The sequence below is a fragment of the Psychrobacter coccoides genome (genome assembly GCF_017498085.1).
GTDB lineage: Bacteria > Pseudomonadota > Gammaproteobacteria > Pseudomonadales > Moraxellaceae > Psychrobacter > Psychrobacter coccoides.
The window spans coordinates 57,672-115,342 of sequence record NZ_JAGBKM010000007.1 but is presented as its reverse complement, the minus strand read 5'-3'; the positions used below and the strand labels follow the sequence as shown (position 1 = coordinate 115,342).

At 44.7% G+C, this 57,671-nt stretch carries 53 protein-coding genes (2 of these 53 cut by a window edge); 24 read left to right on the top strand and 29 right to left on the bottom strand.

All coding sequences use genetic code 11. From position 1 onward, the window contains the following. Positions 1–188: the final stretch of a hypothetical protein gene (locus tag J3492_RS05795; protein WP_243453127.1), read on the top strand. It extends 649 nt beyond the left edge of the window; only the last 188 of its 837 coding nucleotides appear in the window; its start codon lies beyond the left edge, outside the window; it ends in the stop codon at positions 186–188. Between the two features lie 71 nt (positions 189–259). Here J3492_RS05795 and J3492_RS05790 read toward each other — a convergent pair whose 3' ends face one another. The 5 genes from J3492_RS05790 to J3492_RS05770 form a co-directional block, all read right to left on the bottom strand. Further along, positions 260–2,077 carry an aminopeptidase P family protein gene (locus J3492_RS05790; protein WP_207990832.1) on the bottom strand — a complete coding sequence of 606 codons (1,818 nt, stop codon included), beginning with the start codon at positions 2,075–2,077 and terminating at the stop codon, positions 260–262. A 411-nt stretch (positions 2,078–2,488) separates the two neighbouring features. Further along, positions 2,489–4,051, bottom strand: a complete 1,563-nt coding sequence (locus J3492_RS05785; protein WP_207990830.1) for a peptide MFS transporter — start codon at positions 4,049–4,051, stop codon at positions 2,489–2,491. A 535-nt stretch (positions 4,052–4,586) separates the two neighbouring features. Next, on the bottom strand, positions 4,587–5,015 hold the full coding sequence (locus tag J3492_RS05780; protein ID WP_207990828.1) for a hypothetical protein: 429 nt from the start codon (positions 5,013–5,015) through the stop codon (positions 4,587–4,589). A 192-nt stretch (positions 5,016–5,207) separates the two neighbouring features. Further along, positions 5,208–6,773, bottom strand: coding sequence for an apolipoprotein N-acyltransferase (gene lnt / locus J3492_RS05775; protein WP_207990826.1), 1,566 nt, complete (start codon positions 6,771–6,773; stop codon positions 5,208–5,210). A gap of 193 nt (positions 6,774–6,966) precedes the next feature. After that, a complete protein-coding gene (locus J3492_RS05770; RefSeq protein WP_207990824.1) occupies positions 6,967–7,866 on the bottom strand; it encodes an HlyC/CorC family transporter in 900 nt (299 codons plus the stop codon). Positions 7,867–8,365: 499 nt separating this feature from the next. Between J3492_RS05770 and J3492_RS05765 the strand changes: the two genes are divergently transcribed. After that, complete coding sequence (locus tag J3492_RS05765; RefSeq protein WP_341534087.1) at positions 8,366–9,454, top strand: Lnb N-terminal periplasmic domain-containing protein; 1,089 nt, start codon at positions 8,366–8,368, stop codon at positions 9,452–9,454. Here the strand turns inward: J3492_RS05765 and J3492_RS05760 are convergent. After that, the gene (locus J3492_RS05760; protein WP_243453126.1) at positions 9,451–9,981 is read right to left on the bottom strand and encodes a YcgN family cysteine cluster protein; all 531 of its coding nucleotides are present in this window, start codon (positions 9,979–9,981) and stop codon (positions 9,451–9,453) included. The genes J3492_RS05765 and J3492_RS05760 overlap by 4 nt on opposite strands. A gap of 208 nt (positions 9,982–10,189) precedes the next feature. On the opposite strand from J3492_RS05760, the gene J3492_RS05755 reads away from it, so the two are divergent. The 4 genes from J3492_RS05755 to mutY all read left to right on the top strand — a co-directional run bounded on the left by J3492_RS05755 (position 10,190) and on the right by mutY (position 14,523). Then, positions 10,190–10,927 carry a dienelactone hydrolase family protein gene (locus J3492_RS05755; RefSeq protein WP_207990813.1) on the top strand — a complete coding sequence of 246 codons (738 nt, stop codon included), beginning with the start codon at positions 10,190–10,192 and terminating at the stop codon, positions 10,925–10,927. A gap of 260 nt (positions 10,928–11,187) precedes the next feature. Continuing rightward, a complete protein-coding gene (ylqF, locus tag J3492_RS05750) occupies positions 11,188–12,144 on the top strand; it encodes a ribosome biogenesis GTPase YlqF (protein ID WP_207990810.1) in 957 nt (318 codons plus the stop codon). 66 nt (positions 12,145–12,210) lie between these two features. Beyond that, positions 12,211–13,140, top strand: a complete 930-nt coding sequence (locus J3492_RS05745; protein WP_207990808.1) for a GIY-YIG nuclease family protein — start codon at positions 12,211–12,213, stop codon at positions 13,138–13,140. 165 nt (positions 13,141–13,305) lie between these two features. Further along, a complete protein-coding gene (gene mutY / locus J3492_RS05740; RefSeq protein ID WP_207990806.1) occupies positions 13,306–14,523 on the top strand; it encodes an A/G-specific adenine glycosylase in 1,218 nt (405 codons plus the stop codon). A 12-nt stretch (positions 14,524–14,535) separates the two neighbouring features. Here the strand turns inward: mutY and J3492_RS05735 are convergent, their stop codons facing one another. Together J3492_RS05735 and rapA are read right to left on the bottom strand one after the other, a co-directional pair. Beyond that, on the bottom strand, positions 14,536–15,438 hold the full coding sequence (locus J3492_RS05735) for an acyl-CoA thioesterase (RefSeq protein ID WP_207990804.1): 903 nt from the start codon (positions 15,436–15,438) through the stop codon (positions 14,536–14,538). 117 nt (positions 15,439–15,555) lie between these two features. After that, the gene (gene rapA / locus J3492_RS05730; RefSeq protein ID WP_207990802.1) at positions 15,556–18,456 is read right to left on the bottom strand and encodes an RNA polymerase-associated protein RapA; all 2,901 of its coding nucleotides are present in this window, start codon (positions 18,454–18,456) and stop codon (positions 15,556–15,558) included. Between the two features lie 389 nt (positions 18,457–18,845). Here rapA and J3492_RS05725 point away from each other — a divergent pair, with 389 nt between their 5' ends. Beyond that, positions 18,846–19,787 carry a D-2-hydroxyacid dehydrogenase gene (locus J3492_RS05725; RefSeq protein WP_207990800.1) on the top strand — a complete coding sequence of 314 codons (942 nt, stop codon included), beginning with the start codon at positions 18,846–18,848 and terminating at the stop codon, positions 19,785–19,787. A gap of 48 nt (positions 19,788–19,835) precedes the next feature. On the opposite strand, the gene J3492_RS05720 is transcribed toward J3492_RS05725, so the two are convergent. Next, positions 19,836–20,549, bottom strand: a complete 714-nt coding sequence (locus J3492_RS05720; RefSeq protein ID WP_207990798.1) for an RluA family pseudouridine synthase — start codon at positions 20,547–20,549, stop codon at positions 19,836–19,838. 397 nt (positions 20,550–20,946) lie between these two features. Here J3492_RS05720 and trxA point away from each other — a divergent pair, with 397 nt between their 5' ends. The 3 genes from trxA to J3492_RS05705 all read left to right on the top strand — a co-directional run bounded on the left by trxA (position 20,947) and on the right by J3492_RS05705 (position 23,775). After that, positions 20,947–21,273 carry a thioredoxin gene (trxA, locus tag J3492_RS05715; RefSeq protein WP_207990796.1) on the top strand — a complete coding sequence of 109 codons (327 nt, stop codon included), beginning with the start codon at positions 20,947–20,949 and terminating at the stop codon, positions 21,271–21,273. A gap of 531 nt (positions 21,274–21,804) precedes the next feature. Beyond that, entirely contained in the window at positions 21,805–23,073 is a 1,269-nt protein-coding gene (rho, locus tag J3492_RS05710; protein WP_207990794.1) for a transcription termination factor Rho, read from the top strand. A 447-nt stretch (positions 23,074–23,520) separates the two neighbouring features. Then, positions 23,521–23,775 (top strand): hypothetical protein, encoded by a 255-nt coding sequence (locus J3492_RS05705; protein WP_207990791.1) that lies wholly within the window; start codon positions 23,521–23,523, stop codon positions 23,773–23,775. Positions 23,776–23,905: 130 nt separating this feature from the next. On the opposite strand, the gene ypfJ is transcribed toward J3492_RS05705, so the two are convergent. Then, a complete protein-coding gene (ypfJ, locus tag J3492_RS05700) occupies positions 23,906–24,793 on the bottom strand; it encodes a KPN_02809 family neutral zinc metallopeptidase (protein ID WP_207990789.1) in 888 nt (295 codons plus the stop codon). A gap of 635 nt (positions 24,794–25,428) precedes the next feature. Between ypfJ and J3492_RS05695 the strand changes: the two genes are divergently transcribed. Continuing rightward, positions 25,429–25,797, top strand: a complete 369-nt coding sequence (locus J3492_RS05695; protein ID WP_207990787.1) for a hypothetical protein — start codon at positions 25,429–25,431, stop codon at positions 25,795–25,797. 195 nt (positions 25,798–25,992) lie between these two features. Here J3492_RS05695 and J3492_RS05690 read toward each other — a convergent pair whose 3' ends face one another. From J3492_RS05690 to rpmI, 5 genes are all read right to left on the bottom strand, one after another. After that, positions 25,993–26,292, bottom strand: a complete 300-nt coding sequence (locus J3492_RS05690; protein WP_207990785.1) for an integration host factor subunit alpha — start codon at positions 26,290–26,292, stop codon at positions 25,993–25,995. Between the two features lie 273 nt (positions 26,293–26,565). After that, positions 26,566–28,968: a phenylalanine--tRNA ligase subunit beta gene (pheT, locus tag J3492_RS05685; RefSeq protein ID WP_207990783.1), complete on the bottom strand. Its 2,403-nt coding sequence runs from the start codon at positions 28,966–28,968 to the stop codon at positions 26,566–26,568. Between the two features lie 56 nt (positions 28,969–29,024). After that, a complete protein-coding gene (pheS, locus tag J3492_RS05680; protein ID WP_207990781.1) occupies positions 29,025–30,080 on the bottom strand; it encodes a phenylalanine--tRNA ligase subunit alpha in 1,056 nt (351 codons plus the stop codon). Positions 30,081–30,383: 303 nt separating this feature from the next. Beyond that, positions 30,384–30,740: a 50S ribosomal protein L20 gene (rplT, locus tag J3492_RS05675; RefSeq protein WP_207990779.1), complete on the bottom strand. Its 357-nt coding sequence runs from the start codon at positions 30,738–30,740 to the stop codon at positions 30,384–30,386. 117 nt (positions 30,741–30,857) lie between these two features. Further along, on the bottom strand, positions 30,858–31,055 hold the full coding sequence (rpmI, locus tag J3492_RS05670) for a 50S ribosomal protein L35 (protein ID WP_207990777.1): 198 nt from the start codon (positions 31,053–31,055) through the stop codon (positions 30,858–30,860). Positions 31,056–31,592: 537 nt separating this feature from the next. On the opposite strand from rpmI, the gene J3492_RS05665 reads away from it, so the two are divergent. The 7 genes from J3492_RS05665 to J3492_RS05635 all read left to right on the top strand — a co-directional run bounded on the left by J3492_RS05665 (position 31,593) and on the right by J3492_RS05635 (position 37,908). After that, a complete protein-coding gene (locus J3492_RS05665; protein WP_207990775.1) occupies positions 31,593–32,021 on the top strand; it encodes an acyl-CoA thioesterase family protein in 429 nt (142 codons plus the stop codon). A 222-nt stretch (positions 32,022–32,243) separates the two neighbouring features. Beyond that, positions 32,244–33,095, top strand: coding sequence for a bifunctional phosphoribosyl-AMP cyclohydrolase/phosphoribosyl-ATP diphosphatase HisIE (gene hisIE, locus J3492_RS05660; protein WP_207990773.1), 852 nt, complete (start codon positions 32,244–32,246; stop codon positions 33,093–33,095). Positions 33,096–33,316: 221 nt separating this feature from the next. Then, entirely contained in the window at positions 33,317–33,565 is a 249-nt protein-coding gene (gene tatA, locus J3492_RS05655) for a Sec-independent protein translocase subunit TatA (RefSeq protein WP_207990771.1), read from the top strand. 59 nt (positions 33,566–33,624) lie between these two features. Beyond that, the gene (tatB, locus tag J3492_RS05650; RefSeq protein ID WP_207990769.1) at positions 33,625–34,374 is read left to right on the top strand and encodes a Sec-independent protein translocase protein TatB; all 750 of its coding nucleotides are present in this window, start codon (positions 33,625–33,627) and stop codon (positions 34,372–34,374) included. A gap of 92 nt (positions 34,375–34,466) precedes the next feature. Then, positions 34,467–35,207, top strand: a complete 741-nt coding sequence (tatC, locus tag J3492_RS05645; protein ID WP_424108389.1) for a twin-arginine translocase subunit TatC — start codon at positions 34,467–34,469, stop codon at positions 35,205–35,207. 96 nt (positions 35,208–35,303) lie between these two features. Next, on the top strand, positions 35,304–36,800 hold the full coding sequence (locus J3492_RS05640; protein ID WP_207990765.1) for a UvrD-helicase domain-containing protein: 1,497 nt from the start codon (positions 35,304–35,306) through the stop codon (positions 36,798–36,800). Positions 36,801–36,864: 64 nt separating this feature from the next. Beyond that, positions 36,865–37,908 carry a tRNA dihydrouridine synthase gene (locus J3492_RS05635; protein WP_207990763.1) on the top strand — a complete coding sequence of 348 codons (1,044 nt, stop codon included), beginning with the start codon at positions 36,865–36,867 and terminating at the stop codon, positions 37,906–37,908. 117 nt (positions 37,909–38,025) lie between these two features. On the opposite strand, the gene J3492_RS05630 is transcribed toward J3492_RS05635, so the two are convergent. After that, positions 38,026–38,451 carry an MAPEG family protein gene (locus tag J3492_RS05630; protein ID WP_207990761.1) on the bottom strand — a complete coding sequence of 142 codons (426 nt, stop codon included), beginning with the start codon at positions 38,449–38,451 and terminating at the stop codon, positions 38,026–38,028. A 14-nt stretch (positions 38,452–38,465) separates the two neighbouring features. Beyond that, entirely contained in the window at positions 38,466–38,879 is a 414-nt protein-coding gene (locus J3492_RS05625; RefSeq protein ID WP_207990759.1) for an OsmC family protein, read from the bottom strand. 324 nt (positions 38,880–39,203) lie between these two features. Here J3492_RS05625 and J3492_RS05620 point away from each other — a divergent pair, with 324 nt between their 5' ends. After that, a complete protein-coding gene (locus tag J3492_RS05620) occupies positions 39,204–39,725 on the top strand; it encodes an RNA pyrophosphohydrolase (protein ID WP_207990757.1) in 522 nt (173 codons plus the stop codon). A gap of 217 nt (positions 39,726–39,942) precedes the next feature. On the opposite strand, the gene J3492_RS05615 is transcribed toward J3492_RS05620, so the two are convergent. Then, positions 39,943–40,758, bottom strand: coding sequence for an NRDE family protein (locus J3492_RS05615; RefSeq protein ID WP_207990755.1), 816 nt, complete (start codon positions 40,756–40,758; stop codon positions 39,943–39,945). 203 nt (positions 40,759–40,961) lie between these two features. Next, positions 40,962–42,632, bottom strand: a complete 1,671-nt coding sequence (locus J3492_RS05610) for a DUF4139 domain-containing protein (RefSeq protein ID WP_243453125.1) — start codon at positions 42,630–42,632, stop codon at positions 40,962–40,964. Positions 42,633–42,855: 223 nt separating this feature from the next. Between J3492_RS05610 and lgt the strand changes: the two genes are divergently transcribed. The 3 genes from lgt to J3492_RS05595 are packed head-to-tail and all read left to right on the top strand — an operon-like array spanning position 42,856 to position 45,272. After that, the gene (lgt, locus tag J3492_RS05605; protein WP_207990753.1) at positions 42,856–43,740 is read left to right on the top strand and encodes a prolipoprotein diacylglyceryl transferase; all 885 of its coding nucleotides are present in this window, start codon (positions 42,856–42,858) and stop codon (positions 43,738–43,740) included. Between the two features lie 39 nt (positions 43,741–43,779). Next, complete coding sequence (locus tag J3492_RS05600; protein ID WP_207990751.1) at positions 43,780–44,640, top strand: thymidylate synthase; 861 nt, start codon at positions 43,780–43,782, stop codon at positions 44,638–44,640. A 47-nt stretch (positions 44,641–44,687) separates the two neighbouring features. Then, positions 44,688–45,272, top strand: a complete 585-nt coding sequence (locus tag J3492_RS05595) for a dihydrofolate reductase (protein ID WP_207990749.1) — start codon at positions 44,688–44,690, stop codon at positions 45,270–45,272. Positions 45,273–45,390: 118 nt separating this feature from the next. Here the strand turns inward: J3492_RS05595 and uvrC are convergent, their stop codons facing one another. Together uvrC and J3492_RS05585 are read right to left on the bottom strand one after the other, a co-directional pair. After that, the gene (gene uvrC / locus J3492_RS05590; protein ID WP_207990747.1) at positions 45,391–47,235 is read right to left on the bottom strand and encodes an excinuclease ABC subunit UvrC; all 1,845 of its coding nucleotides are present in this window, start codon (positions 47,233–47,235) and stop codon (positions 45,391–45,393) included. A gap of 139 nt (positions 47,236–47,374) precedes the next feature. After that, entirely contained in the window at positions 47,375–48,895 is a 1,521-nt protein-coding gene (locus J3492_RS05585) for a DUF3360 family protein (protein WP_207990745.1), read from the bottom strand. 363 nt (positions 48,896–49,258) lie between these two features. On the opposite strand from J3492_RS05585, the gene J3492_RS05580 reads away from it, so the two are divergent. Next, complete coding sequence (locus J3492_RS05580) at positions 49,259–49,825, top strand: DUF4442 domain-containing protein (RefSeq protein ID WP_207990743.1); 567 nt, start codon at positions 49,259–49,261, stop codon at positions 49,823–49,825. Between the two features lie 244 nt (positions 49,826–50,069). Here the strand turns inward: J3492_RS05580 and rplS are convergent, their stop codons facing one another. The 4 genes from rplS to rpsP all read right to left on the bottom strand — a co-directional run bounded on the left by rplS (position 50,070) and on the right by rpsP (position 52,430). After that, the gene (gene rplS / locus J3492_RS05575) at positions 50,070–50,492 is read right to left on the bottom strand and encodes a 50S ribosomal protein L19 (protein WP_207990741.1); all 423 of its coding nucleotides are present in this window, start codon (positions 50,490–50,492) and stop codon (positions 50,070–50,072) included. Between the two features lie 187 nt (positions 50,493–50,679). Then, positions 50,680–51,456 carry a tRNA (guanosine(37)-N1)-methyltransferase TrmD gene (trmD, locus tag J3492_RS05570; protein ID WP_207990739.1) on the bottom strand — a complete coding sequence of 259 codons (777 nt, stop codon included), beginning with the start codon at positions 51,454–51,456 and terminating at the stop codon, positions 50,680–50,682. A 33-nt stretch (positions 51,457–51,489) separates the two neighbouring features. Further along, on the bottom strand, positions 51,490–52,023 hold the full coding sequence (rimM, locus tag J3492_RS05565; RefSeq protein ID WP_207990737.1) for a ribosome maturation factor RimM: 534 nt from the start codon (positions 52,021–52,023) through the stop codon (positions 51,490–51,492). Positions 52,024–52,160: 137 nt separating this feature from the next. After that, complete coding sequence (rpsP, locus tag J3492_RS05560) at positions 52,161–52,430, bottom strand: 30S ribosomal protein S16 (protein WP_207990735.1); 270 nt, start codon at positions 52,428–52,430, stop codon at positions 52,161–52,163. Positions 52,431–52,638: 208 nt separating this feature from the next. On the opposite strand from rpsP, the gene J3492_RS05555 reads away from it, so the two are divergent. Continuing rightward, positions 52,639–54,111 carry an ATP-binding protein gene (locus J3492_RS05555; RefSeq protein WP_207990733.1) on the top strand — a complete coding sequence of 491 codons (1,473 nt, stop codon included), beginning with the start codon at positions 52,639–52,641 and terminating at the stop codon, positions 54,109–54,111. 10 nt (positions 54,112–54,121) lie between these two features. Here J3492_RS05555 and J3492_RS05550 read toward each other — a convergent pair whose 3' ends face one another. The 4 genes from J3492_RS05550 to J3492_RS05535 form a co-directional block, all read right to left on the bottom strand. After that, the gene (locus tag J3492_RS05550; protein ID WP_207990731.1) at positions 54,122–54,301 is read right to left on the bottom strand and encodes a hypothetical protein; all 180 of its coding nucleotides are present in this window, start codon (positions 54,299–54,301) and stop codon (positions 54,122–54,124) included. A gap of 171 nt (positions 54,302–54,472) precedes the next feature. Next, positions 54,473–56,164, bottom strand: coding sequence for an ATP-binding protein (locus J3492_RS05545; protein ID WP_207990729.1), 1,692 nt, complete (start codon positions 56,162–56,164; stop codon positions 54,473–54,475). A 188-nt stretch (positions 56,165–56,352) separates the two neighbouring features. Further along, on the bottom strand, positions 56,353–57,069 hold the full coding sequence (locus tag J3492_RS05540) for a response regulator (protein WP_207990727.1): 717 nt from the start codon (positions 57,067–57,069) through the stop codon (positions 56,353–56,355). A 398-nt stretch (positions 57,070–57,467) separates the two neighbouring features. Continuing rightward, positions 57,468–57,671 carry the 3' end of a F0F1 ATP synthase subunit epsilon gene (locus tag J3492_RS05535; RefSeq protein ID WP_207990725.1) on the bottom strand. The gene runs 213 nt beyond the window's last position, so the window shows 204 of its 417 coding nt (coding positions 214–417); its start codon lies beyond the right edge, outside the window; its stop codon occupies positions 57,468–57,470.

Below are 57,671 nucleotides of genomic sequence, written 5' to 3'. Positions count from 1 at the left end.
ATAGCGCACCTACAGACATTACCCTCACTGCTGATCATGAAAGCCTCATCCATGAGTTAGGCGTACATATCGACGATTATCTAAGTGAGCAGATGATGCAGCTGTCTGAAGATCTAAAATCGTGGTTACGGGCTGAGGTCAGTCGCCAACTGGCGAACGGTACAGAAAACCCACCTCAAAAAGATTAAATGCATAATACACAACAAAACCCCAGTAAAACTTACTAGGGTTTTTTGGTTTCGTGACAACAGTCTCTACTTTAAATGGCTTGCGTACGCTCGGTGAGCCATTCAAGTGCCGCACCTTCGACCCGATCTTTTAGCTCAGTATAGACTTGGCTGTGATAGTCATTAAGCCAATCAATCTCTACTTGATCGAGCAGGGATTTATCAATCAAACGGGTATCAATTGGGCAGTAAGTGATGGTTTCAAAGTTTAAGAAATCACCAAACTCAGTCTCAGTAGGGTTCGCTACCGGCATATTGACCACCAAGTTTTCGATACGAATGCCCCACTTACCTTCACGGTATAGGCCTGGTTCATTACTTGAGATCATGCCTGCTTTCATGGCACGCTCTTTTGGCGTACTGGCACTATAAGCGATGACTTGCGGACCTTCATGCACGTTTAAGAAGTAACCAACACCGTGCCCAGTACCATGACCATAGTCCATTTGTGCCTGCCATAACGGCGCACGGCAAATCGCATCGATGAGTGGTGAGGCGATACCGTCAGGGAAGCTGGCACGTGCTAAAGCGATATGCGCTTTGAGTACTGTAGTAAAGTCACGTTTGTGCTCGCTGCTTACTTGTCCAATACCGACCACACGAGTGATATCAGTGGTGCCGTTTTGGTACTGTGCCCCTGAGTCGATCAGCAGTAACCCACCCTCTCCTTCAGCGACATCAAGGTAGCTGAATTTTTCTGGTGTCGCACGATAATGCGGTAGTGCACCGTTCTCGTTAAAGCCTGCAATCGTTGGAAAACTCGGAGAAACATAATGCGGCTGCTGACTGCGTACTTCGATGAGCATACTATCGACATCCAGCTCACTCAAACGCTCGCCGTCTGCTAGACGCTGCTCAAACGTGGCAAAAAATGCGCATAATGCCGTACCATCTTGACGCATGGCTTCACGCACATGATCGATATCAGCGTCAGATTTGACAGATTTCAGCAGAGTACTTGGGGCTACTTGCTCGATAAAGCCGACATCATCTGCCATTTTTGATAGTGTACCTACAGCCACTTTATTGGGGTCTAACAGTAATAAATCTTCTGGCGTCAAGTCGCTCAGTGCATCTTGCACTGCTTCATAATCAGCAATAGCGATACCACTGTCTTTGAGCTCTTTTTCAATATCGCTACTGACTTTTTGCTTATCGACAAACAATGTTGCCTCGTTTGCACTGATTAGCATATGCGATAAAAACACGGGGTTATAGTCGACATCGCTGCCACGAAGGTTGGTCAACCAAGCAATATCATCTAAGCTTGAGAGCAAGTGATGGGTTGCACCTACTTCCTGCATGCCTGAGCGTACAGCGGCCAACTTATCGGTAGCAGACTGTGCGACAAACTGCGCTTCATGTTGATATAGCTTTGCTGAAGGTAGCGCTGGACGATCTGTCCATATCTCGCTCAATACATCACGCTCAGTGATTAAAGTAATGTCGTTGGCATCAAAAGCATCTAGTAGTTTATCTTGCTCAGCGATAGACAGCACATTCCCATCGACTGCCACGCTATCACCCTCCGCCAACTGCTCGGCGAGCCAGTCAATATGATTCGGCTGACCAGGGGCTAGCTTTTCCAAGCTGATGCCTGTACCGTCAAGCTGATCTGCGGCATGTACCCAGTAACGGCTATCTGTCCAGAGACCAGCAAAGTCAGCAGTCACCACCAGCGTGCCGACTGAGCCTGTAAAACCTGAGAGCCATAAACGTGCCTGCCAATATTCTGGCAAATATTCTGATAAATGCGGGTCAGCTGAAGGCACAATAATCGCGGTGAGATCTTGATTCGCTAAGCGCTCACGTAGGCTTGCGATACGATCATGAATAAGTGATTTGTTCATTGGGATTGTTCCTTTGTTGATTTTGGAGACATTGGATTAAAAAATGTGACTGACTGTGACTAACTATGAGTAGGCAGCGATTATCGATAGCCGTCTTATTTGAGTGGAGGTCTTAAACGCCCATTGAATGGCCAGCTCAACCATATTAAGAATAAAGCACTGCTCATAACCAAATAAGTCAGGCTCACTGCACTTTGAGCAAAGTCTTGTTTTTGCAGCAGCAGAATGTAGAACAGACCTTAAGATGTTTGGGCAAATAACCGCCTTTCAATGGGCAAACAGGAGTTACTCACATATTAAAGCAACAAAGCGTGCTGAGAAGAGGGTAACTTGCTTTACCCTCCCCTGTTTTGCCTTGTGCTCAGCTGTTATTTGCTCATGCATGCTTGTCATACGTCTAAAGCTGTGCTTTTAGCTGGCCGTATCGGCTTCTTCGCTTTTTTTGAGCATATTACTGATGGGTTTTGCTAATAGCAGCAACACCACAGCAGTGACAACCAAAAACACCGTCATCGTGGTAAATAGCGTGGGCAACCCCTCAATTTTGTCCGCTGAGACATTGCCACCAAAAAATGCAGCGACCAAGTTACCCATCGCTAAAGAGGCAAAAAACAGCCCCATCATCTGCCCTTGCATGCCTTTGGGTGCAAGCTTAGTCATCGACGACAGCCCAACAGGACTGAGGGCCAGCTCACCAAGCGTCAATAATAATAAACTACCGACCAGCCATAAAGGCGACGCTAGGCCCGTGTCATTGGTCAAAATGCTTTTTGATGCAATAATCATCAACCCAAAGCCTGCCGCAGCAAGCAACATACCCAGCGCAAACTTGACCATACTACTGGGCTCAACACCTCTATTACCAAGTTTCACCCATATAATACTAACGATGGGCGCTAACAAGAGAATAAATAAAGGGTTGAGCGATTGGAACCAAATACTCGGTACCTCAAAGCCCAACACATTAAGGTCAGTATAGCGATCGGCAAATAAGTTAAATGACGTCGGCTGCTGCTCAAAACTTGACCAAAACAGCGTCGAACCAATAATCAAAATAAAACAAATGAGCAAGCGCAGTTTATCGGTTTTATCAAGTCTAGGCGTGATAAACATAATAGCAAAATAGCCTATCACTACTGCTGCGATGATATAGGTCATGTACTCTGCCACCAGTTCAGCATTGAATGGCAACATACCGCTTGCAACCAAGACCACTGCTGCTGCCAATAAAAATAAGAATCCAGCGACCCAACGCCCAATATTTTTGTAGTGATCGTTGGAGTACTCCCATTCAGGCGTGATGCCTTTTGCTTGTGCATAGTGCGTTAGTGTCTTGCGAGCGGAGAAGCGGTAAATCAGTAACGATACCAACATACCCAGACCACCGACCCCAAAGCCAACATGCCACATGCCTTTTTCTTTAAACACGCCAACGATAAGCGCCGCCAACAAAGCGCCAATATTGATACCCATATAAAACAAAGTAAAACCGCTATCACGGCGCACATCACCTTCGGCATACAGCGCCCCAACCATAACAGAAATACAAGTCTTAAACAGCCCTGAGCCCAAAACAATGCACATCAAACCGACAAAAAACAGCGTCATGCCAAAAATGGCGGAGAGCGCAATCGATAAATGCCCTAGAGCGATAATGATACTGCCCCACCATAGCGCCCGCTCTTGACCGAGCCAGTTGTCAGCGAGCCACCCGCCAGGCACTGCCGCTAAATATAACGATCCAGCAAAAATACCATAGATAGCAGAAGCGGTGACTTCATCAAAACCAAAACCACCGCTACCTACTGTCGCTACCATGAATAACACCAATAGCGGGCGAATACTATAATAAGAAAACCGCTCCCACATCTCAGTAAAAAACAATGGCCGAAGTGGCCGAGGGTGTCCCATAAACCCACTTTCTAGTGCTTCTAGTTCAGTTTCACTGACCTTGGGATTTGGCTTGCTGCTCATAGCATCTTTCCTTGGTTGTCTCATTACAATAGCGACCGAGCTCTTCTTTATCCTGATGGACGGTCTTTTGTCTGCGCTATTGTTTCATTAAGAAATTCACAAGTAAAGAATTAAAGTGTTCATTAGTTGCACAAGCCACCATGAACTCACTGGAACCTATCTGAATTTTAAAAGTGGTGATTAACGTGGTGATGACAATAAGATGAATTGCAAACAAATAAGGGAGATAGGATAAAAACTTGACACAAAAAAGCACTCATCTATTGCTTAATAGATAAGTGCTTGCTTATAAGTACTCAAGTCTGTTGAGCATTCAAATGCGTACTGGCGGTAACTGTCTTTTAGACAATATGTAGTGAGGTTTTAACGCCCGATCATCTTAGGTTTGACTGCCTCACTACCTGTTGGCAAAAGTACTATATATCGACAAAAGTAGTCCCGCCCCACTCGAGCATGGCTCTCTTCTTGTAAACGATTAAAGCCGTGTTTTGCTCGATCTTCTATTCTAAGAGCTATAGTGCTTGGGCTGTTGTGCCTATTGCGCCGCAGTTGCTTCTTCGGCAGGATCAGCTACTAGGTCACCATCTGTTTGCTCTGCAGTTAAGTCAGCATCCGCTACCGCTGCTTGATCGACAGGGTCATTGGCCGCTGCTGCAGGCTCTACAGTAGCAATCACTGCATCGTCAGTAGCTGTGTCTGCTGTGTCCGCTCCCACTTCGTCGGCTTCTTCTGTCGCTACCGCTACCTCTGTGCTGGTCTCAGCTGTCGTATCTTCTGCTGCTGCAACCTGCGCTTCTTCAGCCACCGCTGGTGTCTCAGCGTTGTCGACAGTAACATGCTGACCAGCTGGACGCAAGAAACCAGAAATACCAATGAGTAAGACAATACCTAAAAACAAGGCCGTGCCACCTAGAGCGTAGACAAACTCTTTTTTTGGATTGTTGTTGACGATATCTTCTGACATACCTTATCCACCTTGCACAAAATATTTAAAATTTTAGCCTATTATATCGTAATTTATGCCAATTTGTTCAAACCCTTAGCTATTTAAAGGAATTATTATCACAGTAGAGACTCACTCAACGACGATAAGCAGGTTTTTAATTATCCAAGCGGGCACGATTGGCATGGTGAGCATACCCTATGTGTCCCAGTTTTATTTATGATTGGCTGTAGCACGCTTACCCAGGTAGCTTAATAGTAACAAAAGCGTGATTATCAATAAAATTGGATAATGGCCACCACGCATAAAAGGCGTATGACCAACTCGAGCCTGAATCTCACCACGCAATACGGTACGCTCAAACTGAGGAGCACGTTCTATGATACGACCTTGGTGGTCTATAATGGCTGTCACACCCGTATTGGTGGCACGCATAAACCAGCGCCCGTTTTCTAACGCTCGCATCTGTACCATTTGCAAATGCTGCAGTGGACCCGCTGAAGTACCGAACCATGCATCATTAGAGATGGTTAACAAAAAGTCTGTCCCTATTGCATTTTTGCGGGTGGTGTCAGGATAAGCGACCTCATAACAGACCGCTGACCCTAAATTATGGCCACGTACCTGCAGTGGTAACTGTTGTTCACTACCACGACTGTAGCTCATAATCTCTTGGCTGCCCGCCAAATCAGGTAGGATATCTAGCATACCTTCAAACGGAATATACTCACCAAACGGCACCAGCCGCTGCTTTTTGTACAGACCTTCTGCTTCTGTACCTAGAGCAATGACACTATTATAAAAAGGCGGGTATTTATCCACACTCGGATCGAACGCAGCCTCATCTTTGTAAGGAATGCCTGTTACCCAAGTTGTGTTTGTCTCATTGGCAATCTTTACCATTTCATTGATAAAGCCCCAGGCATCGGTCTGAAACATCGGGATCGATGACTCAGGCCATAGGATAATGTCACGCCCCCACTCGGTACTGGTCAAAGTGGCGTAGATGTTGAGCGTCTCTACCTGAAACTCTGTCAACCATTTAAGATCTTGTGGAATATTACCTTGAATCAAAGACACTGATAAGTTAGGTGTACCTTTAGGCTTGGTCCATTGAGGATTGATCAACCACAATGCAGTACTGATTACCAATAAAACCACTGACACAATGAGATAACCCGCACGGCGGCGCAGTAACTCTACCAGACTTGCAGCCAATAAGACGGCCACAAAGGAGACAGCAAAGACACCGGCTATCGGTGCAAGCGAGGATAACCAATACTGCTCCGTAAAAGCATAACCAACAAACAACCATGGAAAGCCAGTAAACAACCAGGTTTTCATCCATTCTTGTAGCACCCACAGCGCTGCAAAGGACAAGGGCTGCTTGCCGACCAAGCGATTGAATATCAAGGCTAAAAAGCCATGAAACAACCCCATACCTAAACCCATTAACGCAATCAAAATCAGCGCCAGCCATACCGGCGTGTTGCCATAGACATGAATAGAGGTATACAGCCAAAAAGCGCCCACACTAAAAAGCCCGGTACCATAAGCGTGCCCGATAAAAAACGCTCGACGACCTGTCATCTCTGGCAGTAGCAACGCATAGAGTATGGCGGGTGATAATAGCGCTACTGGCCAAATACCATAAGGAGCCAAGGCAAATATAAATATGGCTCCAGCAATTAAGGCCATCACCATAGTCAATCCAAACGGCAGGCGTTTAGAGTGTTCAGGGTTTAAACGCTTTTGTAAATCAGCGGTAGTCAAGCGCATAAAAAAACATCCAAAATCTTATTAAAATACGTAGAGCTGAGGGCTGCTCAAAATCAAACCTGCTCATGATACCAGTCTGTAGCCATGATTGGGTAAATTTGCGTACCTGATGACTCAAAGCTTTATGGCATTTGGCCATACCTTAAAAGCAAAAACACGACCGAAGCCGTGTTTTTATCTAAACCCCTGTCAGTCAATGACTGCCTATGAGTAGTTGCTGTTCGCCTGTGGTCTTGGTCAGCTCAAGGTTTTGAATAAACCGTCCCTCCACATCGATAACTTTAATTTGCCAATCATCGATTTGTACGCTTTCACCTTCTAAATCGCCCACATAACCAAGCGCCTGCATCACCAAACCACCCATCGTATCGACATCAGTATCATCAAAGTGTGTGCCCAGCTCATCATTACAATCTTCTATCACTGTAGACGCTTGCACTCGCCAAGTATTAGGCTTTTCTGGATCAGCAACGATGTTATTGATATCGCTGTCTTCATCAAAATCATCATGCTCATCGACGATATCACCAACAATTTCTTCTAACAGATCTTCCATCGTCACTACACCAGCGAAGTTACCAAACTCATCGATCACGATGGCCATATGCACCTGAGTTTGTTGTAAAGAGCGCAGTAGCGTATCAGAGCGTGCGGTCTCACTAATATACAATGGCTGACGCACCAAATCTCGAAGGCGCTTACTATCAATTCTATCTTCTTGATCACGTACCATATGCACTAAGATCGGGATTAGATCTTTCGCTAATAAAATACCGATTACAGCATCATCATCTTGACTATCAAACACAGGATAACGAGAATGAGTGGTATCCAGTATAATATCCATCACCTCTGCCAGGCTGGTACTTTCATGCAACCCTATCACCTGCGGACGTGGTGTCATAATCTCACGTACTTGGGTGGCGGGCAAATCGAGCACGCCCTCTAACATATCTACGGTGTCAGGCTCTAGAAACTGATGCGAGTCTTGTACCAAACGAATCAGTTCATCACGGGTTTCGGGGGCGGTCGATAGCCAGCGTTTTAAGCCGCGCATCGACCAACTACTCGGGCTGGGGGTGTCGTCAGACATGTTGATGTGGTTTAACCTCTTTAGTTGATAATCATTAAAACAATAAGTGGGGATAAAAAGTAATAAAAAAACCGACCAATTAATTATGATATCAATCCCAAAAGAATGCGAGCAGTAAGAAACTAAAGGCAGGCACTACATCTGGGATGTACTTGGCACCACTGATGGTATCTTTTGGGTTTGGTATACGTTGATAATGGACCAGCATAACAAACTAACCCCCACTTTATCGCAAGCCTACCCGACATTCAACGACAAAATTATCCAATATTGTATTGCCAGTGTGTTATAAACTTTGCTATGGTCAAAACCTTTATTTATTCAAATATCGCTTATGTCGCTACGCACTTTTTTATCTAAATTCTTTTCGCTGCATAAAACTGATCTTAGCGTATCAAGCGCTACGAACAACGGCAGATATCGAGCCAAGGGATGGCGGTACTATCTGCTGCAGTCGTTGTTCATTATCGCTTTGGTACTGTCAGCGTTATGGTTACTGATGGCCGTTTGGTATCAGCTTGGTGCGACGTCACCTTTGACATGGCTGGCGACAATTTTAATCATAGGCTCGCTCACAGCACTACTCAGCAACCGTTACTGGTCAAAGCTGACTCACAAAGCACTTCCAAAATCAGTTGCTAAGACCATCACCAATCACAACAAGAGTAGCAAATGGCTAGCAGGACTTTACGCTGTTATTTGGCTTATTGGGGCTGGCTGGTTTGTCTCCATCTCTCCGCAGCAAAACCGTGATTGGCAACCTGAAGTCAGTCAACGACTTGCCTATGAACGTGATGCCAATAATCCTGACTTAATCACATTTACCAATGTACGTAACTTTGATTGGCACACGAGCGAGGATGCGACTGAACACTGGCAGACACGTACAGTAGATATGTCCAAACTCTCAGGTGTCGACATCATCAATTCGTACTGGATGGGCCCTATGATTGCCCATACCTTAGTTAGCTTTCGCTTTGAAGATGATAGACCCTTGTCACTATCACTTGAGATTCGTAAAGAAAAAGGGGAGTCATTTTCGGCACTGGGCGGGTTTTTTAAACGTTATGAGCTCAGTCTGATCGCAGCTGAAGAGCGTGATATTATCTATACTCGTAGCAATGCCCGTGGTGAGCAGGTCTATCTGTTTCCTATCAGCCACCTCAAGCAGTCTGAGGTACAGTCATTGTTTGAGTCATATTTGACAATCGCTGATGAGCTCAATGCCGAGCCTGCGTGGTACAACACCTTGACCAGCAACTGTACCAATATTATTTTTTATATGGCTCGAGTCATTAGTGGTGATCGGCTACCATGGGATTACCGGATTTGGGCATCGGGCTGGCTACCCAACTATCTGTATAAGATAGGCGTATTGCCAACAGCGTTTGAGCCAGAAGCGCAGCCTTGGTCAATGGATACTTGGTATGAGCGTGCGCATATCAATCCAAAGGTTAGAGGTTTTGACAATCAAGCGCATACAGATGCAAACGCTAATAGCCGTGCTTTCTCTACCCGTATTCGTCAAGGTATTCCTATACCACCACTTGCGCATGCTGATATGGATACGAGTGCCGCTACTGATTAAGGCGTTACCCAGTTGACCACTCGCATTTCCATTTCTTCATCAGACATACCCGTCTCTGAGACACAGCGCCCAGCGACGCCGACATTAGCAGCACGCATTTGCTGCTGTGTGACTACTGCATCTTGGGTCAATAATAGGTGCCAGCTGGGCAGTGACTGACCCTTATACAAGCGCTTGTATGCACAATGCGATGGCAGCCACATCATGTTAGGCAAGTTATCCATCGTCAGTTGGATACAGTCTGGCACATACTCCTGGCGCGAGTCATAATGTCTACAGTAGCCTGTCGCACAGTCCATCAGCTTACAAGTGACATCGGTATACTCAACCAAATCCTCATCTACTTTGCCGTGCTCATCTTCATCGATATATTTAATAAGACAGCAACTGCCACAGCCGTCACATAAAGCTTCCCATTCAAGATGAGTGAGCTCTGCCAGTGCAAAGCGCTCCCAAAATCGAGGGCGCAGCGGTACAGTGCTCACACCGGTATCTGTCGTCGTATCAGTATTTGTGTTCTTAGTCATATGTATATTGGCTGCTGCTTTATCGAAGAGGTTTATGGTCATGTGATTGTAATGCCGCTTTGATTGGAGACATTTTGATATAGAGCGTTACAGTATTATAGCTGTTTTTATGGCTTATGAGCGTTATGGTAATACATGTCGATCAACTGAAGACGTAAAAGTAAAACCAAAAGTATGATTAAAACTCATAAAATAACAGGGAGATAGTATGTCAATTAAGACTTATGAATTGGTAAGCACCACAGAAAACGGTGTCGAGCTCATCAGCTATGTGGCGCTACCTGAGGACGCCTCTGATACCAATCCAGCACCTGGTATTCTGGTCGCTCCAGAATGGTGGGGCGTGGTTGAGTATCCAAAAGAAGTCACCGAGCGTCTGGCAAAAGCAGGCTATGCAGCGGTCGCCATGGATGTATATGGTGAAGGCAAGCTGACAGCCGATGCTGCCATGGCTAATATGTGGATGACGCAAGTACTTGAAGACCAGGATATGTTAATGGAACGCTGCCGTCTGATCTTGAATGACTTTAGCGACCAGTTGGCTGTCAATGGCGACAATTTAGGCGCAATTGGCTTTTGTTTCGGTGGCAAAATCGTGCTGGATATGGCTCGTCTTGGTATGCCGTTAAAAGCCGTTGCCAGCTTCCATGGCAACCCCACCCCTAAGCAGCCTGCGGATCAAAACTTTAGTGCCAAAGTCTTGTTTGCTCACGGACGTGACGATTCTATGGTGTCTATGGATGCTGTAGAAGACTTTAAAAAAGAGATGGAAAACGCTGGCGTCGATTACACGGTTGATGTGTATGATAATGCTAAGCACGGCTTTACCAACCCTAATGCTGATGAACGTGCCGCCAAAAACGATGTGGATTTGGGCTATAACGAAGCTGCTGCCAAGCAAAGCTGGGATAAAATGATGGACTTTATGAAGGCCAACTTGGCTTAATTGAGCTTACTGGCTTAATAAAAACAGCTAAAAAATTAAAGCAAAGCGTGCACGTCATGCTTTGCTTTTTTATTGAACCCAAAATGACTTTAGAACCATCCCACCTTTGAATGTGTAGTAAACTAAACCTCATGAAAAGGTCATGCTGCACTTGTAGTCAACACTAAATAAGATAAACATATCGCTTCAACTCAAGATGCTATGCCTTATTATTTTGACTTAACGATATATTATATTACTGCTCAAAGGTTATCAAAAAAATGGACATCAAAGCAAATATCCAATGGTTCCCCGGGCACATGAACAAAGCCCGTAACGAGATCAAAGAGATCATGCCAGAGATGGATGTGGTCATCGAGGTCATCGACGCACGCATCCCATACAGTAGCGAAAATCCTATGGTCGCAGCGCTACGCGGGCACAAACCCGTTATAAAAATACTCAATAAAGCCGACCTTGCTGATCCAGAGCAAACCCAAGCATGGATCGAGTATCTGGAAACTCAAGATCAAGTCAAAGCCATCGCTTTTGATGACAACAAAGCCAATGACGTCCATAAAATCGTCGAGCTATGTAAGCGCCTGATCCCTAATAAAGTCGGTACGGGACGGCAAATTAAAGTGCTGATCATGGGCATACCGAATGTCGGAAAATCAACCTTAATTAATGCTTTGGCTGGACGCAGCATTGCTAAGACCGGCGACGAGCCTGCCGTGACCAAGTCGCAGCAACTGATCAAAATTGACAATGACATCATGCTCTATGATACGCCTGGCATGCTATGGCCAAAAATAGAAAATCCAAACTCAGGCTATCGTCTAGCAGCGACTGGTGGTATCAAAGATACGGCTTTTGACTTTGATGATGTGGCCAGCTACACCGCTGAATACTTGATTCAGGCTTATCCTGAGCTACTCAAAGCGCGTTATAAAATTGACGAGCTACCCGCTACCGATTGGGCGTTTTTTGAGGTGGCTGGACGTAGCCGAGGCCTGCTAAAAAAAGGCGGCATCGTAGACACTTATCGTATGTCAGAGATCCTCATCAACGAGCTGCGCAGTGGTACGCTTGGGCGCATCACGCTTGAGACGCCAAAGATGCGTGAAAAGGAGCTGTTATTGGTAGAAGAGCTACGGGCGCAGGCGGAAGCAAAAAAGCAGGCCCGAGAAGAAGAAAAGAAACTGCGTAAAAAGCGGGCAAGGAAGAATCGGAAGTAATTTAAGATATTAAAACTTGTTCAATACTCAAAGTTTAGACCAACTTTATTACTCATACAGGCTGCTATGACTCCATCTGCTAAGACCATTCAAATCTATCTTCCTAAAGGCAATCCGCGCGGGTTGCGTTTGGCAGAGATGACGACTCGTACCGTACGTTTGATTGAAGTTCCGCGTATTCATATTGATGATTTTTTTGCGATGCCAGACGCCAATCAAGTGGGTTTATACTTTTTGATAGGTGAAACAGAAAGTACAGATAAGCCATTACTTTATGTGGGACAAACTGGCGATTTAAAAAGAAGATTAAATCAGCATGATGATAAAGACTTTTGGACACGCGCTTTTGTCATGCTATCGACAAATAACTCTATGACTCAAACTCACGCGCTGTATATGGAACACAAGGCCATAGCGACCGCTACTGAGGTTGGACGCTACGAGCTCAAAAATGGTAATAATGGCAACAAGCCGCATACTCCTGATCCCTTAAAAGCCGACTGCGAAGAGCTTTTTCATACTCTCGATGTTTTGTTATCAACTTTAGGTCAGCCTGTTTTTGAGTCTATTAGTATTGGTTCAATAAGTAACTTTCAAACTAAACCTGTTTCTACTCCTATTGAAACTACTACACAGAGTAAAACGTCTTCATTGCAAACGGTTGTTTCAGACAATGAAACTATGCTTTTTTATTACAAAGTAAAGGATGGCGATGCACAAGGGTATTATGATGATGATGGCTTTGTGATGTTGGCAGGGTCACTGATAAGGCAAGAACAAACACCATCAGCTCCACCATTTGTGACTAGATTAAAAGAGAGTTTGCTTAGTAGCGGCAAACTCATAGCAGTGAATAATAAAAGCTATAAGCTAACAGAAAACCATTTATTTAAAACACCCAGTGGAGCTAGTGTATTGGTATCAGGTCGTTCGACAAATGGCTGGGTGGAATGGAAAAATGCTGCTGGACAAACTTTAAGCGATGTTTATCGTTAATTCATACTTATGATATCAATCTTTATCTTTTTTTGAGCTTATGTAGGGTGTGTCCAGCGCACCGATAAGGACTCATTACATCCTTGCATCAACTCTCATTACACCCCATAAACTACCTTAATTATATATTTTTAAAAATGCTATTTTGATTCACAAGGAATACGCTTGCTTACTCAATTCTCTCAATCTGAAGAAAGCCTAAACACCTTCGCACCCCGCCTCCTCAACTGGTTCGCTGAAAACGGTCGTCACGACTTGCCGTGGCAACAGCATCAAACTGATACACCCAACCCTTATATCGTTTGGCTGTCCGAAGTCATGCTGCAGCAAACCCAAGTGACCACAGTAATTCCCTACTTTGCCCGTTTTATGGACACCTTTCCGACAGTGCAAGATTTGGCAGCGGCAGACTGGGACACCGTGGCCGAGCATTGGGCAGGACTTGGCTACTACGCACGGGCACGCAACCTACACAAAGGTGCAAAGCAATTGGTCGAGATAATTGATGAGACTGGCGACTTTCCGCAGACATTAAAGGGTTGGGAAGCGATATCTGGCGTTGGCCCCTCTACCGCCGGGGCGATTATGGCAATGGGGCTGCATCGTTATGGTGTCATTTGTGATGGTAATGTCAAACGGGTACTGACACGTTGGGCGGCGATTGACGGTGATATCACCAAATCTGCCACGACTAAAGCGCTGTGGGCATTGGCCGAGCGTCTGACTCCTAATGAGAACTCAGGACTATTTGCCCAAGCGATGATGGATATGGGCGCCACTTTATGCGTGCGCCGGAACCCTAACTGCCAGCTATGTCCACTACAAAAGGACTGTATTGCTCATGCTGAAGGGCGCGAAACAGACTATCCCGTCAAAGCTAAGAAAAAACCCAAGCCCAGTAAATTTAGCAATGCTCTTATTATAGGCAATGAACAAGGCGAAGTATTATGGCTGCAACGTCCTGACAATGGCATCTGGGGCGGACTGTGGAGCTTGCCGTTGGAGTTTATAGAAAAAACTGAGGGTCAAAAGAGCAGGAAAATGGCGACTGGAACGCAAAAGCTAAATGTGCGTAGCAATGAAAAACTATACGAAACTGAATTTACCACCGCTGAGCAGATTATTAATGACTGGCTGCATGAAAATGAATTAGTAGCACAGCCTGTCAGTAGTACACTGCTTGATGATGCGCCGATTAAGCATTCATTAACCCATTTTCATTGGTATCTGCAGCCGCAAAGACTTGTTATTGATAAAGCACAAGTTTTAGAATTAAACGACAAACTAAACGCTGCCAACATAGCGTTTAAATGGTTGGACAAGCAACAAGCCCTCGACGGCTTGGGCCTGCCTCGTGCGATGGAGAAGATTATAGCAATCTAGCACAAGAATAGGCTAAGACTTCGGCACCCGCAAGCGCATGAGGCCCTCTTGTTGCACTGTCGCTACCAGTTTACCATCTTGCCAAAACTGACCATGATTCAGTCCCATTGCATTGGAGGTGGTGTCACTCCACATGTCGTACAGCAGCCAATCATTGAGGTCAAACGGACGATGAAAGTGCATCGAGTGGTCAATACTGGCCGCTTGCAAGCCTTTTGTCATAAAGCTGACCCCATGTGACATCAGCCCCGTTCCTACCAAATAAAAGTCTGATGCAAACGCTAACAGAGCCTGTTGAATAGCGACAGGTTGCTCGCCAAGCTCTGGAATGCGCAACCAGTTGGCTTGCTTAGGTTTCATGGGTTCTGGGTTGATGGGGTCACGCGGCTTGACAGGTTTGATCTCGACATGACGATGACGCATAAAACGTGCTTGTAGAGCTTCCGGTATTTTGCCAACATACTCTTCTTTGAGATCTTGCTCAGTCGGTAGGTCTTCAGGCGGTGGATAAGCAGGCATATCTTCTTGATAGTCAAGACCTTCTTCTATCGCCGAAAAAGAACAAATCATCGAAAATATCACCTGCTCAACAGGCGGCTTATCTTTTACTTCCTTATATTGAATCGCAGTGACTTCGCGTGCAGACAAGCTGCGCCCATCACGCAAACGCCGCACTTGATAAATCACAGGCTGATTGATATCCCCACCACGTAAAAAGTAGCCATGTAACGAATGACAAGGTTTGTCTTCATTCAATGTATGAGCCGCTGCCATCAGGGCTTGGGCAAGCACTTGTCCACCAAAAATACGAGCACCAACATAGTCATGGCTTTTGCCTTCAAACACATCTGGACTGACTTCGATTAATGAAACCGTAGCAAGAAGCTCATCGATAAGTTGTAAGTAGTTAGACATGACGGTAAGTTTCCTAGTTTTTCAATGACTATATTTTTGTATGGCTATTTGTTATAGGGCTATTGATAAAAGAGGCACTACTGAGCACCTCTTTTTTGTCATTCTCGTCTAGAGCGGTTAAGGCTTTACTGATACCAATACACGGATAGAGTCTGGCACTAATGACAGATTACATAGTGCCTGCTCACCTTGGGCCTTTAGCTGCTCTAAGCGCTCGACTTCCTCTGGACGCACATTAGGATTGATGGTTTGTAAGTGTTTGAGGCGTCTGATCTCACGTGACCACTGCTGGCTAAAGCGTTCATTCGCTTGCTGACCGATCTCATCAAGCTGCGCACGGGCAATCTCTTCGGCTTCATAATAACGCTGCTCTATCACGCCGCTGCGTGCCTTAACCACCTGCCGGGCACGGTTTTTATCCAGACGCTCAATATGCGGCATGATCATCTCACTACTGATACGAGCCGATAAGTCACTGCCTTGCTCACTAATAAAGACTCGAATCATTTGGGTAGATAAGGTCGCTGGCAAATTCAATACTTTTGGTGCAATGACCTCAACACGGAAGTTCACTTCTAACATCACCATGCCTTGTGGCATTGCATTACTTTTGAGCATCGCCACCGTAGTATTACCGAAAGTGCTGTTACTTGCCAGCTCATAGATTGCACGCATCAGTGGATGTTCATGAGTGATAAAATCCATATCCTCACGTTGTAGCGCTTGTTTGCGCTCAAAGGTCAAGGTCATCCCATTTTCTTCACCAAGTGGTAACCCTTCAATATACTCACTGATCTCAGTACTATCGACTGGACTAATCACCCAAGAGCCATCACGCTGCACGCTGTAATCTATATTGGCAGAAGCAAAGAAGCGCTCAATAAATTGCGGCAGTAGATTGTTTTTGTCAAAGTCGTGCATGGCATTTGCGATACGACCAGCGACACGTGGACGGCACGAGTTGTACTCTAGCAGGCGATCTCGTCCCGCTTGTAGCTGCTCCTCCAATGCCAGTCTGAGCTGCTTGGCCTCAAGGATCAGCTCTTGCAGGCGGGCGTGGTTGTCAGCGCCATCATCGGCACTACGTTCACCCTCAAGCAAGGGTTTCAGCGTCTGGATATATTGCTCCTGTACGCTTTGAGCGGTGGGTGATATTTGATTAAACATATTTAAAGCGCCATCATACCATTGGTACAGGCGCTCTTGCGCAGTATCCTGAACATAGGGCACATGCAAGGTAATTTTTTTGGTTTGACCAATACGATCGAGACGTCCTATACGCTGTTCTAAAACATCTGGATTGGCGGGTAAATCCCATAGTATCAGCTGATTGGCAAACTGGAAATTGCGCCCCTCTGAACCAATCTCCGAGCATAACAATATCTGCGCCCCTTCACGATCGGCAAAAAACGCCGCCGCTTGGTCACGCTCGAGTAACGCCATCTGCTCAGTAAATATAGCGGTTTTGATACCAGCGTGTAGCCTGAGTACCGCCTCCAGACTTTCGACCGTCGCTCCACTACGAGCGATAAGCAGGACCTTTTCGTGCTTAAGCTCACCCTTTAAAATATCAATCAGCCAAGGCACACGTGGGTCATCTTCTAGCCAGCCACCATCAGGCTGGTTTTCCTCACCCCATAGCTGCTCGCGCAGTTTACCATTGGTCTGATAGCTGTCTTGCCATGCCTCCGGTAGCGGTAGTGGATGGGGCAAGCTACGACGTCCATAAAACCCTTTCACACTTTCCCGAGTATTACGGAACAATATTCTCCCTGTACCATGCCTATCTAGCAGCTCATTCAGCGCATAGGTGCGCAGCTTATCGTCTTCATTGATAGCGGCGAGCTCGTCAGCGTCAATGTCTAATAAATGAGTCAATGCCGTAATCTGTCCAGTACTTAAAGGCTTATCCTCTATTAATACTGTCGCCACTGCAGCTGTTTCAGCAAACGCATCCTGACTGGCGATAAACTCATCTAAATCATCAAAGCGATCGGCATCCAGCAAGCGCAAACGCGCAAAATGGCTTTGCGCACCCAGCTGTTCAGGTGTTGCCGTCAGTAGCATCACCCCTGGAGTCTCTTCAGCAAAGTTAGCGACCAGATCGTATTTCTCATTACCGCCCATTTCCTGATCCCAATGCAGGTGATGCGCTTCATCAACGACGAGCAAATCAAAACCTGCCTCTATCGCCTGCTCATATAAGTCATGATGGTCAAGGAGTAAGTCCATACCAGCGATAATACATTGCTCAGTCAAAAACACATTTTGCTCAGGATCATGCTCTTTAATAGCAGCAGTACGCACCAGATCAAACAATGCAAAGTTAAGGTTAAAGCGGCGGCGCAGCTCAACCATCCACTGATACTGCAAGCTATCAGGCACCAGTATCAGCACCCGTTCTGCCTTTCCAGTGAGCAGCTGCTGATGCATAATCAGCCCTGCCTCGATAGTCTTACCCAAACCCACTTCATCAGCGAGCAGTACACGGGGCGCTATACGCTTACCCACTTCGTGTGCGATATAAAGCTGATGCTCAATGATATCGACACGAGCCCCCATCAGCCCTTTAAGCGGATGACCGGCTAGCGCAGACTGCATACGCAAAATATCTTGACGCAGCTCGTACCAATCACCACGCTCGACACGGCCTGCTAATAGGCGCTCAAGCGGTTTTGCCAAAGTGATGTTCGCTGCTAGGCGGGTTTCCATGATGCCTCTTTCGTGCTCAGCGACACTATACTTAAGCACCCCCATCACCTCATCGACAGCCGTGACGGTATAGTCATTACCTTGTTGGTCACTGATACTATCGCCCACCTTAAACACCACCCGTGATAGGGGGGCAGAGTTTTTTGCATACACCCGTGTCTCCTCGCTTTGCGGAAACAAAATATGCACACAGCGATCATCGACATCGATGACCACACCCAAGCCAAGCTCGGACTCGGTATCAGATAAATAGCGTTGGCCAACGGCAAATTCGGTATTGTGCAATGAAGCGATAGGGGTAGTCATAGGGCGATGTCTTTTGTACTCAGATGATAAGAAAATGGCTGATAACAGTAGCTATAACGACCCAAATGATCGGCATGCACTATTATCATATAAAGCAGGCATCCGTTGTTAACAGATGCTTATACTCAATTGTTTGGTCCGGCACTTGGCTGAATTAAGCTATCAAGCGTGCCATTATATAACGTAACCAGCTAGATGCGTGCAGCAAATTGAATTTTCAAGAGCATATTGAACGCTCACATTGGGTATTGATAAAAAGCTCACTCTGTTTCTATATGGCCAAAGCCACCTCCTCTACCTTCTATATTAGCCTTCGCTTATTTTTTGTTTTTCAGCAAAGCATGCTACATTGATAACGCATTAGTCATACAAAACAATAGGGAACAAATATGCAAGCTGTTTTTTTAGATAGAGGCACATTTTCAGAAGGCGTAGACTTGCCCGCGCCTACCGGTATCACGGACTATATCACCTATGACGACACGGTTTCAGATCCAGAGATCATCATAGCACGCTGCAAAGACGCTGAGATTATCATTGCCAACAAAGTAAAAATCACAGCCGAGGTCATCAGTCGTCTACCTAACCTGAAGCTCATTCAATTAACAGCGACAGGGATGGATAATGTCGACCAAGAGGCCTGCGACAAACATGGCGTCACTCTTTATAATGTCGCAGGTTATGCAGTAAAAAGCGTGCCTGAACATACTTTTTTACTCATGCTCAACGCCATGCGGGCAGGACTGTATTATCATAATAAAGTCGTTGATGGCAGCTGGCACAGTGATGGTAACTTCTGCTTGCTGGATATTCCGCTGATAGATTTAGAAGACAAAACTCTCGGCATTATTGGTGTTGGCACTATTGGTAAAAGGGTCACTGAAATCGCTCAAGCCTTTGGTATGACAGTTCTTTGGGCAGACCATCAAGGACGAGAGCCACGTAATGAGGACTACACCGCATTTGACGAGGTACTTGCCCAATCAGACGTGATCAGCCTACATTGTCCATTGACCGAGCAAACCCAGCACCTTATCAATCAAGATACGCTGGCCAAAATGACGAAACAGCCATTACTTGTTAACGTCGCCCGTGGCGGTATCGTCGACAGTCAAGCTTTAGCTGAGGCGGTCCATAACGAACAAATTCTTGGCTACGCTAGCGATGTCTTTGAGCAAGAGCCTATCGTGGCTGATGACCCCTTGCTCACCCTCAAAGACCACCCTCGGGTTATCTTTAGCCCACATAATGCTTGGGGCAGCAAGAGCGCTCAAGAAACCTTGTGGCAAATCCTAAGCAAACAGGTCGCTGACTTCATCCATCAGCAGTAAAGCCTCACCCCTTATTGGAAATACAAACGTCTTTTAAGGGGCTAGCGACTAAAACGGTACTGGACTCTCCCAGTCCATCCACGCACCCAATGTTGGGTGCTTCAGTCTGAGTTGCTGCGCATGCAGATTCAGTCGTGGTGATATCTCTAGTGCGGCGCCTTCAGCATAGATAGGATCGCCAATGATCACATGGCCTACATGTAGCATATGGACGCGTAGCTGATGACTACGCCCAGTGACAGGTTTAAGCGCCACACGTGTCACTGTTTGTCCATGGCAGTCTTCATAACCCAATACTTCATATAGTGTAAGGGCGTTTTTTTTCCAATCGTGATCAACGATATGGCGTGGCTTGGTGGTCGGCTCATAACGCACAGGCACTGATATTTTACCCGTCGCCCCTAGCGTCTCCCATTGACCAAAAACCCGTGCTTGGTATGTTTTTTGTGGTAAGCGCTCGATGAACTGCTTACTGATATTGCTTTGGGCGGCTGCATTTTTGGCAAATATAAGCAGTCCAGAGGTATCCATATCTAAGCGATGGATAAGCTTGACCTTTGGATTGGCACGCTCAAGTCGTGCGAGCAAGCTGACCTTTAGCGTCTTACCATCAACACTTAACAGCCCAGCAGGCTTATCAACGACCCAAATATCATCATCCTCGTATACGGTAATTGCTTGTGCGAAGTCTTGAAAAAAACGGGCGGGATACGTGGCTTCTTGTTGATTGAGTTCACTCATGATCTCATCGGTAATGGGCATAACAATACACTACTTATATTAATGGATTAAAACTTACATTGAGAGTCAGTTGAAGCAAATAAGAATGGCTGGGTTAAGAGTGACAGAGCGCTACCAAAGCGTTCATCTCTTCAACAGTGTCAGTATGATTGACCACCTTTTTGCTTAGCTGCTTCTTTTTGACGACTATTGTGACTTCATGTTGCGATTTATTGTACTTATATCAATTGTTAAACATTTTAACTGGTTAGCGACTACCAACCTTCGGTAAACATGGTAATATAATGACATATTTTTACCTATACTTGACTTTTTTGGTTGCAAGTTATTGAGTATTAAAAGCATTGCATGTTTGAGCTTAATTGCCCATCAACGACTTGCAGAAAATCATACAACACGAGAATAAGAGAGAAATACTATGTCAGACCTTATTGTAAATACCACCGATGCTAACTTTGACCAAGATGTCTTACAGTCAGATGTGCCTGTTTTAGTAGACTTTTGGGCTGCTTGGTGTGGTCCTTGTAAGGCTATTGCGCCTATTCTAGAAGATTTAGCCACCGACTACCAAGACAAAGTTAAGATTGTTAAAGTAGATGTGGATAATAACCCACAAGCGGCGAGTCGTTTTGGTATTCGCAACATTCCAACCCTGTTCGTATTCAAAGATGGTGAAAAAGTCGACTCAGTGATGGGGCTACAGCCAAAAGCTGAGCTGGCTAAAGTTTTGGACAAGCATCTATAAGCCATTTATAGTGAGTGTCAAACTTCTAAGTAGCAAAGGCAGCACCCACTAAGGGTACGAAAAGCGTCAAATTGGCCATTATCTGTACAGGATGATGGCTTTTTTATGATTATTTCAGTAAAAAACTGAATTATGCAACTTTTTTCTTAATAATTATTGACAAGTCTGGCGTGAAAACCGTATAGTCTGCTGACAAGAGAAACATAACCGTTTTCCTAAGCGTCTTGTCGCTATTCTCCCCGTGTTTATCAATACAAAACACAATTGTTAATTTTGAAAAAACTAATAAACACTATTACTGATACTGAGTTCTTATCGTAAGCTCTTATGTAGCCATCTTTATTATCTTCATTTTTTGTCATCCTGCTAATACACTGAGCAGTCGATGATAATCTGATGCATAAAAACATATGCTAGATATGACTCAACTCTGCGCACACATCCTATCGATACACTATCGTTATTTAATCACTGTCATAGGTTGTGCTGCTAATAGCATCTCTCGCCCGATAAATTGCCAATGACCTATCTATGAACTTAACTGAATTAAAGAAAAAATCTGTTGCCGAGCTGTTGGCTATCGCCAAACAAATGGGTCTTGATAATATGGCTCGTAGCCGTAAACAAGACATTATCTTTGCGATCCTAAAAACCCATGCCCGTAACGGTGAAGCCATTTATGGTGATGGTGTCCTTGAGGTGCTACCCGATGGCTTTGGTTTTTTACGCTCATCTGAAGGCTCATACCTTGCAGGCCCTGACGACATTTATGTCAGTCCCAGCCAGATCAGACGCTTTAGCCTAAAGACTGGTGACAGTATCGCTGGCACCATTCGACCACCAAAAGATTCTGAGCGCTACTTTGCGCTATTGAAGGTCGGTGAAATCAACTTTGATACGCCAGATCGCTCACGTCATAAGCTTATCTTTGAAAACCTAACCCCTTTATTTCCAACTGAGCAGCTCAAGCTTGAGCTTGGCAATGGGACTACTGAGGACTTGACCGGCCGTATTATCGACTTGATTGCTCCTATTGGTAAAGGTCAGCGCTCTATCATCGTGGCACCGCCAAAAGCGGGTAAAACGGTCTTGCTTCAATCTATCGCCCAGTCGATTACTCGCAACAACCCTGAATGCTACCTCATCGTTCTATTGATTGATGAGCGTCCAGAAGAAGTGACCGAAATGGAACGCACTGTTCGTGGCGAAGTGGTTGCCTCTACCTTTGATGAGCCACCGCAGCGTCATGTACAGGTTGCGGATATGGTGATCGAAAAAGCCAAACGCTTGGTTGAACATAAACAAGATGTGGTTATTTTACTTGACTCTATCACTCGTCTGGCCCGCGCTTATAACACCGTCATTCCGTCTTCTGGTAAAGTGTTGACCGGTGGTCTTGATGCCAATGCGTTAGAGCGTCCAAAGCGCTTTTTTGGTGCGGCACGTAATGTTGAAGAAGGTGGCAGTTTGACCATTATCTCAACGGCACTTATCGATACTGGTAGCAAGATGGACAGCGTGATTTTTGAAGAATTTAAAGGTACTGGTAACCAAGAGATTACCCTTGAGCGTGACTTGGCAGAAAAACGTGTCTTCCCTGCAATTAATATCAAAAAATCCGGTACCCGCCGTGAAGAGCGTCTACTAGATGAAGATACTTTGCGTAAGGTGTGGATTTTGCGTAAGCTACTACAACCTATGGATGGCGTTCAGGCGACTGAGTTTTTGCTCGATCGTCTCAAAGAAGCCAAAACCAATGATGAGTTCTTTGAACAAATGAAACGTAAGTCACAAAGCTAAGGCGTATCAGCCATTTATTTTATCGTTAAAAAGATCGCTGTGATGCGGTCTTTTTTATTATTTAAGACCAGCTAAAACCGTTAGCTTATTATCACTCTAAACACAAGAGTACCAAGGCCTGAACCAACCAATTGACTGCAAAAGAAACAGCAGAGAAACATCCTTTACAAGCCATTGCAAAGCTTAGCGTTTCTACTACCACTGGTAATATGGAATAGGGTACTCTTAAGCTTAGTATGAAAATACGTCAAAAACCAACGTTATTTATATGATATAAAGTTTCCAAATTTGCTAAAGCTAAATTACCCATTCATTATTGAATGAAACAATATATGTATGCTATGTTGGATTTATAGTCAATGTTTTTAGTCTAATGCTTAGCGCTTTTTCTAAACTCAGTGCTAATAGAATATTTTAAGATAAACCAGATAATTTAAAGGTGATGACATGAAATTTGCTAAAACTTTTGCAATGACTGCTATTGCAAGCTCTGCTCTTATTATGACAGGTTGTAACTCGACTGGTGGCTATGGTTATAATACTGGCCTTAGCAATACCGCAAAAGGTACGGCTGCTGGTGCTGCTGCTGGTGCCCTTATTAGAAGTGGTGGCAACAGCAAAGACATCGCCCGTGGTGCGCTAGCTGGTGCTGCTGTTGGTGGTGCTGGTGCTTATATCCTTGACAATAGTAAAAACAACTAAGTTGCTCGACTTTAAGCTTTTGTCTGTATTTACACATAACACGTAAGCGTTAATGCAAAAGGCCTGCAATTAGATTGCAGGCCTTTTGTTTATCTACCGTTTAGCCAATACTGGCTATCGTAGAGCTTACTCATAGTGCGCCACTAAAAGTATCACAAGACTGGACATTGCCACTATTAAGACCACGGGTAAACCAATTGACCCGCTGCTGACTGGTACCATGCGTAAAATTATCAGGTACTACTGCACCGCCACTTGCACGCGCCAAACGGTCATCACCAATTTGACTGGCAGCATTAAGGGCTTCATCTATATCCCCTGGCTCCAAAAACTGCACACGTTGCTGATTACGGTTTGCCCATACTCCTGCAAAACAGTCTGCTTGCAACTCTTGTAATACCGACAGCTTATTGGCTTGTACTTTGCTTACTTGGCGACTGGCTTCATTCACTTGTTGTGTGATACCTAGTAACGTCTGTACATGGTGGCCTACTTCATGCGAAATAACATAAGCTTGTGCAAAGTCACCCGCCCTACCTTGATTCTCTATATCACCAGAGCCTTGCCTATCTGCGGTAATGCCGAGGTTTTGGCGCATCTCAGAAAAAAACGAAGTGTCAAGATAAATTGTTTGATCACCTGGACAATAAAAAGGCCCTGTTGCAGAAGTCGCACTACCACAAGCTGAGGTGACTTGGCCATTAAACAGAACTAACGAAGGATCTTTATAGGTTTGTCCCCCTTCATTAAATATTTGCTGCCATACCTCTTCTGTATCAGCCAGTACAACCTTTACAAACTGAGTATCACGATCGTCACTTGTCGCAGGTTCAGTTGAGGTACTGCTACTGCCGCCTGTCACGACTTGTCCTGTTTGTAAGGCCGTCATGGGGTTAACGCCAAATACCAACCATAAAATACCGGCAATAATGATACCGCCGATACCACCACCGATCATTTTACCACCACCGCTACTGGTACGTACGTTGGAGCTCCCTCTTCTACCGCGCCATTTCATCGTGTCTTCCTCATTTGTTCAATCTAGGTTTTCAATTTGGTTTTTAACTATAGTGATTTATTTCAATGAGTTTAATAAAGGTTAACGATACATTTGATTATAAAAAAATAATATCGTAATAGTTCTCATTAATTTTTGTTACATTATACAAATCCATTTGCCCATCTATAGATAACCATTTTTTATGATTAAAATAACTCGCTATCAAATTAATAAGCTTGAGTTGTATCTGAAGCTATATAGAGTATATTAGTAACATTTATATTTCTCTTTATAATCATAATGATACCTTATTTTTTAAATAATATTGATTATCATGTTTGTTATCATTACCATAGCACACTACCCACTCTAGAGTTTAGGCGTTAGTCTATCGTTCAACGATACTGTCATTGATTATACGCAAGACCATTGCTTAAGTTGTATAAAAACTTATAGCAAAATGAAATCTGCAAAGTTTGTTTACTGTTTTATTGTTACTTAATTGTACATCCCTCTTCCTATTCAAAAAGAAAACATATAGAATGCGTGCAAGCTGAGTAGCTGTGATTGAGGCCTGTTGATATTCTAAGACATTTGGAATACCTAGCCTTCAAGATAAGTTACTGATCATTTCATTTTCTGGAGAATATACTATGAAACTTAGAACACTTGCTCTTGCCGGTATTATGACTGCTTCTATGGGTTTAGTTGCTTGCGATAGCAGCACTGAAAACGCTGCGGAAGACTTATCTGACGCACAAGAAGAAGTACAAGACGCACAAGAAGAGTTAAACGAAGCTGCTGCTGCTGAAGGCGAAGTTGTTTCTGCTGACGCTGTAGAAGCTGTAGAAGCTGCAGAGGCGGACATCGCTGAAGCACAAGCTGCTACTGCCACTGACGAGATGGATGCTGAAGTGCCTGTCGACGGTGAAGCAACGACTAGCATGGACGTGGCGAGCGAAACTGATACAGCTGTCACTGAAGCCGATACTGTAGTTGTTGAAGAAGAGCCTGTTCAGTAATTTTTATTGCTCATGCAATAAACTTATACTGTATAAAAAAAGAGAGCTTAACGGCTCTCTTTTTTATTTGTCTTAACTTGTCTCTTATAGACCCTATAATAGGGTTTATATATTTATACAGAACGCTTTGCTGGCATACGCTAAGTAAAATCCCACTAGAAACAACCGACTCAATGAGCTCACGTATAAAGTCATCTAGTCACTAAACAAACGCTCTTCAACTTTTTGACGAAACTTTTGGCCCGTTTTGAAGGTCACCACACGCCGAGCAGAAACTGCCACCGGTTCCCCTGTTTTTGGGTTACGGCCTGGGCGGCTGTTCTTATCTTTCAGCTCAAAGTTACCAAATCCTGAAAGCTTGACCTCTTTACCTTCGATTAAGCTTTCTGATAACTCATCAAAAAAGTTTTCAACCAGACAGCGGCTATCTTGTCGTGTTAGATTAAGTCGACTCATCAAATGCTCGATCATGTCAGACTTGGTTAAGGTGCTCACAGTACGACTCCTATGCTATGTCGTGATGCTGGGTATAGCAGTTTATATGTTACGACTGCTGTAATGTCATTGCCATTCCACTGCTTTTAGTATGATAAAACAATAGAGTGGCAATATTACGTTAATACTATAATCGACTAACGAGATGATTAGCCTATAGATCAAGTAGGGTTATTATAAAGGGTTTTGTTGCGTTTTTAATAGACGTTTAAATAAAACCCTTTATAAATAAGCGTTTAGCTGTTTTGCTCAAAGGAGCAGACGAAGGCTCAACTAACTGTCACGCAATTGGGCAGCATGCTGCGTCTTCAATGCTTGCACTACCTTATCAGTCACAGCCTTCACCGCTTCGTCCGATAGGGTTTGCGTACTGTCTTGCCATATCAGTGCAAACGCAAGAGAGCGCTGACCTGTTGGAACCTTATCGCCTTGATAAACGTCAAACAGCCATACATCAGTCAGGAGCTCACCAGCTGCCGTACGTATCGTCTCTTGTAGAGTTTGTAGGCTAATATCGCTGTCCACTAAGATAGCGATATCACGGCGCACTTGCGGGAATTTACTCGGTGTGATGATGTCATGCTGTTCACGTGCTAGGTGAATTAGCGGAGCAAGTGACAGCTGCGCTACCCAAGTGGTAGGCAGGTCTAACTGCTTGGCGGTCGTTGGGTGCAGCTGCCCCAGCCAACCAACATACTGATCATCAATATATAGCTTGGCACTTTGACCAGGATGCAAAAAAGCAAGGTCGCTACGCTCGTAGCGAATACGCGCATCAGCAACTTGTGCAGGTAAGAGCTGCTCGACATCGTGCTTTAGATCATAAAAATCTACTGCACGGTTTTGGTAGGCCTGCTCATCCCAAACATCCCCAACTGCGACTATAGCAATGCTTGGTGTCTGTACCAAATCTTTGATACTCTGACCGACAAAGCTAAGACCTGTCTCAAAAAAGCGCACACGTGCTTGCTGTCGATTGAGGTTGTACTGTACACAAGGTAATAAGCTTGATAACAAGGTCCGGCGCATAACTGCTAGATCACTAGAGATAGGATTGGCAAGTTTTAGTACTTCTCCTAGTGCCTCATCATCGAGTAAAGCTTCTAGCTTTGCATCACTAAAGCTAAAACTGATCGCTTCCATATAGCCAATATTGACCAACGCAAGCTTCATCTCATGAGTCAAGTCTGCTGTATCGTCATAATCCATGCTGACTTGTAAGTGTGGTAAGACGCTAGGGATATTATCATAACCATAAATACGAGCGATCTCTTCAATTAAGTCTTCAGGAATACTCATATCAAAGCGATAAGATGGCGGCGTACAGATCAGGCTATCGGCTTGTTGCTCAACCTCAAAGCCCAGTTGGGTTAAGATACGCACCATAACTGCTGGCTCAATCTCAATACCGATAACCTCCCCGACCTTGCTGATAGGCAGAGTAATCGGTGCACGAGTTGGCAAACTATCTTGGTTCTCAACTTTTATGACTTGCCCTGCTTGTGAGCCTGTCACACCAGTAATCAAGTCACGAGCTCGAGCTAATGCCAGTGCTGGTAATTCAAAGTCTACGCCACGCTCAAAACGCTGTGAAGCATCGGTGTGCAGACCGAAACGACGGGCACGTGCCGCAATAGCAAGTGGGTTAAAAAAAGCACTCTCTAACAGGATGTTGGTGGTGCTGTCGGTGACACTACTGCGCTTACCGCCCATAATTCCAGCAAGCGCCAGTGCACCTTTATCATCGGCAATAACCAGCTCATCACCCGTTAAAGTAATCGTTTGTTCATTGAGCAAAGTGATGGTTTCTTGTGGCTGAGCCAAACGTACCACGATATCACCTTCGATGGTATCAGCATCAAAGGCATGTAATGGCTGACCCAATTCCATCAATATATAGTTGGTCACATCGACTAAGAAGTTGTGTGAGCGTAGCCCAGACTGGACCAAGGCATCCGCCATCCACTTTGGCGTATCGATATTACGATCTATATTGCTGATCGACTGTAACAAGTAGCGGGGACAAGCCTCAACGGCACTAACAGTGACTGTTGGTGTGCTGCTTTTGTCGCTGGCAACATTAGTCGCTATGTCTGGTTGCTGCATCGGCAAGTCATTGATGACTGATATCTCACGGGCAATACCACGCACACTAAAGCAATCGCCACGGTTTGGCGTAATAGAGATGTCTAGTATTTGATTGTCTAGGCCTAAATAGTCACGAATATCTGTACCAACCGGTGCGTCTGCTGGCAGCTCAAGTAGACCATCGATATCGTCAACCAGGTCGATCTCTGAGGCGCCACAGAGCATACCATGAGAAGCCACACCACGTAGCTTACTTTTCTTGATCTTAAATCCAGCTTTATCATCAGCAGGCAAGACTGCACCGACGGTAGCCACGGGTGCTTTCATACCGACATAGACGTTAGGAGCACCGCATACAATCTGGAGAGGTTCAGCCGCACCAATATTTACTTGAGTCACACGTAGCTTATCAGCATCTGGATGCTGCTCGACACTGATGACCTCACCGACGACCACACCACTAAAGCTGCGTGCCACCGCAAAACGGTCATCAACCTCTAAACCTGCCATGGTCAACTGTTCGGCCAATTGCTCACTGGTGTTGTTGGGGTTCACCCATTGACGTAGCCATTGTTCGCTAATTTTCATAAATATCTCGGGTCAAATTTTTATAATAAATATCTTAAATAATGGATAACAGTAAGCTAGCCAAACTGCTTTAAAAAGCGCACATCGTTTTGAAAGAACAGTCGCAAATCATCGATGCCATAATACAGCATTGCAAAGCGCTCAATACCCATCCCAAACGCAAAGCCAGTGTATTTGCTAGCATCAATACCGCAGTTGGTCAGCACTTGTGGATGTACCATACCGCAGCCCATGACCTCAAGCCATTTGCCATTATCATCTAAAATATCAACTTCAGCGGATGGCTCGGTAAACGGAAAAAATGAGGGACGAAAGCGTACTGTCAGAGTTTTAGCAAAAAACGCTTCTAAAAACTCACTAATCAGACCTTTTAATTCAGCAAAGGTGCTCGATTCAGTGACCATCAGTCCTTCTAGCTGATGGAACATCGGTGAGTGAGTCTGGTCCGAATCATTGCGATAGACACGACCTGGACAGATAATACGAATTGGTGGCGCATTTTTTTCCATCGTGCGGATTTGCACAGGACTGGTGTGCGTGCGTAATAGATAATGTGCATCAAAATAAAACGTATCATGCATAGCACGTGCTGGATGATGGGATGGAATGTTGAGCGCTTCAAAATTATAGTAGTCACTCTCAACTTCAGGACCAGTAGCGACATTAAAACCTGCTTGCACAAAGTACTGCTGCATACGCTGCGTCACCATCGTCACTGGATGTAAGTGTCCTTTTTGTCCCCCACGAGCAGGCAAAGTCACATCTATACGCTCACTTTCGAGCTTTGCATTTAGCGCTGCTATTTCTAGCTGCTGTTGTTGCTCAGTCAAAGCGTCTTGAATGCGGCTACGCACCCCGTGCAACCAACCACCGTAGGTCTTTTTATCATCAGCACTAAGCTTACCCATTTGCTTCGACCAGCCAGTTAGCGAGCTCTTTTTGCCCGTTAGCTGTACGCGCAAGCTTTGTAACGCTTGAGCATCGGTCACTTGGCGCACTAAGCTTTCAGCAGCGCTAGCAAAGTCGTTTAGCTGGGCTTCACTCAACTCACTGAGCTCTGAGGATAGGGTCGGTAATACCGACAAATCATTGGTAGCAGCAGGGGTAGTCATAAGACGCATCATTCCAGATTTAAACAGAGTATTAATTGTAAGGATTTGACCAAATATTGCAAACGATTTACCTAGCCTGTCTTGCTGACAGGTCAGATTAAAGTTCGTTGATTATTCAAATATTAGAGCTGTCGCATTACGTATCAAAAATCAATACATAAGGTGATTCAAAATAAACCACATAAAAAAAGCCACCGACGTGCGGTAGCTTTTATTAATATAGCTGCTATTAATAAATATTAATTCAGCTCTTCTAAATCTCAAGAAAAAAGTACGCTTGAGTGGTGGAAGAGCGACTAATATTTAGGCCAATTCCGCTTTTGCTTTTTCGACCAATACGCCAAAAGTAGCAGCATCATGCATAGCGATGTCAGCTAGAACACGACGATCGATTTCGATGTTGGCTTTCTTTAGACCATTAATAAAGCGGCTATAGCTTAAACCATTTAAACGTGCACCGGCATTAATACGAGCGATCCAAAGACGACGGAAAGTACGTTTTTTGTTGCGACGGTCACGATAAGCATACTGACCTGCTTTAGTGACTGCCTGAACGGCTACACGATAAACACGTGAACGGGCACCGTAGTAGCCTTTTGCACGCTTTAAGATTTTTTTGTGACGGCGATTTGCCTGTACACCACGTTTTACACGGGCCATAAATTACTCCAAGATTTTGTTAATCACTATAAATCGAATGATGATGTCAAAAACAATAGACATCTTTATCAGCTTGCGAAGTCAAAGATCTTTATAAAAAAAGATGACGTTACGCCATTAGATGTATGGGCACATACGACGAACTGCTGCTTCGTCAGACTTGTGTACCATCTTCAGGCCACGTAACTGACGAATACGCTTAGGTGATTTCTTGGTCAAGATATGGCTCTTGAACGCTTGCTTACGCTTGAAGCCGTTTGCTGTTTTTTTGAAGCGTTTAGCGGCACCGCTTCTGGTTTTCATCTTAACTTTCATGATGACTTGCCTCTTTGTCTTTGTTGTCATCCTTACGCTACAAAAAGTAACAGTCAAGCTGACAGATAAAGTAGAACCTGGTCGTCAAGTATAAAATTCAAACTAATGAACTACTTGCCTCGAGGTGGGAGGCGCTATTCTAGCAGAAGTACGCCAGTATTGCCAAGCAAAGTTTTACGCTACTGTTAATGTTGAGACTGAGCAACCATGTTGAGTTGCTACAACTTTTGTTTTTTGCTGCTAAGCGATTCAGTAAGCATTTGTAGCTATTTTCTCATAAACCCTGAGACAAAACACAGATTAACAACCATGCTTAGCTCTTAATCTATATACTAAAGCCGTTAATCCGAATATAATTATCCTCTATCTCGAAAACACTCAGCCGTCAGTCCATAATAGATAATTATAGGCATTTAAAACAATCAAATATGTTATACGACCGCTCATCCCCAAATTGATTGAATGTGTGTCTGAGCTATGTTTTATTGAAAACAACCTGAGTGCAAACAGCCAAACCACAAAGTGGAGGAGAGAAAATTGAAAGCTCAAGAGCTAGATTTTGACGATGGACTATTTGTCTTTGAAACTGTGATGCGTGTACGTAATAATGAGATTGATATCAGTCAGCATTTAACGTTAGAATCTTTAACAGCACTGTTAACAGAAGCAGAGATAAGGTTTTTATACTCTAAAGGCATTAAAGATGTCAACGCAGACTTTCAGATATTGACAGTGACCAACTCACAATTGGAGGTTGTCAATCGTGTAGGAGCACGCGAAGACTTATTATTTGAGTTAGGGGTAGAGCAGCTGACTGATGATGAGGTTGATATCGCCATCAAAGTCACTCGTATGTATGATGGTACATCGGTCGCAAAAGCACGTTTACAGCTCAATCTCTATGATTATCGTTTAAATAAGATCGTAGCATTGAACAAACGTATTAAAGAGGCATTAGGTGGATAACTGCTCAATCTAATGCCTCCAGTAGCGCTACTTATAACTCTAAGAAAATAGCGCTAAAAAACTGTCATACTTACCATGTACAACACGCAACTCCTGCCCTAGCCTAATGTCATCCAACCTGCACACGCTAAAAAACCGCTTGTGATTGCTATCTTATTCTCTTTATAGGTATTATCTTCTTATCTCTTCTCTCTCATTTCACCTTTACTAAGATGACAAATTATGACCGTTCCTGCTTGGCTAGCTGCTGTAAACTTTAATACCGATGGGCTGATTCCTGCAATTGCACAAGACCACCACTCTGGACGCATCCTCATGATGGCTTGGATGAATGCTGAGGCATTACAATTGACAGCAAAAACACAGACTGCTGTTTATTTTTCCCGCTCACGCAACAAACTTTGGCATAAAGGAGAATCATCAGGCCATACCCAGCAAGTCCATGATATCCGCATCGACTGTGATACTGACGTGATTGTCCTGAGCGTGACTCAAATGGGCGGTATTGCCTGTCATACGGGGCGGCAGTCTTGCTTTTATCAGCGTTTGGACTTATCAGGTCAAGAGCCCAGCTGGCAAACAGTCGATGCCGTACTAAAAGACCCTGCCGATATTTATAACTCTGCTCATAGCACTGGCAACTCTGATTTTGATACATCTTCCACTATTAAAGACCAGCTGCAAAGCAATCAGGATGACTCTGGCTCTGATGCTTACAGTACAACTGTCCTCTCCCAGCTGGATCAGGTGCTAGCAGAGCGCAAGCAAGCCGATGCTGACAGCTCCTACGTCGCCAGTCTATACGCCAAAGGTCTCAATAAGATATTAGAAAAAGTTGGCGAAGAAAGCACAGAAAGCATCATTGCGGCCAAAGACTTTGCCAATTGTGATGAAAACACCGATAAAACACACTATGATGAAGCGCGTCATGAGCTGATCTATGAGGTGGCCGATGTCTGGTTCCATACCTTGGTTGGCCTGGCATGGTTTGACATAGAGTCAGAAGCGGTGCTCAATGAGCTTGGTCGGCGCTTTGGACTCTCAGGTATCGACGAAAAGGCAGCTCGAGAATAAGTGGCGTGGTAAACCTTGCGTGCGACATCGTAAAATAAGCACTTACTGTGTTTGATTATGATCACTTTCACCTTTTTGTCACAAGGGCAGGTTATAATGTCAGTCTTTTTAACTTCGCATCCTACGTCTATATTTTTTATTTTTTTGTGTAATAGATCAATACCCTATAAAATAAAAGCATTCATGTAGATGTATTGAAACTAAGACATAAGGATACCGTTATGGGCAGTTTTTCCATTACTCATTGGCTAATTTTATTGGTTGTGGTGGTTATCGTGTTTGGTACTTCCAAGCTTAAAAATGCTGGCAAGGACTTAGGCGGTGCTGTTAAAGGTTTTAAAGACGCTGTCAAAGACGAAGAGACAGAGCATGCTCGTAAGCATCGTGTGTTAGACCATGATGCCGATACGCCGACCAAAGATACCAAAACCCATAGCAGTAATAAGGCTGATGACAAGCATCAAGTATAGATAGCGCTGCGTGGCCAACACGCTGTTGAATGGCTTACTAATAAATATATTGGACAATTATGTTTGATATCGGGTTTTCCGAATTACTCTTGTTCGGCGTTATCGCTTTGATCGTACTGGGGCCAGAAAAAATGCCACAGGCGGCTCGTACAGCTGGACAGTGGTACGCTAAAATGCGCCGTATGGTATCTACGCTACAGTCTGAAATAGAAGCTGAGCTCGATTTGGCTGAAACTCGCCAGCAAATGCAAGACGAGATTGCCAAAATCCGTGAAACTGAAGCAGAAATGAAACGTGAAATGGCTGAGATGCGTGGTAGCATGCACGAATTTGAGCAGTCACAAAACCAAAGCTTAAATACCATGTTTCAGTCTGGCTCCACTACCAGCCAAGGCGAGCAAAACGCTGATAGGCAAGAACCTTCGGCCGCAACGCCCAACCTCACTAAGCAAACCCCTGCAGAGTTTTCTTATGATTACCAAAGCCACGCCAGCTCTGCAGCACCATCTACGACTGACGACAATGAGCACCTACAACTAGATGAAAATGGTGCTGCCATCGATCCTACTCAAGCCAAAACCACCTTTGATGACTCGGCGGCACCTGCATCCCCCACTGTTACTAATATTGTCACCAAACCTTGGGAAAACATGTGGTTTCGACTGGGCAGCTATGACAAAGCCCGTCGTCTGCCGCCAGCACCGTATTTACCCAACTATCAGGCTGATATTTTATTGTATACTCAAGCAAATGCTTCAAATCACCACGCTCAAAGTGGCCATGCCGCAGCTAATGAGGTGGATAAGTGAGTTTGTTTAAGTGGAAAAAAAGCCGACAAGAAAAAGTCGCCAGTATGAACAATATCCCTGACGGTGATAACAAATCCAACTCGCTGGCAGATATGCCGATTACTGAGCATTTAATTGAGTTACGTGCTCATTTGATTAAAATATTTGCTGCCGTTTTGGTCATATTTTTAGCGTTAGTTGGGTTTTCACGCGAGCTTTATGACTTTTTGTCTGACCCGCTGGTCGCACAGCTGCCTGCCAACTCGACCATGATAGCGACGGATATCACCTCAAACTTTATGGCGCCCATACGCTTGACGATATTCGTCGCCGCCTTTATCGCTATGCCTTATATCCTGTACCAAATATGGTCATTTGTCGCACCCGGACTGTACAAGAAAGAAAAGAAAGTGGCTGTCCCTGTCTTATTGTCATCGATAGTGCTGTTTTATACTGGTGTTGCCTTTGCCTACTTTGTGGTACTACAAGGGGTGCTGAAATTTTTTATTATGTTTGCGCCCCAAAACGTGCTACCGATGACCGATATCGACAGCTATTTGAGCTTTTCCTTAAAGCTCTTTATGGTGTTTGGGCTGACCTTCGAGATTCCTGTCATTACCTTGCTATTGATATTGGCCCGAATTGTCTCCATTGAAAGCTTAGAAGACAAACGGCGCTATATCATAGTCGGCTGCTTTGCTATCGCTGCAGTAGTCACTCCGCCTGATGGTGTGTCGATGTTAATGCTGGCGTTTCCGATGTGGTTGTTGTTTGAGCTGGGTCTGTTTTTGGCAAAGCTGTTGATTAAAGAAGATACAGCGCCCGACTCTGATACGCTGGTAGACAACCAATAACGTAACCACTCATCAATAGAGTATTCGCAACAACTGGCCATTGTTTAAGCAATGGCTTTTTTTACCCCCGCCACTTTTATTTTAGGTAGCTTCCTTATGTCTGCATCTATGCCAGCTTATATGAGCCATCCCACCGATGAGCAGTTAAATGCGCTCAATATGGCTATGGATCGAAAGTCATTTAAAGTGGTGGCTTACGCAGGCGCTGGTAAAACCACCACGCTAAAGCTGATAGGTGAGCGCTTGCGTGGACGTGGTTTGTATTTGGCATTTAATAAAGGCATCGCCACTGATGCTCGAGCAAAGTTCCCGCCTCATGTGGACTGCCGCACCTTTCATTCGTTGGCTTACCGCCACGTTGCTCGTGATATCACTGCCAAGCTATCATTGCCTCGTTTTTCTCCTAAGCGTCTTGGAGACGACCTAGGCTTACAGCCTGTACAAGTGCGGCGGCAAATGGATGGAGTCAATAAATACATTACCTTGACGCCTGCAAGGCTCTCCCGCTTTGTCAGTGATGCCGTCAGTAACTTTTGTAGCACACATGCCAGTTATCCAGCCCCCAGACATCTGCTGTTTCCAAGCTGGCTTGATGAGTCAGACGCAGAGCAGCTGCGTGAGATGCTCTACCCTGCTGTTGAGCAGCGCTGGCTGCAATCTATAGACGCACGTCATCCTGCTGGTATCGGTCATGATATCTATCTAAAGCTCTGGGCGTTATCTAAGCCGAGTATTCCTGCCGACTTTATCTTGTTTGATGAAGCGCAAGACGCTGACCCTTTAATGATGGGGATTTTGACTCAGCAATCTAGGCAAGTGATATATGTGGGTGACGCCCACCAACAGATATACGAGTGGCGCGGTGCCGTCAATGCGATGAAAAAGCTGCCATTACCACAGACCCTATTGACCCAATCCTTTCGCTTCGGTGAGCCAATAGCTGAGGTTGCAAACACGCTGTTAAAAGCATTGCAAGAAGAGGTCCCACTCAAAGGCAACCCTAATAAGCAATCATCGATCGAAAAAGGCATGGTACACAGTAAAAAAGACGCCATTCTATGCCGAACCAATGCCGCCGCAATGGCGCAACTCTTGACTGGGCTCAAGCTTGGTCACCGAGTTGCCTTGCAGGCGGATACCGACCGCATGCTGAAATTCTGTCAAGCAGCTGAGAACCTTAAAAACGGCAAGTCTGCTTATGGCGTGCCTGAACTGGCATATTTTTATAACTGGGGTGATGTACAAGAATACTCGGAAACTTCCGAAGGTAGCGACCTCAAAACCTTGGTCAAGCTCGTCGATGATCACGGTACTAAGGTTTTGAGCCAAGCCGTCAATAGCCTGACACGCATCGATAATGCTGACTACGTTATCTCAACCGCACATAAAGCTAAAGGGCTAGAGTGGGGCCGAGTGCAATTGGATGATGATTTTTATTACGACATCACAACCAATGGCATTAAGATCAGTCCTGAGGAACTGCGACTGCTTTATGTCGCCTGTACCCGGGCCAAATCTAATTTGGACATTCATAACATTCAAGATTTAATATCGGGATTACAGACAGGAAAAAAGGTGATTTATGGGTCTTAACATCTCTGCTATCTACTGCCGAACCCTTTACGCCACACCACTTTATAATGATAACTAGCCGCTCATGAATAATGATACTCAGCAAGCTCAGCTTTTAGGGCAACACCCTCATATACAGCAGCTGTTTGCGCACTCTGTGCGTCTGCTCGCCCCAATGGAAGGCTTGACCGATCCTCTCATGAGACAAATTTTGACCCAGATCGCAACGGACTTAGGTCGTCCTTATGATTGGTCTGTCAGTGAGTTTATACGGGTGACTCAAACGCTGCTGCCTGCGCATGTCTTTTATAAATATGTGCCAGAGCTGCATCATGATGCCAAGACTGCGTCGGGCACACCAATTCATATTCAGCTGCTGGGTAGTGATGCTCAGCTTATGGCAGAAAATGCGGCTTATGCCTGTGAGCTTGGCGCCCCTGCTATCGACATTAACTTTGGCTGTCCTGCCAAGACCGTCAACAGCCACCGTGGTGGTTCTGTCTTGCTCGATGAACCCGCCGCCATGTACGAGATTATCAGTAAGGTGCGCTGTGCCGTGCCGGCTCATATCCCAGTATCAGCAAAGATTCGCTTGGGTTATACCGATACCAGTCGGATAGATGACATTCGGCAGGCGATTGCTGATAGTGGCGCTGATTGGTTGACCATCCATGCTCGCACCAAAACCCAAGGCTATAAACCGCCCGCCTATTGGGATAAGATTCAACACTTTAATACGCTCGATATACCCGTCATTGCTAATGGTGAGATATGGAACAGTGAGCAGGCACAGCAATGTATGGTTCAGTCAGGCTGTAAACATTTGATGCTAGGGCGTGGTGCAGTGACCCGTCCAGATTTGATTGTTCAGGTTGATGACTTAAATAAAAAACCTGCAGCCGAGCAAGGTTCAGTAGAGCTGCCCTGGCAAGATCTGGTGACGCATCAGATTAAGTTTTTGGAAGGTCAAGCCAAAAATGATGTCGTGCTGGTCGGTCGCTATAAACAATGGCTTGGCATGCTAACCAAAGGTTATAGCGAGGCACAGTCATTATGGGAGAGTGTAAAACGAGAAAAGAACAAATCAGCGATCATTACTGCCTTGCAGCATACCGTAACGCTATCTTGATAAGCTTATAAGACAGTAAGGATAATCAGTCCAACTAGAAATATTTATACCAGTTTCGCATTATTAAATAACGTATCCATCTTATTTAGTATCGACTATAGTAGAGCGGTTATGCTATTAGGTACTCATGCGCAGCGCCAAATAAAACAACATGAAGCAGCACGCCATGGAAAGCACCCATAAGATCGAACGAAATATCGACAGATTAATAATATAAGCGATGCCATAGCCAATCCGGATAAAGACATATAACCAAGCCAAATTATTAATGATCGACTGGGGCACAAAAAACAGCATCGCCAGCAGTACAGCCACCAAAAACACAGGCAGAGTCTCAAAGCTGTTTTGTTGAGCAGCATTGGCTCGAGCCGCTTTGCCTGTAAGCCTTGCTAATGCATCTCTAGGATGGGCATTATCTGCTAACTGGAAACCACCAAACATCTTTGCCAGCATGGCAAACACAAACGGTAGTATGCTAGCCGCTAACATCGCCCAAATGGCGGCGGCTGCAGTATCAGGAATAAACCCAAAGAGTGTACTCATCAGTGTCTTAACCCCTACCCTGCAATGACTTCAAAATCATGGGTCACATTGACCCCGCCTTCTACAAGCATGCGACTGGCCGAGCAGTATTTTTCTGCCGACAGTCTGATCGCACGCTCAACCTGCTTATCAGCGATGTCAGAACCTGTCACGACAAAATGCATATGAATATCGGTATATACTGCCGGTACCGTCTCTGCACGCTGAGCTGTCATCTCGCAGCGTACATCAGTCACCGCTTGCCGTGATTTTTGTAAAATAGCCACCACATCATAGCTGGCACAGCCACCAAGCCCCAGCAGTATCAGCTCCATAGGGCTTGCGCCTTTTTCTTTATCTGCATCAATCTGTACATTATGACCTGATGGTGCCACACCCATAAAGGCTTTGTCTTCTTGCCATGTCACACTTGCTTTTAATTCTGCCATTTTACTGTCCTTTTTATAATACCAAATTCTTCTTAGTGTAACATAAGGCAAAAACGACTACAGCTTGCTATTACAAATGCAGCCGTTTCTCATTTTTTCACCATGCCTAAAACCACCTTTCTAAACCATTGATTTATAACATTTATATTTGTGAAACAATTTATAGCAAAATAGAGTTACACATTTTGCTTGTTTCTTGGTTTAATAATGGTAATGAATCTTGTTTTAAAATCGTATCGATAACGGCCACCTTATAATAACTATGACTGCTGTTGCTTTATATTTTATGACAAGCTATTTTTAAACAAATTAAAAGGGTAAGTCATGATAGATGCAGACGGCTTTCGCGCCAATGTCGGCATCATCTTGGCAAATACACAAGGGCAAGTACTGTGGGCGAAACGTGTTGGTCACAACGCTTGGCAGTTTCCTCAAGGCGGTATCGACCGCGGGGAGACACCAATGGATGCGATGTATCGCGAACTCTGGGAGGAGGTCGGGTTATATCCTCGTCACGTCGACTTATTGGCAGTCACCCAAGACTGGCTGCGTTATCGTCTGCCAAAGCGCTATGTGCGTCATGGCCAGTATCCTCTGTGTATTGGGCAAAAACAAAAGTGGTTTTTGCTACGCTTAGATGAGCCAAACACACAACACATTCGCTTTGATGCGGGTAAACCTGAATTTGATCACTGGCAATGGGTCAGCTACTGGTATCCTCTTGGACAAGTGATTCATTTTAAACGAGGGGTATACCGTCGGGCTCTACAAGAGCTGGCACGAGAACTGCCTCTCAAGCAAGAGCTTATTATCCCCGAGCAAAACAATCATTTATTGATGGAATAAACGCTCACTTAAATAAAAAATGCTCGCTACAGTATCTGAACCATCAGATATTATAGCGGGCGTTTTTTATACTCACTTTTCTGTTCAGCATACATTGACACACTCCCATCACCTAAAGAGGTGGCGGCTTCTTAGCTTGCGTAGGCTGTAGCTTGTGTTATTTTTATATTCATTCTTAAAATGAAGACACGCCCTAATGTGAGTTTTTCAAAATACTTTAATTGCTGCGAGCAATATTGTTGGTCTCACGGCTAATCAAATGCGCCTTTATTCCTGACTCTTCTTTATGATGCAACGTTAAAATGCTTTGCGTACGTGTGCCATAAGTGGGCATGCTTTGTGCTGTAGCCCCAAAAGCGATAGGCTCGATATAGATAGATGATAGCGCTTGCTCCACATCAGCCCCCATACCCGTGTCGGGCAGTCTGTCTGCTGGTGCGGCATTGGTGTCGGATAGCACATTAAAAGCCGCATCTTGCCAATAGTGCAAACGATTATCCTCACTTATCAATGGCAGGACTTCTTGGCGTAGCCGACCACGCAGCTTATCTGTTTTAAACCAACTGTCATCTGGCTGACCATTCGAAAGCACGTGTAACCCGGCATATAATGGTGTGGGCGCATGACCACGGTTATTGACGATGACCGCTTGTTGACTGTCACCAACAATCAGGTTAAATCCAGCGTAGTCTTGCAAATCAATCTGCCGTGCAAACGCCAATGGGCTGAGCTCACTGGTCAAAAAGCCAGTAACCAACTCGCCACGTGAGCGCTCATCTTCTCGTGCCTGTATGCCGTCACGAAAGTTTAGGACCGCTGCCCAGCGTCCGTTTTGTTCATAAACGCCTTGATGCTGGTGCTGGTGAATACCCAACCAAGTGCCACCACTTTGGCTATCACGTCCAGCATAAATGGGCTGGTCTGCCCACTGATGCAACCGCTCGGTTGGACGCTGCAAAAACTCGTCACGGTTAGATAACAATACCAGTGGCAACTCATCAAATAGCTGCCAAGCGATGGCGACAATACACATAAAGCTCCTTACTTATCTAATGATTTAATGGTCTAGGGCGTGTCCTCATTTTAAAAATGGTGATAAAAATGAGATAAATTGCCGTCAGACAAGGAAAATAATGCAGGTAATATCAGGATATTGCCCAGTTATTTGACGCTGTATGACAAAATTTAGCTATTTTTAGCCCATTTAGATATTATCGTTCAGATTGAGGACACGCCCTAATTAATGGCCAGTTTTTTACTGGCAGGATAGCTCACCTGAGAGGTAGACTTTATGACTTTTGATTGTTTACTTGGCAGCTCAAACTCCCATGCGACCATGCCTTGATTGTCATTCCAGTCGCGCTCAGTCACTGGCGGCGTATGCGTGACGGTCACTTTAAGATCGTCATCACGGCTAACAGGCTCACTGCCCAACACTTGCAAACGTATATTTCGATTGTGTTGGTTGGTAAACTGATAAGCTTGAGTTTTGGTCAGCGTTTGCGTGCGATTAAATGCGCCTTTATCACCTTGTTTATCTTCATCTGTGATTTGTTTTACAATCGTATTGGAGTCAATACCGAAGCCAATACCCTGCTCTTTTAGGGTCTGATAACGGTATCGTGATTGGCCAATATAATTGCCATCACGGTAGAGCTGTAGCGAACCATCGACCCAAGCTGGAGTCAAGAATGGTGCAGATGCGTACCAATAACCAGCGGTTTCCACACTGGGCGTACTACGAATCCACAGCTTGCTGTTGCCAGACTGCTCATCAATGACCGTACGCACATGCCTACCATCACTTGGGATACTGACCCGCTGCGGTAGCTTGTACTCTATAATGCCGTTTTTGTTTTGACTGCTCACGGTAAAACTAGGCAGCGGTGCTCCAGTTGGTGCAAGGGCTGCATCGCCATAGCTGTCCCTTGCAGAGACGATTACTGGAGCAGCTTCCATCATGGGCTGTGTACTCTTGGCCAGCCTTCGTTGATCCTCTTCATATAATGACAGACGCTCTACATTGGGCAGACGACCGCTGGTGTTTTGGTTGGGATTGACCGAGCTGAGGGTCAAGGGGACATTAAGCCAATTCTCCCCTGTCTGCTGGGCAATAATGGCCGATGCGGTAATATTGAGCTGCTCAGTCGTGGTATTCAGACGTGCTTGATAAGTCGGTTCCCAACCAGCACCACGCACTTGATAATGCAGCTTGATAGAGCTTGGTATACGGCTAGCGGTACGCACACTCACCTGTGTCACGCTATTACGGGTCGACGTCGCACTTCCTGCCATCAGCTGATTTAGCGTCTCTTGCGCACGAGCTTGACGCTGCTGAATATCTAGAATTCTTTTATTAATGCTGGCCGCTTGTGTTTCTATAGCACGTGCATTATTGGCCAACGTGCTATCTGTATTGATCTGCGTAACCTTCGTTAAATTTTGCAGATACGCTTTTGCCAGACGGACGGCTTCTAACTCAGCGTTGATATCGGCTAAAGTCGCTTGCTGCTGTTGCACATTGGCATCGCCTTGATACTGACACTGCGCAGCGTGCTCACCGCTTAGCGTCTCGATACTGACTTCACCCACATTGACACCATTGGCTGCTTGTACGCTCAAGCTGTCTTTATCAAGATAAGGCGACAAGCAAGAAAACACCAGCGTCTGCTCACCACTGCCACTTATAGGTAACGCGCGAGTGACACTGGCCAAACCTTGATAGATAGTCACTTGCTCGATACTACTATTGGCTGCATACGCAGGAGTCATACTAAAAGCAACTAGGCTAAATAAGCTCAGCGGTGCCAGCGTTTTTTTTGATACTCGCCTACTAGACTGAAGTTGCACTGAACGCTGCTGATCTGTCAAAGCGGCTGCCTTGAACCATTGAGGCTGCATAATCATTCCTTAACCTTATTATTAATCCATTACGGCGTATTCGATAGTCGTTATGCTAAGTATGTCGTAAAGCTTTATGTATCTTAGCGGGTTTTTGGTCAATACTCTAGATAATAACCATGCTGTCAGATAAGTCATGACGAGTGCTCATTCAAGTAATCTAGTATGCCTAAGTGGCTATTTTTGCTATCATAGTCAGCACTTTATTGTCACTATTTATGATGCCATTATGATGACTCACCCTCAGTATGACCCCGTGGCGCTGTCCTTGGGCCCAGTAGAAGTGCACTGGTACGGCTTAATGTATTTATTGGCTTTTGCCGCCGCTTATGGTCTAGCATGGTATCGCAGCAGCAAGCGTGATAGTTGGTCAACCGACATGGTCTCTGACTTAGTGTTTTATGGTGCGCTTGGCGTCATTTTAGGTGGCCGTGTTGGTTATGTATTGTTTTATCAATTTGGTGAGCTGTTACAAAACCCAGCCTATCTTCTCAAGGTTTGGGAAGGGGGCATGTCATTCCATGGTGGTTTTTTGGGCGTGATGCTCGGCATGTGGTTCTTTGCTCGCAAGTACAAAAAGAGTGCGTTTGAAGTATTTGATTTCGTGGTACCGTGTGTCCCAACTGGCTTGCTGTTTGGTCGTATCGGCAACTACATTAATGGTGAGCTGTGGGGCCGAGTATCTGACGGTGGTTATAACTGGCTCAATTACTTTCCGCAAGCTGCCGCCTTTGATATGCAACAGCTGCAAGCCAACCCAGCTTTGCAAGAGCTGATGATTGAGGTAAATGGTCAGTATTTATTGCCACGTCACCCGTCACAGTTATATGAAGCCTTTGCCGAAGGCTTTTTATTATTTATCTTCCTTTGGTGGTACTCGTCCAAGCCACGTCCTCGTATGGCAGCGACTGCTATATTTTTACTAGGATATGGTATCAGCCGCTTTATCATTGAGTTTTTCCGTCAGCCAGATGCCGACCAAGGATTTGTGTTATTAGGCTGGATGACCAAAGGCCAAATACTCAGCGCTCCGATGATTATCGTTGGCTTTATCCTGCTAATTTATGCTTATAAACGTGGCATCTATGACTGGGGTAAGCAAGCGGCTTATTAATTTATCCAATGAAATTAGTTTTTATTTAAGTTGAATGTCATGATTAGCACAAAGAATGAACAGGCCTATCTCGATTTGCTACGTCACGTTATGAGTGCAGGCACTGAAAAAGGCGATCGCACCGGTACAGGGACGCTCAGCCACTTCGGTGCGCAGCTGCGTTTTGACTTATCGGATGGCTTCCCACTATTAACCACCAAAAAAGTGCACTTTAAATCCATCGTTTATGAATTGTTCTGGTTTTTGAGTGGTAGTACCCATGTCGATTACTTGCAACAGCATGGCGTGCGGATATGGAATGAATGGGCAACCGCTGAGCAGACAGCACGTTTCAATCGTCCAGCTGGTGATTTAGGGCCTATTTATGGTCATCAGTGGCGCAATTATGGTGCTACCAAAGATAAAGACGGGCGCTATAATAACGATGGTATCGATCAAATCACCCAAGTGATTGAGCAAATAAAAACCAACCCCAACTCACGACGCTTAATCGTCTCTGGCTGGAATCCATCTGAGGCCACACAAGTGGCATTACCCCCTTGTCATACCATGTTTCAGTTTTTTGTGGCGGATAATAAGCTCTCCTGTCAGCTGTATCAGCGCTCAGCGGATTTATTTTTAGGCGTACCCTTTAATATCGCCAGCTATGCGCTGCTCACTCATATGGTGGCGCAAGTTTGCGGATTGCAGGTTGGTGAATTTATCTGGACAGGTGGCGACTGTCACATTTATCAAAACCACCGTGAGCAAGTTGAGCTACAACTGACACGCGAACTTTATGACTTACCAACCCTGACGCTCAACCCTGATATCGATGATATTTTTGCGTTTAAATTTGAAGATATTAGCGTCAATGGCTATCAGTCCCACCCTGCTATCAAAGCCAAAGTGGCAGTATAAGCAGCTGTTTCTATTTCGTTTTTTGATGACAATAAAAAGGATGCGTTATGAGCTATGCCCATACCGAAGTTGCCCAAATCGCTGCTATCAGTAGCAATCGCTGTATCGGTTGCGATAATGAATTGCCATGGCATATCTCAACAGATTTGCAGCATTTCAAAAAAATGACGACCAAACAAAATGACAGCGCTAGTGATAGCGCCATTCAGGGTATCGTCATTATGGGTCGTAAGACTTTTGAATCTATGGGTAGCAAGCCGCTTCCTAAGCGTGTCAGCTTCATTATCACCAGTCAGTTAGATTATGCTGAGCAAAAAGGTCTGGTAGGCAAAGATAATGCCTACGTGGTACATAATTTAGATGATGCCTTGACACAAGCGGCCAGCCTTGCACATGGGGCACACCTTGATACGATTTGGGTGATTGGTGGCGAGCGGGTATTTAGCGATGCCTTGATGTACACGGATCGCATTGAGCTGACCCATGTCGATATCGACATCGCTGATGGCGATGCTTTTTATCCTGAGCTACCAAGCGCATTTGCCATATCAGCAGAGTCTAAGCAGATGCACGATGAAAAAAGCGCATTGGATTTTCGGTTTGTGACGTATAAAAGAAAAGCAGATAAATAACAGCGGCGTACGCATCAAAAACCATAAAAATAAAAATCGAGCTATCTAGATGTTTATAGATAGCTCGATTTTTATTGGTTATTACTCTTAGAAGACACTGCTTTGGCATATTTTAAGTTTATTCATGCAATACTTTATAAATGGTTTTGGCAAGCACTGGCCCAATACCTGACACCCCTTCTAACTCTTGCTGTGACGCACCGAGCAACTGCTGCATACCGCCAAAGTGATTGAGAAGGTCACGACGGCGCTTTTCACCCAGCCCGGGTATCACCTCCAGCACTGACGACGAACGGCGCTTATCACGCTTCTTACGGTGCGCTGTGATGGCAAAACGATGCGCCTCATCACGAATATGCATCAGTAAATGTAGCGCTTTGCTGTCCATGGGTAAATCAAGCGGCTCATGATCGATAAAATGGAGTACTTCCAGTCCCGCTTTACGGCCCTCACCTTTGGCCACACTAACGAGCAGTGTGTCATTTAAAATACCAAGCTCAGTCAAGACGTCTTTGGCAATACCCAGCTGACCTTTACCACCATCGATAAGCAACAAGTCTGGTAACGGCTGTTTTTTATAGCGTCGTGTTAGCACTTGCTGCATCGCTGCATAATCATCACCGCCTTGGATATCATGGATGGTATACTGACGATAATCTCGCTTACGTGCACCGCCTTGATCAAACACCACACAGCTGCCGACAGTCGCTTCACCCATAGTATGGGAAATATCAAAGCATTCGATACGATCAATCGTACGCTCAGTGACGTCAGCGAGGACGTCTTTGAGCGCTCTAAAGCGTGCATGCAGCTCTAAATAGTCGCCCAGCTTGGTCTTTAAAGCATTATTAACATTCAGCTTCGCCAAGTCTAGCCACTCTGAGCGATGCTCACGTACATTGGTTTTAATGGTGACCTTACTGTCGAAGTGCGTGGCAAGTGCCTCACTGACAGCAAGCTGATCTGGCAACTGATGACTCAATATAATCTCGCTTGGTAAGTCATCGGTAACCTGAAAATAAAACGACGTAATAAAAGCAGACAAGTTATCCGCTAAAGGCTCATTACTATCGACATCAGGAAAGTAGTTTTTACCGCCAAGCACCCGCCCGCCGCGTACGGTTAAGACATTAATACAAGTCATACCCGCTTGACTGGCAATAGCAATGACATCCGCTTCACCCTGTACTGTATATACCGCTTGTCTAGCCTGCACTTCACGCAACATAGACAGCTGATCACGATAAAACACCGCTTTTTCAAAGTCCAACGCTTCAGCGGCACTCTCCATCTTTTCAATCAAAGCATTATGAATATCACTGGAGTCGCCTTTTAAGAAGCGAATGGTATTGTTGACATCTTCTGCATACTCTTCTGGCGATACCAGGCCGACACAAGGCGCCCGGCAGCGCTTAATTTGATACTCAAGGCAAGGACGTTTGCGCTGTTTAAAAAAGGTATTGGTACATTGACGCATCTGAAACATTTTTTGCATCAAGACCAGCGTTTCTTTTGCAGCATGGGCAGAGGGAAATGGCCCAAAAAAACGACCCTTTTGATGATTGCCTTTACCTCGACCATAGGCCAATCTAGGATAAGGCTTATCAGCTGAGATAAACACATACAAATAAGACTTATCATCACGCAGCAACACATTATACGGGGGACGATGTTCTTTTATCAGATTTTGCTCGAGCAGCAACGCTTCAGTCTCACTGCGAGTGATGATCGTCTCAATATTATGAATACGTGCCACCAGCGCTCGTGTCTTCGGATGGTCAATGGTTTTGGCAAAGTAGCTGTTGACCCGACTTTTAAGCGACTTGGCTTTACCAACATAAAGAATATCACCGTTTTTGCCCAGCATTTTATATACCCCTGGCAAGTTTGGCAGGCGTTTAATCAAGTGGTTAAGACGACGTTTTTTATCATCCATCGGACTGGTTTTTACGACATTGCTCATAAAACTCATTGCTCTTAAGGTGCTGATATATAGCTATTTATGGGGCGATAAATATCAATTTGCAAGCATCATTATCAGCTTATCTATAGACATAAAAAAGTCAGCACTTAAGCTGACTTTTTTACCACTCCTAAAGGTTTTAGTGGCGGAAGTTTGGTAGTAGCGCTGGAATACCAGGCAACATACCTACCATAGCCATCACACTGGTCAATATCACAAAAGTTACCACTGGAATAATCCAGCGACTCATCTTAGTCAAGTTTGCACTACGCTCTTTAGAGCCAATCAAGCCTAAGTTATCAAGTACCAGAGTAATTGACCAACCAAAAGCAGGATTCACTAAGGCTGAAGCAAACACTACTATGGCCGCAGACTGCGTGGTTTTACCTTCACGTGTCATCTCCATGCCCGCCTCTAGCAAGGGAATAAAGACACCAACGATAAGCGCCACACACATGACTGGCTCCCAAATGGCCAAGTCCATTGGATATCCCCAAACTCCTGCTATAAGACAGAACAGCCCTGTCAGTACCGCACCAGCAGGAATCGGACGCTTAGCAATCGCTGCAGGGACGATATAGGTCCCCCATGACGACGCAAAGTTGGTACCACCAAGTACCGAACCTGCGACCTGACGAATCGAAGCACTGGTCATGGTGTCATCGATATCCATCTGTACACGCTGAGTACGTTCAGGGTAACTGATCTTTTGAAACACCTGATGTCCTAAAAAGTCTGGTGACCACATGGCAACTGCCAACACAGCAAACGGCAACACCACAACGAAACTTTCAACCGTTGGCAGACCGAGCATCCACCCTGTGTTGTCGCCCCACCAATACATTGGATTCATATTAGGCAGGCCAGGACCCGTATGGAACTCAAAGGGAGCACCCATTGCGAAAGCCACACCACCACCCAGCACACAGCTCAGCGGTACAGCCAGCCAGCGCTTATTGTAATTTTCTAGCACGGCATATAGCACAATCGTCAATAAAATCACCACAAAGGCGATATGCCCCATGCCTATGCCTTCTGCCCAAGCAAATAGGTTTTTGACTTGGGATGTCGTCCCAATAAACCCTAAATACAGTAACAGACCACCACACACACCTTTACTGGTCAAGTTTGCCAGCAAACTCCCTCCTTTACTTATTGCCAGCAATAGACCAAAGGCACCAATAAGCAGACCAAAGGCCATTGGGTGGCCACCAGCGGCGACAACAATAGGAATTAAAGGAATCAAAGGGCCATGCGTACCGGCAAGGTTAGCCGTAGGTAATAAAAACCCTGAAAACAAAATGACGAAAAACGCAACGATTAACAGCTCATAACGAACGTTTTCTAACACAAAAGCGTCACTTAAACCCAGTGGTGCAGCAAAGGTTGCGGCAATGGCGCCCACCATCACGACCTTACCAATGGTTGCTGCCATCGCTGGGATGGTATCTTCATACTCAAAACGATAATCACGAAATGGCAGGTTAGGACGCCAGCGTTTGGGCTGCATGATTTGTAGCTCATGATTCAAATAGTCATCACGACTTTCAAAACTTGAGTTTGGTTTATGTAGCTCTAAATAAGATTTTGACTGATTATCATCAGATGGATTTGTTGATTGAGGATTGGACTCTGGATTATGAGCCTGAGTATTACTCATCACATCTCCTTATGTTGACTGAGATTCAATGTTTAGAAAACTTGCTTGCCCTAGAACAGATAGCATTTGTATAAAAAACAAGCTATCTAATATAAATTGGCAGCCATTGTATGCTATCGAATTCTATAATGCGAGGTTTAGTGGCGAAATACCGAACATTTATTAGCGATTACTTGCAATAAAATAGTAATATCCAAAGCTCGTTACGCTTTAAGACTGGTGACAACGGTCATTTTTAATTATGATAGTTGTCTTTTGATTAACGTCCATTCGACAGACCCCATATAGATTGACGTATGCTATGAGCATAAAGCTAAGGATAGAGAGCGTTAACATCAGCTTGCAAAGACAACAGGATAAAATATGAGCTTACTGCCTAAAAACTTAGAGAACCTAAGACGTAAAACCAAAAAAAACGTGATGCCCCTACTCACGCCGCATCTGCTCAAATTACGTATTAACACTTATGCACCCTATGTCGGTGCTGGTATCAAAGTAGAGCACATCGATCTAGATCAGGGTCTGTGTGTGGTCAGCATGGGGCTTAATGCTTGGAACAAAAATATCGTTGGTACTCAGTTCGGTGGTAGCTTGTACTCGATGGTTGATCCTTTTTATATGCTGATGCTGATGCACCAATTGGGCAGTGCCTATGTGGTATGGGATAAAAGCTCACATATCGAATTTATGGCACCTGGTACCAGCAAAGTGACCACACGAATGAAAATACCCAGTACCGAAATAACAGTCATTCAGGAGTTGGCAAAGGACGGAGAGGCTGTATTTCGTGAATACCAAACTGACATCGTTGATGAACAACAAAAAGTCATCGCCACTGTAACAAAAACCCTTTATATACGTCTACGCAAGCATAGCAACTCTAAGACCCAAAGCAGTCGTATAGAGGCTTTTAACACGCAAGTCAAATAACTTCAATCAAGTGATTTAGGGCTCATAAATCATAAAGTCCACATATACAAAAACCCCAGTCTGGCATCAGCACAGACTGGGGTTTTGTCTTTTTGGTACGCCTACTTATTTATAAATAAACCTATGAATAAGGGCTTGTATCTACTCTCGCTTTTGCTGCAACATATACACCCTACGAACTATCTAATAGTCATAAGCGATATTGTCAGTAGCGTGGTTATGACAGCAAGTTTAAGCAAAAACCTTAGATACCAGGTGCAGTCTCTACTGCATCAGGTACGCCGGCATCTGTTTTTTTCTGAGCAGATGGACGACCACCAAGTCTTTCGCGGATACGCGCTGACTTACCAGAACGCTCACGTAAGTAGTACAGTTTCGCACGGCGAACAGCACCACGGCGTTTCACTTCAATGCTATCAATGAGTGGTGAATGCAATTGGAATGCACGCTCAACACCTACACCGCTTGAGATTTTACGCACAGTAAATGCTGAATTTAGGCCACGGTTACGCTTAGCGATAACCACACCTTCAAAGGCCTGTAAACGCTCACGCTCACCTTCACGTACTTTTACTTGAACCACGACGGTATCGCCTGCTGCGAAGTCTGGACGATCAAGCAGCTGTGAGTTTTCAATGCTTTGAACCAATGGATGCTTGTTGCTCATGAGAGTTATCTCCTCACATTAGATGATAGAGGCTTCACGCATATCACCTGTTTGTAATAATTGATCATATCTTGATGAGATACGACATAAAGGGGTTGGGCAAACGGCCATCATTTATGACCTGTTCAGATGTTGCACAAAATTCTATATATTCAAACACTCACTTTTATAAGTCGTGATATTTGATTCAATTGTTTTTTACTACGCTGTTTTGCTTTGCCATTGCTTCTAGCCACTTGGCTTGCTGCTTGGTAGGCGTAAACGCTTGCCATAAATCAGGGCGCCGCGCTTTGGTACGCTTCACCTGTTTATCAAAACGCCATTGTGCGATATTACCATGATGTCCAGATAATAAAACGTCAGGCACTTTCATACCAGCAAAGTCATGCGGCTTAGTATAGTGTGGACAATCGAGTAGACCATCAACAAATGAATCTTGCTCTGCTGACTTATCGTCGCCCATAACATTTGGCAAACGACGTATCACACTGTCCATCAGTACCATCGCTGGCAGTTCGCCACCGGTCAAAACATAATCGCCAAGTGACACTTCCATATCGACATACTGCATCAATAGGCGTTCGTCAATCCCTTCGTAACGACCACACAATAAAATCATGCCGTCATACTCGGTCATTTTGACCACACTATCTTCACTCAGCGTCTGTCCTTGTGGCGACATATAAACCACTGGGCAATGCGCTTTGTCGATACGGCAACCGTGCTCTTTAGCTCGCAAACGTGCCTCTTCGATGGCTTTTGCTAACGGTTCAGCCATCATCACCATACCAGGGCCACCCCCATAGGGGCGTTCATCAATACGGCGATAATTGTCTGTCGTATAATCACGTGGATTAATGCATTCAATGATGACTTGCTCCTGAGTCACTGCTCGTCCCGTGATACCAAACTCACGAATCGTCGCAAACATTTCAGGAAAAATACTAATCACAGCAAAATACATCTGACCTCACAGACACTAAGTCAATAATGACTGTTAATAATCATTCGGCCAAGCCACCAAGACTGTTTGCTCTGCCATATTGACTTGCAATACGGTTTGCTTATGCCAAGGTATCAAACGCTCTTCATTATCCAGACTGTCTGCATTAGTAGCGACACGCATGATATCGTGAGCGCCATTGTCAAACATTTCAGCAATATCACCGAGATACTCATTTTGCTCGTTTATCACTCGCAAACCCACCAGATCAGACCAGTAGTACTCGTCTTCTTCAGGCTCAGGCAGTGAGTCCTTGGCGACCCAGATAGTGACACCGTTCATGGTTTCAGCAATATTACGATCAGGAACCTGTTCAAACTGAGCAACAAGTCCTGAACCTTGCTGACGCCATTTACTCACCGTCAAAGGCTTGATACCAGTCGCCGTTTTTATCCACCACGGCTGCATATCAAATATCGCTGAACGATCATCGGTATCACTAAACACCCACAGCCAGCCCTTAATACCATAGGGTTTTTTGAGCTGGCCAATTTTAATGAGGGTGTTAATGTCTGGTACAGATGACATAGCAGCTAACCTAGCAATAATTTAAACAGCAAAAACAATTAATGGCGTACACTGGCTATACCAGCTACGCTATGTACTCTAAAGTCTACTTACTCAGACAACGCAGCTTTTATACTGTCACCGTCAATGACCAAAACTTAAGCGGTGGCTTCAGTTGTAGTTGCAGACTTGCTATAAGCTTTTGCCAATGAAGCAACACGGTCAGAAGGTTGTGCACCTTTGGCGACCCATGCATTGTACGCTTCCATGTTTAGGCGTACAGCTTCTTCTGACTCTTTAGCTAGCGGATTAAAAAAGCCAATGTTTTCGATGTAGCGGCCATCACGCGCACGGCGTTGATCAGCAACAACTACTTGATAAAATGGGCGTTTCTTGGCACCGCCCCGTGCTAAACGAATAACAACCATGTGAATTCTCTCTTTCGCAGGTATACCAAAAAGGGCATAATTATACCACAGTCTTATTTCATTGAAAACATAAACTGTGCTTATTTAATTATTTGATTACAATCACTTAAATAGTTGCGCAGCCAAACCAGTCTTAAGCATAGATTGTGTATATATAGTGCTAAAATACATTCTGCTTATATTTATTTAATACTAAAATTGGATTCTCATGACTACGCCAAACCATCCGTCTCGTTTACGCTCAACTTTTAGGCTACCCCGTTCATACTCTAATAGTTGGCTGACGACTTTGATGGTCACTTTTATCGTCTTCATTAGTGTAGGTCTGTCTATTTGGCTGTTTTGGCGTAGTTTATATTTACCCGAGCTAAAAAACCATGCACGCTATCTGACCAGTGAGTTGCAGCTGATGAATAGCGCCAAACGAGACTGGAGAGACAACCCTCAAGTGAAGCAGTGGATCTATCGGCACTCACATGTCGTGGTAGTAGAGAATCCAAACGACTTTCCTCAGGTGGAAGATAAGGTGTTTGTAGGGGTCTTTACCGATGTGTTACAGCAAGAAATTGGTGCACAACTGGGGCGCCCGGTTGAGGTATACTTTAAGTTCAAACCCACGCCGCAGCTATGGGTACAAGACAGCCGAGATGATAGCTTTTGGATCCGTGAGCCCGTGGTGTACTACTCACAGTATAGCCCAACTCTGTTAATATCGTTTTTATTGGGTCTGCCCATTTTATCGCTATTAACGATTGTCTTGCTGGTGCGTCAGCTCAACCGTCCTCTACGCCACTTACAACGTGCCGCTACCAACTATATCCGCCTTGGACATGCCACCACTCTACCCACCCGTACGGGACCTACAGAGATTCGCCAAGTTAACATGGCCTTTAATCAACTATTTACCACGCTCAACCAAGCACAAAAAGAGCGTACGATTATGCTGGCTGGTATTTCTCACGATTTGCGTACCCCTCTGACTCGTATGCGTTTGACGGCAGAAATGCTACCAGATGACTTTTTTCGTGAAGGTCTGATTTATGATATAGAGGATATGGATGCCATTTTGGAGCAGTTTATTTCATTTATGAAAGATGGCTCAGATGAGCCCGTACACCTGACCCATTTAGATGTTATCTTTAATGAGATTATGGTGCAGTTTGCCCCTATGAAGTTTGTTTATCATTCAGAGCTTAATAAGGCGGTACCTGTCCGGCCCCTCTCCATCAAACGCCTAGTCATCAATCTTGTCAACAATGCCAATCGTTACGGCAAACCGCCAATCTACCTGTCAGCAACCATAGAACCCGTATTTACCGATGCTGATATCGTAGAAGACACTGAAGTGATAAGTGAGAGTGAAGTCAACAAGGAGGCGCAAGAGCAATTGGTAATATGTGTCAGAGACTGCGGCGATGGGGTGGCAGAAGACCAGCTAGAGAGAATCATGCAGCCTTTTGAGCGTGGTGAGACAGCCCGGACGACGCAAGGCAGTGGCTTAGGATTGGCCATTGTAAATCGCATTACACGATTACATCATGGCACAGTAGAAGCGATCAATCATCCCGAAGGCGGATTAGAAGTTTGTATTCGTATTCCACTTATATCTAAGGTCGCTGGTACAGAAGCGGATGTCGCCGATGTCCCCACCGCTAGTAATGTCATCAATGATGAGCAATAAAAATGCTCGATTAGTCCTTAGTACCAATAAGGGGTGCAGCATGAGCAGCACTATTGGTAAAAGGTATTTCATGAGTCAACTCATCTTGCGCTGCCTGTACACTCTGCGTGGTGCTTGGCTGCTGCAAAAACAGATAGTAGCCAAGCAGCAATGCGTTCAGGACTACCAGTCCGCCAAATAAATAAGGCATCTTTTACCTCTCATAAGTGTTTGATCAAAACACTGTCGATTCTTCGTTTTTATTAGCGCATGTTTTATGGTTCTATCATGACGATGTCCCCTAACGAGCCCTACAGTGTTTTTAGATACTACAACGTCTTAGGGCTGCTCAATACCAGCTCATACTCAAAACATAGTGAGGTTAAGACTGCTCACTACTTAGGCTGCGCTCACTTTTTTCTTGCGTCAGCTGATCCGCAGCGATGGTTTGGGTCAATGGCTTGACCGGCCATGTCATTACAAACCTTGCCCCGCCAAGCTTTGGACTCTCATCTACCTTCATACTGCCACTGAACCAAAAGGCAATTCGTGACACAATAGACAGACCAAGACCATAACCGCCTGATGCACGGGTACGACTGTCATCTAGCCGCGAAAATGGTACAAAGACTTTTTCACGATCTGCTTCACTAATGCCTTGTCCATCATCTTCGACACTCACAAAGGCATTGCCTTTTTTGACTCCAGCACTAATAATTATGGTAGTCTCAGCATAGCGTAGCGCATTACCAGCAAGGTTCTGCAGCACACGGTGTAAGTAGCGTCGGTCTGCTATCGCCGTCACCTTAGCGCTTGGTAATTGGCCAACCACTTCGATAGACTTACCTAAAGCCTTGGTTTCACGTACGATTTGTTCGACCAACTCTTTTAAGTTTACGGCCTCTAAATCAAGTTTTGGGGAGCCTTCTTCAAGCTTGGCATAGGTCAAAATCTCATCAATCAAACCATTTAAGGCTTCAATATCTTCATCGATAAAGTCTCGTTGCATATGTCGTGAGTCTTCATCATCAGTATCAGCCAACATATCTACCGCAAAACGAATACGAGCCACTGGAGTACGCAGCTCATGAGACACTGCTCGTGTTAGCTCGCGCTGCGACTCAATCAGGCGTTTAATGTGCTCAGTCATCGCATTAAATGTCGCTGACAGGCGAGCGATCTCATCTTGACCGATGACTTGCACTTGAATATCAAGATTACCTTGACTGACTTCATTTACGCCCACTTGAATCAGTTGCAATTTTCGTTCCAGTGGAAAGATTAAAGCGTAAACCCCCAGGCTAATCAAAAACATGCTGAGTAAAATCATACTAATGATTAAGTTTAATGGAAACCAATTAAACAAAGGTACTGGGCCCATCAAAATTGCCATATCATTGATTTCAGAGGGCACAACGACACTAATAGAGGATTGACTTTGACTACTGCTGTCTTGCAGTAAGATCACCACTTCATCACGGCGTAGGCGCGTCATTTGGTCATTGTCTAAATTCAATGCACTCGAGGCTTTTAATTCCAGAGGATAAGAGAATCTCTCTTCTAGTTCTGCCAACCGTTTACGCTTAGCGGATAGCGTTGTATAGTAGGACAGATCGTCCAACAAGAAGATAGCCATAGCCCGTACTTGTTGCTCGGTCACCTGTGATATCCTGACGGTTAACACATCCTTCATATTTGGTAGCTGATGATAAACATCTGCATAGCTCTCTTGGCCACTATAGCGTACTACCGTCTCCCCACTATCGAATCGACGCAACTCACTGGCACTAAAGTCCACCTCATCAATGGGTATTATCTTGAAAGTTGAGCCAAATAGACTACTGGCATCCGTTAACCAATATTCACGCTGTTTTTCGTCTTCTTGACGACTGACCCCCTCACCAACCAGATAAAAAGCGCCTGATGCCATGTTTTCACGGTAGGACTGTACCCGCTCTTTATTGATGGTATCCATGAGCAGCTGGGCAAATAGCGCCACACATAAGCAGACCACCAACAGTCCGGCATAAATTCGAACAAAGATACTGTGTTTTAAAGAAGAAACTAATGACATACGTACGTAACCAAAATTTTAAGTGCTTATATTTTATTCAACGGGCAAGCTTAATAATGGTTCAATTAAACCATATAACGGAATCTATAACCTTAAATAGTTGCTCATTGCGCACAAAAAAACCAGCATCATGCTGGTTTTTGGTAAAAAGCGGATAATGAACCAATATTACACTGAAGCCAGCAAAATCAATTGCCTTCTTTCACGAATAAATAACCTTTACTACGGACGGTTTTGATACGCTTTGGGTTTTCTGGATCATCGCCGATTTTTGGACGGATACGTGAAATACGAACGTCAATAGAGCGATCCTGTCCGTCATATTCGATACCACGTAGACGCTCAAAGATGTCTTCACGTGATAATATACGACCCGCATTAGAAGCAAGCAACCACAATAAGTCATATTCAGCACTAGTAAAGTCAACCAACTCATCACTAAGCGTGACAGAACGACCACCATTATCAATAACCAACTCACCAAACTCTAGGCGCTGTGGCACATCTTCTGATGGCGCATTTTCTGAGCGGCGCAATAGTGCACGAATACGAGCAAGCAGCACACGTGGCTGTGCAGGCTTAGCGACATAGTCATCAGCCCCCATCTCTAGTCCTAACACCTGATCCATATCTTCTGTACGGGCAGTCAGCATCAGAATTGGGTTCTGATAATGTGGGCGTACCTCACGACATACTGTCAGGCCGTCACTACCAGGAAGCATGACATCAAGCACCACTAAATCAGGCTGTTCGTTAACAATGCGACGAATAGCACGATTGCCATCAGTTTCGATAGCGACTTCTAAGCCGTTTTTAACCAAATAATCTTGGGTCAACATCGCTAAGCGTTCATCATCTTCAACAATCAAAATTCGCGGGGTGTTGTCTTCTTCTGTCGTTGTCATTGTTGTATCCTTTAATGTAAAAATTGATAGCTAGGAGAGTCATAGCACAATAAAAATCGAACAAATGATGTTCATATGAATAATAAAGTTGGTAACACAGTATACTATCAAACCTATGGCTATCCATACTATAGCTTATTGCCGTTAACAAAACCTATAAATAACTTCAGATATTCCTTTAATTTAGCTCTAAAATGACTTGTATGTCGTCAATAGTATTTTTAATATCAGCAAATATATCACAGTTTTTACTAAGAATTCTTACCTTGATTTACTCTTCAGTTTAATCACTATCAGCTGATTAATCTTTAGCAAAAAAAAACAGCCCGTCTTGGACTGTTTTTTGGATCTATAAACAACTGGTACTTAACGTTTAGATGAGCATTTATGCACTCATATTAAGCACGGTTCTTGTATTTACGAATCGTTTGTAGCTGTGCTACTGATTCAGCTAACGAAGCCAATGCAGCATTTGTATGAACCGTATCAGACTGGTTCACGAGCATTTGTTCTGCTTTTTTGCGTGCTTCGATGATTTTGCTTTCATCAAGATTACTTGCACGTACTGCGGTATCTGCCAATACGGTGACCAGTTTTGGCTG

Excerpts from the sequence above, each read along its gene's own strand:
- J3492_RS05620 (WP_207990757.1), top strand. The coding sequence starts at position 39,204 with ATGATAGATGCAGACGGCTTTCGCGCCAATGTCGGCATCATCTTGGCA.
- trmD (WP_207990739.1), bottom strand. The coding sequence starts at position 51,456 with ATGTATTTTGCTGTGATTAGTATTTTTCCTGAAATGTTTGCGACGATT.
- J3492_RS05555 (WP_207990733.1), top strand. The coding sequence starts at position 52,639 with ATGACTACGCCAAACCATCCGTCTCGTTTACGCTCAACTTTTAGGCTA.
- J3492_RS05770 (WP_207990824.1), bottom strand. The coding sequence starts at position 7,866 with ATGTCTGACGACACCCCCAGCCCGAGTAGTTGGTCGATGCGCGGCTTA.
- trxA (WP_207990796.1), top strand. The coding sequence starts at position 20,947 with ATGTCAGACCTTATTGTAAATACCACCGATGCTAACTTTGACCAAGAT.
- J3492_RS05725 (WP_207990800.1), top strand. The coding sequence starts at position 18,846 with ATGCAAGCTGTTTTTTTAGATAGAGGCACATTTTCAGAAGGCGTAGAC.
- hisIE (WP_207990773.1), top strand. The coding sequence starts at position 32,244 with ATGACCGTTCCTGCTTGGCTAGCTGCTGTAAACTTTAATACCGATGGG.
- J3492_RS05610 (WP_243453125.1), bottom strand. The coding sequence starts at position 42,632 with ATGATTATGCAGCCTCAATGGTTCAAGGCAGCCGCTTTGACAGATCAG.
- J3492_RS05550 (WP_207990731.1), bottom strand. The coding sequence starts at position 54,301 with ATGCCTTATTTATTTGGCGGACTGGTAGTCCTGAACGCATTGCTGCTT.
- J3492_RS05695 (WP_207990787.1), top strand. The coding sequence starts at position 25,429 with ATGAAACTTAGAACACTTGCTCTTGCCGGTATTATGACTGCTTCTATG.
- J3492_RS05630 (WP_207990761.1), bottom strand. The coding sequence starts at position 38,451 with ATGAGTACACTCTTTGGGTTTATTCCTGATACTGCAGCCGCCGCCATT.
- J3492_RS05790 (WP_207990832.1), bottom strand. The coding sequence starts at position 2,077 with ATGAACAAATCACTTATTCATGATCGTATCGCAAGCCTACGTGAGCGC.
- lnt (WP_207990826.1), bottom strand. The coding sequence starts at position 6,773 with ATGCGCTTGACTACCGCTGATTTACAAAAGCGTTTAAACCCTGAACAC.
- J3492_RS05595 (WP_207990749.1), top strand. The coding sequence starts at position 44,688 with ATGAGCTATGCCCATACCGAAGTTGCCCAAATCGCTGCTATCAGTAGC.
- tatC (WP_424108389.1), top strand. The coding sequence starts at position 34,467 with ATGCCGATTACTGAGCATTTAATTGAGTTACGTGCTCATTTGATTAAA.
- rpsP (WP_207990735.1), bottom strand. The coding sequence starts at position 52,430 with ATGGTTGTTATTCGTTTAGCACGGGGCGGTGCCAAGAAACGCCCATTT.
- J3492_RS05640 (WP_207990765.1), top strand. The coding sequence starts at position 35,304 with ATGTCTGCATCTATGCCAGCTTATATGAGCCATCCCACCGATGAGCAG.
- rplT (WP_207990779.1), bottom strand. The coding sequence starts at position 30,740 with ATGGCCCGTGTAAAACGTGGTGTACAGGCAAATCGCCGTCACAAAAAA.
- J3492_RS05600 (WP_207990751.1), top strand. The coding sequence starts at position 43,780 with ATGATTAGCACAAAGAATGAACAGGCCTATCTCGATTTGCTACGTCAC.
- J3492_RS05625 (WP_207990759.1), bottom strand. The coding sequence starts at position 38,879 with ATGGCAGAATTAAAAGCAAGTGTGACATGGCAAGAAGACAAAGCCTTT.
- J3492_RS05615 (WP_207990755.1), bottom strand. The coding sequence starts at position 40,758 with ATGTGTATTGTCGCCATCGCTTGGCAGCTATTTGATGAGTTGCCACTG.
- rpmI (WP_207990777.1), bottom strand. The coding sequence starts at position 31,055 with ATGAAAGTTAAGATGAAAACCAGAAGCGGTGCCGCTAAACGCTTCAAA.
- J3492_RS05765 (WP_341534087.1), top strand. The coding sequence starts at position 8,366 with ATGGCCGTTTGGTATCAGCTTGGTGCGACGTCACCTTTGACATGGCTG.
- tatB (WP_207990769.1), top strand. The coding sequence starts at position 33,625 with ATGTTTGATATCGGGTTTTCCGAATTACTCTTGTTCGGCGTTATCGCT.
- J3492_RS05580 (WP_207990743.1), top strand. The coding sequence starts at position 49,259 with ATGAGCTTACTGCCTAAAAACTTAGAGAACCTAAGACGTAAAACCAAA.
- tatA (WP_207990771.1), top strand. The coding sequence starts at position 33,317 with ATGGGCAGTTTTTCCATTACTCATTGGCTAATTTTATTGGTTGTGGTG.
- J3492_RS05540 (WP_207990727.1), bottom strand. The coding sequence starts at position 57,069 with ATGACAACGACAGAAGAAGACAACACCCCGCGAATTTTGATTGTTGAA.
- J3492_RS05635 (WP_207990763.1), top strand. The coding sequence starts at position 36,865 with ATGAATAATGATACTCAGCAAGCTCAGCTTTTAGGGCAACACCCTCAT.
- J3492_RS05760 (WP_243453126.1), bottom strand. The coding sequence starts at position 9,981 with ATGACTAAGAACACAAATACTGATACGACGACAGATACCGGTGTGAGC.
- J3492_RS05780 (WP_207990828.1), bottom strand. The coding sequence starts at position 5,015 with ATGTCAGAAGATATCGTCAACAACAATCCAAAAAAAGAGTTTGTCTAC.
- rplS (WP_207990741.1), bottom strand. The coding sequence starts at position 50,492 with ATGAGCAACAAGCATCCATTGGTTCAAAGCATTGAAAACTCACAGCTG.
- rho (WP_207990794.1), top strand. The coding sequence starts at position 21,805 with ATGAACTTAACTGAATTAAAGAAAAAATCTGTTGCCGAGCTGTTGGCT.
- pheS (WP_207990781.1), bottom strand. The coding sequence starts at position 30,080 with ATGACTACCCCTGCTGCTACCAATGATTTGTCGGTATTACCGACCCTA.
- J3492_RS05735 (WP_207990804.1), bottom strand. The coding sequence starts at position 15,438 with ATGTCTAACTACTTACAACTTATCGATGAGCTTCTTGCTACGGTTTCA.
- ypfJ (WP_207990789.1), bottom strand. The coding sequence starts at position 24,793 with ATGAAATGGCGCGGTAGAAGAGGGAGCTCCAACGTACGTACCAGTAGC.
- pheT (WP_207990783.1), bottom strand. The coding sequence starts at position 28,968 with ATGAAAATTAGCGAACAATGGCTACGTCAATGGGTGAACCCCAACAAC.
- J3492_RS05705 (WP_207990791.1), top strand. The coding sequence starts at position 23,521 with ATGAAATTTGCTAAAACTTTTGCAATGACTGCTATTGCAAGCTCTGCT.
- lgt (WP_207990753.1), top strand. The coding sequence starts at position 42,856 with ATGATGACTCACCCTCAGTATGACCCCGTGGCGCTGTCCTTGGGCCCA.
- rimM (WP_207990737.1), bottom strand. The coding sequence starts at position 52,023 with ATGTCATCTGTACCAGACATTAACACCCTCATTAAAATTGGCCAGCTC.
- J3492_RS05785 (WP_207990830.1), bottom strand. The coding sequence starts at position 4,051 with ATGAGCAGCAAGCCAAATCCCAAGGTCAGTGAAACTGAACTAGAAGCA.
- ylqF (WP_207990810.1), top strand. The coding sequence starts at position 11,188 with ATGGACATCAAAGCAAATATCCAATGGTTCCCCGGGCACATGAACAAA.
- J3492_RS05745 (WP_207990808.1), top strand. The coding sequence starts at position 12,211 with ATGACTCCATCTGCTAAGACCATTCAAATCTATCTTCCTAAAGGCAAT.
- rapA (WP_207990802.1), bottom strand. The coding sequence starts at position 18,456 with ATGACTACCCCTATCGCTTCATTGCACAATACCGAATTTGCCGTTGGC.
- J3492_RS05585 (WP_207990745.1), bottom strand. The coding sequence starts at position 48,895 with ATGAGTAATACTCAGGCTCATAATCCAGAGTCCAATCCTCAATCAACA.
- J3492_RS05720 (WP_207990798.1), bottom strand. The coding sequence starts at position 20,549 with ATGCCCATTACCGATGAGATCATGAGTGAACTCAATCAACAAGAAGCC.
- J3492_RS05545 (WP_207990729.1), bottom strand. The coding sequence starts at position 56,164 with ATGTCATTAGTTTCTTCTTTAAAACACAGTATCTTTGTTCGAATTTAT.
- J3492_RS05755 (WP_207990813.1), top strand. The coding sequence starts at position 10,190 with ATGTCAATTAAGACTTATGAATTGGTAAGCACCACAGAAAACGGTGTC.
- uvrC (WP_207990747.1), bottom strand. The coding sequence starts at position 47,235 with ATGAGCAATGTCGTAAAAACCAGTCCGATGGATGATAAAAAACGTCGT.